The organism is Cyanobium sp. NIVA-CYA 375 (assembly GCF_056108345.1).
The window spans coordinates 54002-108240 of sequence record NZ_JBSYHW010000001.1 but is presented as its reverse complement, the minus strand read 5'-3'; the positions used below and the strand labels follow the sequence as shown (position 1 = coordinate 108240).

The following is a 54239-nucleotide window of genomic DNA, read 5'->3' as shown; positions in this document are numbered from 1 at the left end:
ATCTGGCCCCCGGTGATCTCCTGTTCATCGACAATCACAAGCTGGCCCACGACCGCGACGCCTTCGTGGATGACCCCGAGGCCCAACGGCTAATGGTTCGGCTCTGGCTCAATCGCAGGTGATGCCCCGGATTCACCAACGGGGTTGCCGCGGTGTGGAGCCGCCCTCCCGCATCGCTCACCAGGGCTTAAACGTACTGCCGGCTCAGGTCCAAGCCTTGACGCCGGGGCCCCTGATCACGGATAAGGGTTCTTTGAGACCGGCCGATGCACGGCGCCGCCTCCACCCCCCTGGCCCCCGCGCTGGCAGAGCTGCGCGGGCGGGACCTGCTCTCCTCGGCCGATCTCAGCACCGAGCAGACCATTGCCCTGCTGCAGCTGGCTGCCGACCTCAAGGCGGGCCGCAGCCAAATCGATCTGGGCGGCAAGACGCTCGGCTTGATCTTCAGCAAGGCCTCCACCCGCACGCGGGTGAGCTTCACGGTAGCGATGGCTCGCCTGGGGGGGCATACGGTCGACCTCAACCCCCAGGTGAGCCAGGTGGGGCGAGGTGAGCCGGTGGCAGATACGGCCAGGGTGCTGAGCCGCTATTTGGATGCCCTGGCGATCCGCACCTTCGCCCAGGACGAACTCGAGGAGTACGCCCACTGGGCCACGATCCCGGTGATCAATGCCCTCACCGACCTGGAGCACCCCTGCCAGGCCCTCGCCGACTACCTCACCCTGCAGGAGGCCTTCGGCGAGCTCAAGGGCCTCACCCTCAGCTACGTGGGCGACGGCAACAACGTGGCCCACTCGTTGATGCTCTGCGGGGCTCTTCTGGGGGTGAACGTGCGCATTGGCTGCCCGGTGGGATTTGAACCAAATGCAGCCGTGCTTGAGCAGTCACGCCGCCTTGCGGCGGCTCGCGGGTCCGAAGTGGCGGTGCTGCACGAGCCGGTGGCTGCCGTACGCGGCGCCCACGCCCTGTACACAGATGTGTGGGCCTCGATGGGGCAGGAAGAGGAGAAGGCAGAGCGCCAGAGGGCCTTCGCCGGCTGGTGCCTCAACGAAGAGCTGGTGGCAGAAGCAGATCCAAGCGCAATCGTGCTGCACTGCCTGCCGGCCTATCGCGGCCTGGAAATCAGCGCCGGCGCCATGGAGGGCAGCGCCAGCCGCATATTTGACCAGGCCGAAAACCGCCTACATGCCCAACAGGCCCTGCTGGCAGCCCTACTTGGCGGTTCCTGAGCTGGACAAAAGCGCCACAAGGCGGTACATCTGTATCAGCGACGTTGTGCCCGTGCCCCACCCCGAGAACCGCTCGTTCGAGAATCGTTCTGCTGAGACAGCCCTGCAGGAGCTCTCCTCTGCCCAGCAAGAGCTCTACGACTGGCTTAGCGACTACATCGGCAGCAACCGTCACAGCCCCTCGATCCGCCAGATGATGGAAGCGATGGGGCTGCGCTCTCCGGCGCCGATCCAGAGCCGACTGCGCCATCTGCAGCAAAAGGGCTGGATCACCTGGCAGGAAGGACAAGCCCGCACCCTGCAGCTCCTGGGCGGCATGGCCAGCGGCATCCCCGTGCTTGGCGCCGTGGCGGCCGGCGGCTTGGTGGAAACCTTTGACGACGTCAAGGAGCGTCTCGACCTTGCCCCCGTGCTCGACACCCGCGGCCTCTTTGCCCTCACCGTGAACGGCGACTCGATGGTGGATGCCCACATCGCCGACGGCGACATGGTGCTGCTCGAGCCTGTCAGCGATCCGAGCCGGCTCAAGGCAGGCACTATCGTCAGCGCCCTGGTGCCAGGTTGCGGCACCACCTTGAAGCACTTCCACCGCAGCGGCGCCACGGTAACCCTTGAAGCAGCTAACCCCGCCTACGATCCGATCGTGCTTCCCGCAGACCAGGTAACGGTGCAGGGCAGGCTGGTGGCAGTTTGGCGCCAGGTCTAAACGGGTGGCGTTGTAAGCTGATTAAGCGCCAGGCAAGGCCAAAAGGCCATGCGGATTGACCAGCATCCGCCGCCAGTGCGTCCCACCGGGGCCATAGCTCAGCTGGTAGAGCACCTGCATGGCATGCAGGGGGTCAGCGGTTCGAATCCGCTTGGCTCCATTCAATAGAACCCCTCTCCTGGAGGGGTTTTTTAGTGCCTGATCTTCAGGCCGCCTGGGACCCTCGTTAGGGCCTGGGCGCACTCTGGGCGCAGCTTGATAGAAACCACTCGCAGCACCCGCACAGACTCAGGGCGCCAGGGAGCCCGAACCATCACAGCCCCCAACCGGGAGAATGCCCCAAGCAGTCTCAGCCGACTCAACAAAGGCAAACCAAACGATGACCGCAAGAGACGCCTCCAGGGGCAGAGAGGGGCATCGAACGTCCAGCTCAACGTCAGGATCAGACAGCAGTTAGCAGATCGACTCCGGCAACGCGCCGAAGAACTCAACAGCAACACCGGACCCTGGTGGCCCAGGCCATCGAGCAACTGCTGACTCAGAACGAGCAAGGCCGCCAGGGAGACCACGAACAACGCCTGCTGGACCTTGAGAGGCGCCTTCACGCCCTAGAGAACCAACTCCACCCGAAAGAAGGGGGCCTAATCTCAACAAAAGATTCTTACTGAGAATCAACAAGACTGGGGTTACCCCGGATTTGTGGACAGGAGTCACGCCATGACGCCCTCGATGCCAATCAAGCGATGAACAGCCAGTCCCTCGGCTCCGAATCCATTCGCAATGGCATTAAGGAGGTGCTGCCGTGACCGCGCCCAGACCGGCCCGCCACAGGCTTTGAGACACCAGGGGCACTAGGGGTTTTGAGTGCTGCGCTTGCCCCTCCGTGGCTATTGCTTCCCCGTCCCCATCCAGCCGATCAGCAAAATCTTCTGCTGCTGCCAAATCTTCGCCAGAGGAGAAGCTGGTGGCCTCCCTTATCGCCCTGCTGGAGGCAGGCTCCATCCCCTGGCGGCGGGAGTGGGATGCCGCATCTGGCGCTCACCACGTCAATCTGCTCTCAGGTCGCCGCTACCGCGGCGCCAATCCGGTGCTGCTCACCCTGGGGCTTCATCTACGCGGCTCAGACCTGCCCTACTGGTGCGGCTTCGCCGAAGCCAAGGCATTGGGGATCTTCCCCCGAAAGGGCTGCAAAGCAGTCTATGTGCTGCGGCCCCAGGTTCATCAGCGCGGCGAAAGCCGGCTGGTGGAGCCGGTTGCGGGCGATGGCGAACAATCGGCTGAGACTGGGCGCAGCTGGGTTAGCTACCGGCCAGTGGCACTGTTTAATGCCGCCGATCTAGCTGGTGAGCCATTGGCGGGCTTGATCCAAAAGCGGCGGCAGGCTGCTGGCGCGGAGCTGCGGCCAGAGCCAGAGCGGCTAGCAGCAGCGGAGACGGTTCTCAGCACCTGGCCGGTGCCCGTGCGCTTCGGTGGCGATCGGGCCTGTTATCTGCCGGTGCCGGATCGCATCCAGCTGCCGGATCGGGGTGCCTTCCATTCGGCGGCGGCCATGTATGCCACTTGGGCCCATGAAGCGATCCACTCCTCAGGCCACAGCTCAAGGCTGGCTCGCGATCTCTCTGGCGGCATGGGTGAAGGCGGCGATGGCGGACGGGCCTATGCCCGCGAGGAGCTGGTGGCCGAGCTGGGAGCAGTGCTGCTCGGTGATCGTCTGGAAATCGGCAGTGCCATGGCCAATCACGCCGCTTATTTGGGACATTGGCTGGAGTTGCTCAAGGAGTCGCCGCGGATATTGATGCAAGTGCTCAGGGATGCCCGCTTGGCTGCCGATCTGATCTTCCCCGAGAGCGGCAAGGAGTGATCCCCATAAATTGCCGCCCAGGGCTTCCGCTCAAACCAAATGGCGACCCCGAAGAAGAGCTCATCGACCCAAGCATTCCCTAGCTTTTGAGCGTTCGAGCCCCCGATACCACAGCCCATGCCCGATCAAAGCAATCGAACTATCAATTGAAGGCTCCGCAACGAAGGCAGCCTCAAGCTCTAAAAGCGTGACATTGCCAAGATCTTGGCCAACTTCTCGGCTTCAAGGCCGTTTAGTTCGTCAATCTGCAGCAGGCTGTCTTTCACCAAACTGGCAAAAACAAACAGAATGCCGTCTAGTCGGAAATCAAATCTTCCTTCAATCGTGTGCCGTTCGATACTCAGGTAGTCGTGCAGCTGCCATACAGTATCCGCAGAGTTCAGCCCACTTGCCATAGTACGCACCTGTGACACTAGTTTTTGCACAGCCCGGTTGTAGGCAAGGTCAAAGGCTTCTCGGGCAACTGCTTGCTCGGTGTCAGTCCAACCATCTAACATTGTCTCCATCATGTGAGTTAAATTCTCTCCATTGGCAGCGAGGCTAGTCGCGGACCCAGTCTGCCGCGAGACCTAGCGCGCTGAGCGGGCAATTCAAACCAGGCAAGCTGCGGAGCCTCGTGATGCTCCCGGTGATATCCGAAGTGAAAACAGGTCATGAGGGAAAGCCAGGGGGGAAGTTCGAGACTATCTGCGTGCGGCCGAAGCAGGGGCAGGCGCTGGCCTCGATGGGGCAGGTAGGTGCCGAAAACAAAAAGCTGTAGCGAACTGAGCAGCAGGGGCACGGTACAGAACAGCAGCACATTCAGCCAGCCGGTTGGGAACCAGTGACAGGCGATCAAGGCCAAAATTGTCCAACTAGCAAGTAGCCGGCCCATCTGCCCCCAGGTGAGATAGCCAGTCATAAAACGGGCATACCAAACCGCGGGGCCAGACCCTGGATCCCAGTGAAAATCGGGGTCTGCGGCGCTTGCTGTGAATTGATGGTGGTGCTGATGGTTGCAGCTGCAATCCTGATAAGGCAAGGCCGCATACATGCCGAGAGCAAGGCTGCCGAGTAAGTCATTGGCAACAGGCCGCTCGCGCCACAACACCCCATGCATGGCGTCGTGACCAACGATGAACAGACCTGTTTGCAGCAGAGTGCGGCCAACGATTGCCAACAAAAGGGTCAGCCAGAACACCGGCCTGGCTAACGGGGTGGCGGTCAAATCCCAGGCCAGCAGACCGGCGACACTGACCACCCAACCCACCATCAGAAGTGCTGCAAGCAGTAATCCCTTGCGGCTGGCTGCGCTCAACGGCCGAATTTCAGCAAATCTGCAGGGGAGGCCAGCAGATCGATGGCCACGAAGTAGATCTTGCCGTCAGGGTTGAGCAGGAAGCGCCAGGCCACATTCATGCCAACGCCAGCTCCAAACCATGGGGTCTGGACCTTACCCGTAACTTTGATCTGGGTGAAATTGCCTTCGGTGGGCTCAGCGAAACCTCGCTCAGGGAGAAGCTGCAGATTTTGGCAGTCCTCACGGAAGAAGCGCAGGATTGCTTCGCGGCCCACGATTGGCTTCTGGAAAGGGGCCTGTAGGGCACCATCAGTCAGAAACAGTTCAATCAAGTTGTCGAAATCGTTGGCGTTCAGCAGGTCCATGTAGCTGTTCACCGTGGGGTTGATAACACCCTCGATGAACACCCGCTTGCGCTGCTCCTCCGGGGTTGGAGCGGCAATCGGCTCCATCACCCGCTGTCCCTCGCCTTTGGCGGGGTCATAGCCCATGTCAACCACAAAGTTGCGCAGCAGGGTGATCTGCTGACCCTGATCAACAGCTTTCACGGAGCTGAGCACCGCAGAAGCGTTGGGCGACAGCTGGTAGCCATCGGGGATCGGAGCGACAAAACCGGCAGCCATCCATTCGCCCAGCTGGTACCAGAAACCCAGCTTGATGTTCACCGACCAGCAGGAATAGGTGCGGCCGATTTGGGTATCAGAACGATTGGCCAGTTCGCACATCACCTGGCTTTGCTCAGCAAAGCTCATCGCCTTGATCTGGTTGAGCAACGGCTCAGCAAACTGCATCCGTGCTGCCCCTGGGGCAGCAACGGTGATCGTGTTGCCCATCTCGAGGTAGGCGTACCAGATCAGAGCCAGTTGGTCTTCGGCGCTCAGCAAGCGAAAGCGGGCCGTGATCGCAGGCACGACGTCAGCTGAAGCTGTATCGGGAAAGATCTGGGTTGCCTTCTCAAGCGTGAACATGCGCAGACGATCCAATTGTTAAGGAGATTTGCAGACTCTAGCGCCAAGGGGCCAGACCTGATAAGTCGCAGCCGTTTTGCAGCTACGCCATGATCCAATTCTGCTCCAAAAACCTGACTCTTCGACCATGGTTGCGCCCGTACCGGTGCTAAACGAAGCCGACCGTTACAAGCTCGATCGCTCAGACGACGCTCTTTTTTACGCCGAGCCCCGCTTCGTACAGCACCTTGATGCCAGTTTCCGGGCCCGACTGACCTCTCTGTATCGCGAGCGCATCCCACCTTGCGCAGCCGTGTTGGATCTGATGAGCAGCTGGGTGAGCCATCTGCCAGACGGCATCGCATATCAGGAGGTGATCGGCCATGGCCTCAACGCCGAAGAGCTGAAAGCCAATCCGCGCCTTGATCGCCACTGGGTGCAAAACCTCAACGTTGATCAGCAGCTACCGCTAGCTGACGACAGTGTGGACGTCGCATTGATCGTGGCCGGCTGGCAATACCTTCAGCAACCGGAAGCTGTGGCAGCCGAACTGCTGAGGGTGGTCCGGCCCCGTGGTGAGGTGATCGTGGCGTTCAGCAATCGGATGTTCTTTCAAAAAGCGCCTCAGATCTGGACCGACGGCGGAGACCGTGATCACCTTGCCTACGTTGCCCAGGTTTTGATGGCCCAGGGCTGGGACAGGCCAGAGCTCGTGGCGGAAGAAACAGCAGCCCCAGGAGCTCTCGGCTGGCTTGGCGGCAAGGGCGATCCCTTCTTGGCGGTACTTGCTGCCAAACCCAGTGCCAGTTAGCAAGACAGCCGAGCTTGCTCCCAACTAGACAAAAATTCCCGGGCAGCAGCAGCTACCCGGGATAGATAAAACAACGCTATGGGCAGGAGCCCAAAGCCCGACTGGGTTCAGCCCAATCCCAGCTGGCCGAGGATGCCCTGGCCGGTGAGGAGCTCGGTGCCAAGACCAATCACGAAGCCGAGCATGGCAAGACGGCCATTCCAAGTCTCAGCGAAGGCGACAAAACCAAAACGGGTAGTGGATTCAGCCATGGCTGCTCGTTGGTAACGAAACTTGACCTGATCGTAACAGATCTTGAGGCTTTGGTTGCGCTCGATCGGGGTAGCCATAGGGGTTGCTTCAGGCCAACCCGGGATTGATCACCACTACTTAGCAGTGGGCTTTTCCCCCGCCAAACGCCCTTTTCCCCAGTTTTGCGCCGGTTTTTCCACAGAACAGCTGGCGAATATGGGCCGCTGGCCCTAATGCTTTTGGTTCTGAATGGGGAAAACGGCCCTCCCCTTGACGCGCCTCCAAGCAACACTTCCGAACCTGAAGCCGCAGCCCCCAAACCCCGAAAGCGCCCATGGGCCGGTGCTGAAAGCCGTGCGTCTTGCCGGACTCGCCTCCCGGGTCAGCCTTTGACGGATGAGCGCCTGGCGTGGGGTGATGGGGAGCCGCCAGGCCAATGCCGCCATGCTCCAGACCCCGGACCACGCCCCCGCCTTTGTTTCGGTCGAAAACCAGCTCCCAGAGGAGCTGTACGACGCCATGCGGGAGTTTGTTCGGGTCCATCCGCAGTGGGATCAATACCGACTGATGCAGGCAGCCCTCGCCGGCTTCCTGTTCCAGCACGGCTGCCCAGACCGGGCCGTGGCTCGCCACTATCTCAACGGACTATTTCGCCGCCAAGAACCCGATCCCACAGCAACCAGACCCTGAGCCCCCTCGCGACGGGCAGAGTGGCAAAACGTTGTTGGGCAGCAATGGCCGCAGAAGTGCCAGAGGCCGATGCCCTGCTGGTCGCCATTGGCGCCGTTCCCGGCGCCTGGCTCCGCTTCAGGGTTGTGGACCACCTAGAGCCCGTGCTGCCTAGCCGGCATTGGGGCACCTTCGGGGTGAATGTGATCGCCTGCTTTGCCCTGGGCCTGATTGTGGGCCTGGAACAAAGTTGCGGCGAAGCCTCCCGTAGAGCTTTGCTGCTTGTTGGCACCGGCTTCCTGGGCAGTTTCAGCACCTTCTCCACCTTCAGCGCCGAGCTCTGGAGTGAGCTGAGCAAGCGGCACTGGCGCGAAGCCGCCATGTTGGCTGCTGGCTCGGTAGCCGGAGGGCTGCTAGCGGTACTGGCGGGCCTCAGCCTTGGCGCCCACCAGTGAGCTCCCTCCCAAACCGCAGCCTGCAGGGCGATCTGCACGACCTGGCCCTGGTAGCTGGAGGCGCCATCCCCGGCGCCCTACTGCGCTGGCAGCTAGAGGCCGAGGTGTTCGCCAACATGCTGGGCTGCCTACTGCTCGGGGTGGTTCTGGCCCAGTCCCGCCATCACAAAAGGCTGATGCTGTGGGCCGGCATCGGCTTCTGCGGGGCGCTCACCACCTTTTGCACCTGGATGCTGGACCTGGCAAGGGCCCTGCAGACCGGCAAACCAGGCGAAAGCGCGCTGTTGCTGCTGGCGAGCCTCGCCGGTGGCGTTGCTTTGGTCGCCCTTGGCCACACCATTGGGATGTTTTTGAGCCCCCGTCTGCGAGATAGGGCGGCAATCCCAAAAAACCAATGAGCAACGCTCCTTTAAGGCCCAGCCCCTAGCCCAGTAGACGCAGGTGATCCCTCAGCCCCATCTGCGCCAAGCCGCCCCCACCAGCACCAGTAGCAAGGGAAGCTCTCCCCAGCGGTCGTAGGGGCTGGGGGCCTGCAGGCGGGGCACGGTGAACACACCGGTGGCGGCCCGCCCGGAAGGCAGCGAGGCAACGGGCAGGCCGCGGCTATTCACCAGCAGGCTGGGCCCCGTGTTGGCGGCACTCACCAGCCAGCGGCCCGTTTCGATGGCCCGCAGCTGGGCCAGGGCCTGAAACTGCTGCTGGAGTAGCAGCGGGTAGGGATCAAGGTTGGCGCTGGCCAGCAGCCAGCCGGCTCCATCGCGGGCGGCAGCAGCCAGAGCGGCCCCATCGGAGAGCTCGTAGCAAATTGCCCCGCCGATGGCGCCAGCTGGCCGCATTAGCAGCCGAGATGGCGCCCCTGGCTGCAGACCCCCCACGGCCGAAAGGCCGCTCCAGCGAGCCAGTTCGGCTAGGGGCACCCATTCCCCCAGGGGCACCAGCCGATGCTTATCGAGCCAGCTACTCGCCCGGCTTTCCCCTGGCGCCAGGCGCAACAGGGCGCTGCGCTGCTCGGGCTCCCCCGCCACCTCCTGCCAGCGGAAGCCACCGCTGATCAGCTCCACCGGCACCGGCTGCGCCAGCTGGGGCTCAAGACCGAGGGCCCCCTCCGGCAGCACGACCACATCCACCGAGCGCTGGGCCGCCTCTGCCAGCGCGGCCGCCAGCCGCTGCTGCAGCCGCTGCTGCTGGTCCCACTGAAACTTGCGGCGGGTGGGAATCGCCGGCTGCAGCACCAGCACTCGCTCGCTGCCGCCCTCCCCCCCCAGGGGCATGGCCGCTAGGGCAGCAGCACCGGCGCTGTGGCTGAGCAGCACGGCAGCGGTTGTAACCACCAACCAGCGGCGGCGCTGGGGGGCGGCGCAGCAGCGCCAGAGGCACCAGCCCAGCAGCAACTGCACCGCCGCCAGCAAGCCGCTACCCCCAAGGGCAGCCAAACCCGCCAAAGGGCGATCGCCTGGCAGGGCAGCAGCCCCCAGCCCCAGCCAAAACAAAGGCCCTTTGGCCAGCAGCACCTCAACCAGCCCCCAGCCAGCGGCTAACAGCAGGGCGCTGCTGACGCGGCGCGGGTCTAGGCGCCGCGCTAGCAGCACCCAGATGGCCACCAGCAGAGCGCCCGCCAGGGCACACAGCAACAGCAACAGCAGGGCCAGGGGCAGGCTCAAGGGGCCCGGTACGCCGATCCAATCGAGGGGATGGAGTCCCAGCAACCAGCGGTGACTCACCAACACGGCGGCAGCGCCCCAAAGGGCCCCACCCCAAGCGCCGAGGCCAGAGCCAGCCAGGGCCCACAGGGGCACCAGGGCCAGCCAGAGCAGGGGAGGCAGGCCCAGAGGCGGCAGCGCCAGCCCGGCCAGCAGCCCCGAGGCCAGCACCAGCCACCACCTCCCCAGCCGGTCATTGCCCATGGCAAGCAAGCGTAGGAAGCGCCAGGGTGTCTAGGGAAATAAGCCGCCATGGATCCAAACAACCCCCTCCAACAACTGCTACTGCGCGGCCTCGGCACCACCTCCTTGGTGTCTGAGCGGTTGCGCAGCGTGACCCAGGCCTGGGTACGCAGCGGCAAGCTCGATCCCAGCCAGGCTCCAGCCCTCGTCGACGACGTGCTCAAGGCCCTGCGGGGCGAAACCCCCGAGCTTGAGCAGCAGGCCGAGCGCCAGCTGGAGCGCAACAAAGATCAGCTCCTGCAAGACCTAGGCCTGGCCCGTCAGCGCGAACTCGATGAGCTGCGGGGCCGACTGGACCGGCTTGAACGCGGCCTGCGTCAGCGCCCAGGCAATGAAATGCCCGGTGAAATCGAAATTCCCGACTGAGCAGCCCGGTGTATCCGACTGCCCGGCAGAATCAATCCAATACACGGTGTTCCATGCGCGACATCCTGATCAGCTCCGCTGTCTGCGTGGCCTGTCTGCTGCTGGCCCTGGTGAGCCAGCTGGTAAATCCCACCGTGGTTGATGCGGCCAGAGTTGATGCGGCCAGCGCCGGTGGCCAAGCCATGGCCTCCCTGGTTTCAACCCAAGCGCGGCCAGCCGTAAGCAGCCGCTTCGAGCTCGACCCCGACGACCCCAACCCCACCCTTTTTGCAATGGCATCCGACAACGACATGGCAGCGGCCGGTGATCTGGCCCAGGCCAGCGGCCTCGGCGGCGAACTCAACGTCCCTAAGGAACGCACCACCCCCAGCGGCCTTCGCATCACTGACCTAGTGGTGGGCGACGGCGCCGAAGCCGTCTCCGGCCAGACCGTGGTGGTGAACTACCGGGGCACCCTGGCAAACGGCACGGAATTCGACAGCAGCTACGGCCGCGGCCCCTTCTCCTTTCCTCTAGGCGGCGGCCGGGTGATCCAGGGCTGGGATGAGGGCGTGGCCGGCATGAAGGTGGGTGGCAAGCGCAAGCTGGTGATTCCGCCCGATTTGGCCTACGGCGAACGTGGCGCTGGCGGCGTAATTCCTGCCAACGCCACCCTTACTTTCGAGGTGGAGCTCCTGCGCATCGGCGGCTGAGCTGCGGTCGGCAATCGCTAGGATGGGTGCTCTGGCTGGATGCTGGCGCGCCGCCCCTCCTGCCCAACCCTTCGTCTTTTTTACCCTCCATGGCTCACACGCTGCCCGCGCTGCCCTACGGCCTCGATGCGCTCGAGCCCAACATCTCCCGCTCCACCCTGGAGTTTCACCACGGCAAGCACCACGCGGCCTACGTGACCAACCTCAACAACTTGGTTGCTGGCACTGACCTTGAGACCAAGAGCTTGGAAGACACCATCACCGCGGTTGCAGGTGATGCTGGCAAGGCCGGCGTTTTCAACAACGCTGCCCAGGTGTGGAACCACAGCTTCTATTGGCAGTGCATGAAGCCCGATGGTGGTGGCCAGCCCACCGGCGCCCTTGCCGACAAGATCAATGCTGACTTCGGCAGCTACGAGGCCTTCGTAGAGAAGTTCAAAGCAGCCGGCGCCACCCAATTCGGTAGTGGCTGGGCCTGGCTGGTGCTCGATAACGGCACCTTGATGGTCACCAAGACCGCCAACGCCGACCTGCCCCTAGCCCACGGCCAAAAAGCCCTGCTCACCATGGATGTGTGGGAGCACGCCTACTACCTCGACTACCAGAACCGCCGTCCCGACTACATGACCACATACCTGGAGAAGCTGGTGAACTGGGACTTCGTAGCCGCCAACCTGGCTGCCGCCTGAGTCGCACCCCCGTAGCAGCAATTCCTTCCTGCGAGCTCAGCCCCCGGCGAACCCGGGGGCTTTTTTATGGCCTTGCTGAGCTGAGCACCACCTCCGGCGCAATCCACATGGCATCGCCGTAGGAGAAGAAGCGGTACTGGCGCGCGATCGCCTCGGCATAAAGAGCCAAAAGGCGCTCGCGGCCTAGCAGGGCACTCACCAGCAGCAGCAAGGAGCTCTTGGGCAGGTGGAAGTTGGTAAGCAGCCCTTGCACCACGGCAAACCTGTAGCCCGGCTGGATCACCAGATTCACCGGCCCCGTGTGGGGCCGCAGCTCGCCGCCATGCAGCTGGGCCACCGCCTCGAGGCTGCGCACCGAGGTGGTGCCGATGGCGATCACCCGGCCGCCCCGGGCGCGGCAGGCGGCCACCGCCGCCACCAGCTCTGGGGTCACCTCCACCCACTCACTGTGCAGCTTTATTTGGCTTAGGTCTTCCGTTTCCACTGGCCGAAAGGTGCCCAGGCCCACGTGCAGGGTGGTGGTGGCCAGCTCCACACCGCGAGCGCGGATCGCCGCCAGCAATTCGTCGCTGAGGTGCAGCCCCGCCGTTGGCGCAGCAACAGCCCCAGGCTTGGCGGCGTAGCGAGTCTGATAGCGCTCGTTGTCGCTGGCGTCGTGCTCGTGGATATAGGGCGGCAGGGGAATGGCGCCGTACTGCACCAGCAGCGGCTCCAATGCCGCCGCATCGGCGCACTCCACCGGAAACTGCACAATCCGCCCGCCCGTATCGGGGTCGCTGCCAAGCACCTGCACAGGCAGCGGCGGCTGGCCTTCTGCCACAACCTCAATGTGGTCGCCAGGCTTGAGCTTCTTGGCGGGTTTAGCCAGGCAAAGCCACTGGCCCGGCCCGCCATGCCAAGGCTCGAGCACCAGCAGCTCCACGGCGCCGCCACTGGGCCGGAGCGCCTCCAGCCGGGCCCGAAGCACCCGGGTGTTGTTTACCACCAGTAGGTCGCCGGGCCGCAGCTCCTGCTGCAGGTCCCAGACACTCAAATGACGAGCCTGGGGCTCCACCACCAGCAGCCTCGCCGCATGGCGCGGCTCCACGGGACGCTGGGCAATGCGCTCCTCTGGCAGATGGAAGTCGTAGCTGGAGAGCCGTAGATCGAGCTGCTCGGGAGCGCCACCCATGGCCGCCTTAAAAGGCGAGGCTTTCGGGGTTGGTCTCGATCAGCTGAGCTAAATCCTTGAGGAAGGCGGCGGCTTGGGCGCCGTAAATGGTGCGGTGGTCGCAGGTGAGATTCACCTGCATTTGATTGGCCACCCGAATCGAGCCATCTTTACCAGCGACCACTGCAGGCCGGGAGGCGGCCACCGCCAGGATGGCGCCAGTACCTGGGGGCAGGATTGCGTCGAAGCGATCCACTCCAAACATGCCCAGGTTGGAGAGGGTGAAGGTGCCGGTGCTGTATTCCTCGGGTTGGAGCTGCTTGCTGCGCGCCCGCGCCACCAGATCGGCCCAGTTGCGGGCCATGGCATAGATATCGGTCTTGTCGGCGTTGGCCAGCACCGGGGTGATCAGACCGCCGTCTTCCATGGCTACGGCCACGGCCACATTCACTGAGGTGGGGAAAGCCATGGCACTGCCATCGGCGCTGGTGGCGGCGTTTACCTGGGGATGGCGGGCCAGCACCACGCCCACGGCCTTGGCCAGCAGGGCGGTCATCGTGACTCCCTTGGGCTTCACCTGCTTATAAAAAGCGTCGAGCTTGGTGGTGGTGATTGTGTATCCCACCCGGAAACAGGGCACCGCCAGGCTGGCGACCATGTTGCGGTTGACCGCGTTTTGCAGCGTGTTGAAGCCCACGCTCTCGCCGGGCCGGCCGAAGGCATCGCCGGCGGGAGCTGGGGCAGGCACGGCTGCACCATTGCCAGCTGCAGGTGCTGAGGCGGGGCCTGAACCCTCGGCAACCCGCGGCACCGTGATCGGCTGACCCGTGGCAGCCATCACGTCTTCCGCCTGGATGCGGCCGTGGGGACCGCTGCCGCGCAGGGCACCCAGGTCGACACCCAGCTGGGAGGCAAGCTTCTTGGCCCGCGGCGTGGCCACCACCCGGCCACTGGCCGTCGACGCGGGAGCCACCACCGGAGCCGCCACAGCAATAGCCGGGGTTAGGGGTGCTGGAAGAGCGGGAGCGGGAGCAGGAGCAGGAGCAGGAGCGGCGGCCGCAGGCGCTGGTGCTGGTGCAGCAGCTGGGGCAGCTGGGGCCTTGGCTGCCACCTCGGCAATCTCAGCCTCGGTTTCGACGATCAGACCAATTGTTTCGCCCACCGGCGCGGTGCCGCCAGCTGGCATCAGCACGGCCGCCAGGTAGCCCTCGTTGAAGGACTCCACATCCATGTCGGCCTTATCCGACTCGACAACCAGCACGGACTCACCGCGCTCAACCTTGTCGCCTGGCTGCTTAAGCCACTCCACGATCTTGCCCTCCGTCATGGTGGAGGAGAGGGCCGGCATGAAGATTTCGTGGGTGGCCAACGGAGGTCTGCCGCGTAATTGAGCGGATTTTACGCGGCTCCCGCCAGAGCGATTAGCCGGCTTCGATGGCCTCGATTACGCCATCGCGCACCAACACAGCCGCCTGCAGTTTTTCGACAAGGTTGTCGCCCACCTGCACATCGCAAACGCTCTCGATCTGGCCTTGCTCCACGATCTGCTCCATTTCCAGTTCGCGCACCTGGCGCTGCTGCTCCAGCATCTGCCGCTTCTGTTCCTCCAGCTCGGCGCGCTTTGTCGCCACCTGCTGCTGCACCGAACCAACCTGCTCCTGTACTCGGGGGTCGAGGGGGTTGGCGCTCTGGCGGCGGATCTCGTCTACCAGCTGCTGACCCTCCTGCTCTAGCTGGGACAGCTGGGCGTCGACATTGGCGATGGCATTGCTTAGCTCACGCTCGGCGTCCTCCTTCCAGCGGGGAGTAACCACGGCACGCACGGTAATGGTGCGTTTGATCGTGAGGGAGCCGTCAGCCATGGGGGGAGCAAAGCAGCGCCCAGGCTGTCAGCAGGGCGCACCGGGGTCAACCGCCGGTTCGCCGCACCGCACCCACAAGGCTCAGCGGGGTGCGTAGATCGCCTCAATCGCCGCAGCGTCGCGGGCCGTAATTCGGTCGCGGCGCTGCTTGAGGGTCTGGGTGAGCAGGCCATTTTCAAGCGTAAATGGCTCCACTAAGGCCACACCGCAGAGGCGTTCGTCGGGGCGGGAGCCGGGGCGAGCGGCCAGCAGCCGGTTGCACTCCCGCGTTAGGGCCCTCAACAGGGCAAGATCGATTGACTCCGCCGCCTCCTTGGGCACCACCAGGGCGCCGAGCTGCTTGCGGTCCTGGCCCACCAACAGCACCTGCTCGATCAAGGGGCTGGCCACAAGGGCCTCCTCGAGGGGGCCGGGCTCAATGTTCTCGCCGCTGCTAAGCACGATCGTGTCCTTAGCCCGGCCGGTGAGCACCAAGGAGCCATCGGGCAGTAAGTGGCCCAGATCGCCGGTGTCAAACCAGCCTTCGCCATCCAGCACGGCCGCGCTGGCCTCCGGCTTGCCCCAGTAGCCCGCCATCACCTGGGGGCCGCGAGCCAGCACCCGGCCGCGCTGCCCCAGGGCCAGCAGCTCGCCGGATTCGGGATCAACGATCCGCAGGCTGGTGCCCGCCAGGGGCTGGCCGGCGCTGCCGCGGCGGTTGGCCCAACGGCGCCGGCAGGTGAGCACGGGACTGGTTTCGGTGAGGCCGTAGCCCACCAGCAGCTCGATGCCGATGGCCTCGAAGAAGCCATCCACGTGCATAGCCAGGGCGCCGCCACCGCTGATGGCAGTGCGCAGGCGGCCGCCCACCAGCTGCTGGCGCAGCTTCGGCCAAAGCAAGGCCGCCGCCAGCCGGTGCAGGGGCCAGCGCAGCAAGGCCAAGCCGGCCGCCCCTAACCGAGACAACACGCCTTCAGGGCGCAGGGTGAGATCGAGGGCCTGGCGGCGGCGGCGGCCAAAAGCGCGGCTGTTGGCCAGGGCCGCGCCTAGTAACCGCTGGCGCGAGGCCGGCATGGCCGCCAGGGCGTCGTCAAAGCCAGAGAGCAAGGCCTCCCAGAGGCGCGGCACGCTGATCAAGTAGTGGGGCTTTACCCGCTGCAGGTCGGCGCGCAGCTGCTTGAGGGTTGTGTAGGTCTGGCGGCAGCCACAGGCCAGCAGGAAATACTCAGCGCTGCGCTCATAGGAGTGCCAGATCGGCAGCACGCTCACCACCCGGTCACCCGGCTTGGGTGCCACGGCTACCCCCAGGTGGCGCAGCTGGTGCAGCAGGTTGGCGTGGCTCAGGGGCACGCCCTTGGGCTGTCCCGTGGTGCCAGAGGTGTACAAAATCGTGGCGAGGCGGGCCCCAGCAGCCGGTGGTGGCGGGGCCGGCGTGCCGCAGGCCAACGCCGCCGCCCCGCGCTCGAGCAGTTCGCCCCAACTGAAACAGGATCCTGGCGCCGCCCCCGCCTCCCTATCCCCCTCCAACAGCACCACAAAGCGCAAGCGCGCCCTTGCCTCAGGGGAGAGGTTCAGCTTGGCCAGCAAGGCGGCCGACTCCACCACCAGGCCGCAAGCGCCGGAATCTTCAAGGATGTAGCGCAGCTCCTCCACAGGAGCGGCGCTGCCCCGCACCGCATCAGCGGCTCCGGCCCGCATCAGCCCCTGGTCGGCCTGCAGCCAGCGGGGACCATTTTCAGCAAACAAGGCCACCACATCGCCAGCGCCCACGCCCAGGCCTGCAAAGGCCGCCGCGGCCTGCTCGATGCGCTGCTGCAGTTGGCGGTAGCTGAGCTGCTCGGGCGTGGCCGCATGGGGAGCCTCCAGGGCCAGGGAATCGCCGTGGCGGTCAGCCAGCACGGGCCAGAGCTGCTCCAGGCCGGTGAGGCCGCTCCAGTCGGCCCGCTGGGCCAGGGCCTGGCGATCGCGGCGACTGCCGCTCCAGTGGATCTCGGCGGGGGGGATGGGGCGGGCCACGGCGGTGGAATCGGTAGGGCTTGCCGCAGTGTTAACACCCCTGGGGCGCAAGCCATCCTGCCTGGAAGGGGCCTGTTCAGTGATCCTGCCGCCAGCGGCGCACCACCAGTTCGGGGCTCTGGTGGTCCAGATCCACCGCGGCATTGAGCTGTTGCATGGTGACGGCCGAGATGCGGCCCGCCAGGTTCTTCAGCACCGGCACCAGCTCCGGATGGCGCTCCAGGCTTGCGGCGTTGAACACGGGCACCGCGTCATAAGAGGGGAAGTAGTGGCGGTCGTCCAGCAGCACCTGCAGCTTCAGGGCGGGAATCAGGCCGCTGGTGCTGTCTCCTGCAATCAAATCCACCCGGCCGTCGGCCAGGGCCCGGTAGGTGAGGCCCAGATCCATGGCCGTGGGAGGCGCGGCAAAACGCAGGCCATAGCGGCTGGCCAGCCCTGGGTAGCCATCACCCCGGTTGAGAAACTCGTAGCCGAAGCCGGCCCGCCAACGGCGGGCCGGCAGCACCGCCTGGCTGATGGTGCGGAGCCCAAGTTGCTGCCCCTGGGCCCGGCGGATCAAAATCGCAAAGGTGTTCTCGAAGCCAAGCGAGGGGAACATCCGCAGCCCGTAGCGCTCGGCGTAAAGCCGGCGAGCGCGGTTCCAGAGGCTGGCCCGGTCGCTGGCGCCGGGGCCCGAGGGCTGCTTGAGGATCGCCGACCAAGCCGTGCCGGTGTATTCGACGTAGCCATCGACCCGGCCCTGGCGCACGGCCTCATGGCAGAGAAAGGTGCTGCCGAGGCTGAATTCGCGCCGTACCTGCAGCGAAGTGTGTTCTTCAATTTCCTGGGCCAGCAGTTCACCCAGTAACTGCTGCTCGGTAAAACCCTTGGCCCCGATCACCACCGAGCCAGCAGGGCCTGGAGGGGCCAGCTGATGCCAGCCGAGGGCGATAGCAAGCAGGGCCGCGCTGACCAGGGCCGCCGCCAGGGCCCACCGCCGCCGGAGCCATGGCATGGGGCGTGGCTGCCGCGACCCCCGGGTCAAGTGTGTCTCGAGGGCACCCAGGCAGGCATCGGCAGCCAGGGCAATGGCCGCCGCCGGCAGGGCCCCGGCCAGCAGCAGGGTGTTGTTCACCGTGGCGATGCCCCGGAAGATGAATACCCCCAAACCACCGGCACCAATCGCCGCTCCGATCGTGGCCACCCCCACGGAGATCACGGCAGCCACCCGCAGGCCCGCCATCAGGCTGGGCAGGGCCAGCGGCAGCTCCACGTAGCGCAGCACCTGGCCGCCACTGAGCCCCAGGGCCTGCCCGGCCTGCTTCAGCCCGGGCGGAACCTGTTGGAGCCCGGTGAGCAGACCACGCAGCAGGGGCAGCAAGGCGTAGAGGGTCAGGGCCACCACGGCCGGCGTGGAGCCGATACCACCGAGCAGGGGCACGGTGAGCAGCAAGCCGAAAATCGCCAGGCTGGGGATGGTCTGCACGGCATTGGCCAGCCCCAGGGGCAGGGCGATCAGCAGGGCCAGCGCCACACTGGAAACCACCAGAACGAGATGTTCGCCGCTGCGGAAAATAGTTTCCCTGACCAGCTCAGCAGTCACAGCTTGAACACCTCCTCCTGGGGGCCAGGTGGCCGCAGCACCAGGCCAAAACGGCTGGCAAAAGCCTCCAGCAATGGTCGGCGCAGCTGCTGGGAATTGAGCCCCGGCAGCCAATCCACCAGGCGCCCCACGGGCCGATCAGGGAGTCCGCAGGGCACCACCGCAGCAAAGCCGGCCAGGTCGCAATCCACATTCAGGGCCAGGCCGTGCTGGCTGATCCAGCGCCGCGCCCCCACACCGATCGCCGCCAGCTTGCGGCCCTCCAGCCACACCCCGGTGAGCCCATCGATCCGCTCGCCTTGGAGATCCAGGCCTGCCAGCACATCGATCACCACCTGCTCAAGTTGGCGCAGATACTGGTGCAGGTCAGCGCCGTGGCGCTGCAAATTGAGCACCGGGTAGAGCACCAGCTGGCCCGGGGCGTGGTGGGTCACCTCGCCACCGCGGTCAATGCGGTGCAGGGGCAGGGGCGGGGCGGCGGGATCGAAGCGCAGGAAGGCCTCAGAGGCGCCGCGGCCCAGGGTGTAGCAGGGCTCATGCTCGAGCAGGAGCACGGCGTCGGGGCCCTCGGGATGGTCCAGCAGCCGCTGCTGCAGCTGACGCTGGGCGGCCCAGGCCCGTTCGAACGGCAGCGGACCCGTCGCTTCAAAAAGGATTGCATCGAGGTTGGGACTTATCACAAGCCGTTCTTAGCGTTGGTGCACAAGAGCACCTGAGGCTGTTGCCATCTGATGAAACTGCTGATCCATGGCCGCAATCTTGACGTCACTCCCGCCATCCGGGAGTACACCGAAACCAAGCTGAGCAGAGCCATTCACCACTTTGAAGGCCTCGTCAAGGAGGCCGACGTGCACCTGTCGGTAGCCCGCAACCCCCGGGTGCCGCAGCAAACGGTCGAAGTCACGATGTTTGCCAACGGCACCGTGATCCGCGCCCAGGAGCGCAGCGACAACCTCTACGCCAGCATCGACCTGGTGGCCAGCAAGCTCAGCCGCCAGCTGCACCGCTACAAGGACCGCGTCCAGGACCAGACCCAGGGGCCGGTGCACCGCTCCGCCCGCGACGAGGAGGCCGGAGCCGCCAACCTGCCGCCCCCCGGCAGCAACCTGGTGGATGGCAAAGAGCCTGAACTGCCCAGCAGGGGCGTGCGGCGCAAGTATTTCGCCATGCCCTCGATGGGCCTGGAGGACGCCCTGCACCAGCTGGAGCTGATCGACCACGACTTTTACGTCTTCCGCGACGCCGAAAGTGGCCAGATCCAGGTGGTGTACCACCGCAACCATGGAGGCTTTGGCGTGATCCAGGCCAAAGAAGCGTGAGCGCCGACCGGCCGGACCTAGCCCCCCTGATCGACCACGCCCTACTGGATCCCCACCACGGCAGCAGCGCGGTGCAGCAATGCTGCGAGGAAGCCCGCCATTTCGGCTTTGCCGGGGTGTGCGTGGCCTCCCGCTGGGTGGCCGTCGCCAGAGAGCACCTGCCCCTCGAGGGCAAGGGCGCCAGCCCCCAACTGAGCGCCGTGGTGGGCTTCCCCTTCGGCGCCGTGCCGGCGGCGGTGAAGCTGGCTGAAGCAGTAGCCGCCGCAGAGGCCGGTGCCGACGAACTGGACGTGGTGCCCGATTTCGGTGCCCTAGCTGACCGCCAGAGCACGCCGATCCACGACGAACTCGCCTCTATCTGCGAGCTGGGCCTGCCGGTGAAGGTGATCCTGGAGGTGGGCAGGCTCGATCCCGACGCCCTGGCCCTGCTGGTGGAGATCAGCATCGATGCCGGCGCCCGCTTCCTTAAAAGCGGCAGCGGCTTCGGGCCAGCGGTAACGGTGGACCACATCGAACAGCTGCGCCAGCTGGCCCGCGGTCGGGCAGCCATCAAGGCCTCCGGTGGCATCGCCAACCTGGAGCAGGCCCTTGCCCTGGTGGAGGCTGGCGCCACCCGGCTTGGCACCAGCCGCGGCGTGGCCCTGGCCCAGGCGATGCGGGGCTGAAGCAGCCGTGCCGGAGCAAAGCCTCGAAGGGTTGGCGCTGAGCTGCCGGCCCCTGGGCGAAAACGACAGGCTGCTCACCCTGCTCAGCGACGAGGAGGGGGTGGTGCGGCTGGCCGTGCCGGGGGCGCGCAGACCCCGCAGCAGCCTGGCCGCCGCCGTGCCCCTGAGCCATCTACGCCTGCAGGTGGGCGGTCGCGGCGGCCTGAGGCGGGTGCGTCAACTGAAAGTGCTGCGCAGCTACAGCGGCCTGGCCCAGCAGCTGGAGGCCCTCGCCGCCGCCCAGGCCCTGATGGAGCTATGTCTGGCCCTGGTGCCAAGCGACGCACCCTCCGCCGGCATCTTGGGCGACCTACTGATGCAGCTGGGCCGCCTCGACGCCCTAGTTAGGGAGCGGGGCTGCGACCTAGAAGCCTTGGCAATCGCGGTGCAGGGCAGCGTTCACCTGCTGGCCCTCGGCGGCTACGCCTTACCCCTGGGCTGCTGCAGCCGCAGTGGCGAGACCCTGGATCCGCCCGTGGGCGATTGGGATTGGCGCTGCAGCCTGGTGCCGAGCGAGGGGTTGGTGATCGGTGGCGTGCCGGGGGCACGGGTGGTGCTCAATGCCTCCGAACTGGCCCTGCTGCAACGGCTGCTGCGGCCCAACCTGCCCCGCCGGCGCGATGGCGAACTGATGGGCCCCCTGCCGGTGTGGCTGCACCTGCTGGAGCTAGTGGAGCACTGGTGCCAGGAGCATCTCAGCCGCAAACCCCGGGCCTTCCGGCTGCTGCGCACCGGCTTGGCAGCCGGGGCTGCGCCATCATGACGAGCCAGCAGCAATTCGAGCCAGTTTGAGCGGCAAATCCAACGCCACCGGATTGCAGGGCGTTCTGGCGCTACCCGATTTCCGCTGGCTCTGGCTTGGCCAGATCTTTTCCCAGCTGGCGGACAAGTTTTACATCGTGCTGATGGTGTTCCTGATCGCCCAGACCTGGGTGAAGGGAACGCCTGAGGCCAACCCGGCCCTGGCGGAGGCCGCCTCGGCAATCCGGCTGGACCTGCCCGAAACCCGGGCCCAGATGATCACCCTGCTGGCCACGGGGATCTACGTGGCCAACACGATTCCAGCCATGCTGCTGGGCACTGTCGCCGGGGTCTGGGCCGACCGCTGGCCCAAGCGGGGCGTGATGGTGGCCTCCAACGGCCTGCGGGCGCTGCTGGTCTTGCTTGCCCCCCTCTGCCTGGTGGAGGGCCCCGAGTGGCTGGGGCTCAGCTGGGGCTACTGGGGGCTGGTGCTGATGACCTTTTTCGAGTCGGTACTCACCCAGTTTTTTGCGCCGGCCGAACAGGCAGCATTACCCCAGCTGGTGCCAAGCGACCAGCTGCTAGCGGCAAACTCGCTTTATCAGGCCACCAGCATGGCCGCCACGATCGTGGGCTTTGCCCTGGGTGATCCGATCCTGCGGCTCCTAAACCTGGGCCTGCAACGCATCGGCATCAACGGCGGTGAATTTCTGCTGCTGCCGCTTTGCTATGGCTTGGCGGCCGTAGCCATCAGCCGAATCCGCTGGCAGGAGCCGCCCCGAGCGCCGAGCCGCACAACCGTGTGGCAGGAGATCGGCGAGGGGATACAGGTGCTGCGGGAGCGGCCGCGGGTGTTCAGCGCCATGGTGCAGCTGGTGTTGCTCTACAGCCTGCTGGCGGCCCTTTACGTGCTGGCGATCAGCCTGGCGGCGGCCATCCCCGGGCTTGGCCCCACCCAGTTTGGAACCCTGCTGGCGATGAGCGGCCTGGGCCTAGCGATTGGGGCCCTGGCAGTGGCTCAACTGGGCCAGGGGCTGAACCGCCGTTACCTTGCCGCCACGGGCTTGGGCACGATCGGCTGGAGCTTGGTGCTGCTCGGCCAGCTGCGCGGCAATTTGGTATTTACCTTGCTGCTCTGCGGCGTGCTGGGGGTGGGCTCGGCCCTGCTGGCTATTCCTGCCCAAACCACGATCCAGGAAGAAACCCCCGAAGAGCTGCGCGGCAAGGTGTTTGGCCTACAAAATAACCTGATCAACGTGGCCCTGAGCCTGCCGTTGGTGCTGGCCGGGGCAGTGGTGAGCCGCTACGGCCTGCTGCCGGTGCTCTGGGGCCTGGCAGCCATTGCCCTGGTGGCGGCCGTATTGGAGCGGCCATGGCAGCGCTGGTAGCGTGAGCCTCCGGACGCGCGAGCCCTGGTGGCCCACATTGCCTGGCTGGGCAAGAAAACACCGTTCTGCGGCAACGTCACCTACGGACTGAGCACGACCCACGCGCTGCGCAGCCGCGGCCACGGGATCAGCTTCATCCATTTCGACACCCCCCCCGGCAGCCTGGCTCGCTCCAGCGATGCCCTGCCGGATGCTGACAACCAGGGCGACAGCAATGGCGGCGGCCCAGAAGTAGCCCTGCCCTACCTGGTCAAGTCGCAGGTATACACGATTCCATCGCTGGGGGCCCAGCGGGAATTGCGTGAATCCCTGGAGCGACTCAAACCCGACCTAGTGCACGCCAGTCTCACTCTGTCACCCCTCGATTTCCGCTTACCCGATCTCTGCCAGCAGCTGGGGCTGCCGGTAGTAGCGACCTTTCATCCGGCCTTCGATGCCAGCTTGCGCAACCTCACCGCCGGCACCCAGCAGCTCACCTACCAGCTCTATGGGCCCGCCCTGGCCAAATTTGATCGCGTGATCGTGTTTTCGGAGCTGCAGGCGGAGATGCTGCAGCGCCTGGGAGTGCGGGCCGAGCGGCTGGCCGTGATCCCCAACGGCGTCGACACCACGATGTGGCAGCCGGCATCGCTCGCCACCGCTGCCAGCCCAGACCTGCAGGAGCTGCGCAAACGCTTTGCGGGGCGGCGCGTCTTTCTCTACATGGGTCGGGTGGCCACTGAGAAAAACGTCGAAGCCCTGATCAAGGCCTGGCGGCTCGTGCGACCCGCCGGCTGCGTGCTGGTGATCGTGGGCGATGGCCCCCTGCGCAGCTCCCTTCAGGCCCCGGGCGATGAACCTGATCTGGTGTGGTGGGGCTATGAACCCAGCCTGGAGCGACGCGTGGCCTTCCAGCAGCTAGCCGAAGTGTTTCTGCTGCCCTCCCTGGTGGAGGGCCTGAGCCTGGCCCTACTGGAGGCGATGGCCAGCGGCACCGCCTGCATCGCCACCGACGCCGGCGCCGATGGCGAGGTGCTGGAGGGGGGCGCCGGCATCGTGATCAGCACCCAGGGAGTCACCACCCAGCTGCGCACCTTGATCCCGGTGCTGCGCGATCAACCCGTGCTCACCGCCGAGCTAGGCCGGCGGGCCCGCGCCCGCGCCCTAGAGCGCTACACACTTGAAGGCAACATCGACGCCTTAGAGGCGCTCTACGCCGAACTAGTGCCCCGAGGCTCCCTGGTGGCCTGAAGCTCACTGGTGACCTAAAACCCACCCAGCTCCAGCTCCCGGCAACAAGCCGCGAAGGCCGCAACCGGATCTGGCGACGCCGTGATCGGCCGGCCGATCACCAGCTGGCTGGCTCCGGCAGCGACGGCCTGGGCAGGCGTCAGCACCCGCTGCTGATCGCCAAGGGCTGCTCCAGCTGGGCGGATGCCCGGGGTCACCAGGGCAAAGGGCTCGGGATGGGCAGCCCGCAGGGCGGCCACCTCCAGCGGTGAGCAGACGCAGCCGCCGATGCCGGCTTCAGCCGCCAGCCGGGCCAGCCGGGGCACGTAGGCAGCAAGCGACTCCCCAATCGCCAGCTCGGATGCAAAACAGGCCTGCTGCCAGCTGGTAAGCACAGTCACCGCCAGCAGGGTGGGGGTAGGCAGACCTGCCGCCGCAGCCGACTCCAGGGCCGCCGCCTGGGCCGCGCCCAGGGCCGCGCTGCCAGCGCTGGCATGCACCGTGATCAGCTCGGCACCGAGGCGGGCGGCGCTGCGGCAGGCGCCGGCCATCGTGGCCGGGATGTCGTGGAACTTGAGGTCTAGGAACACCCGCTTGCCCTGCTCGCGCAGCTGCTGGACCACCGCCGGCCCGCCAGCCACAAACAGCTCCAGGCCCACCTTCACCCAGCGCAGCTCAGGCAGCGACCGCGCAAATGCCATGGCTTGATCTGGCGTCATGCCATCAAGGGCCACGATGATTTGATTACTGGGCTCAAGCAAGGGCCGCAGGCAGCTCGCTTGCAGGCTAAGTAGGGCGTCGCCCAGAAGACATGGCGATGGCATCAGCGCTGCATTGGAGCCCCGATCGCTCCGCCCAGGCTGGTGCGGTGCGAGCCGTGGCCATGCCCTTCTCCGATTCCACTCCCCTGCCAGTGACCCTCAGTCTTGAGCTGGGCGCCTCCTGCCCCCTGCCTGCCTGGTACCCCTGGGGAGATGCAGGCATCACCATTCCCTGCGGTTCCGGTGATGGGGCTGCAATCCAGAGCCCGAGCTGGGACGACCTGCTGGGTAGCCGCTAGCAGGGCCTGTGGGGGCTCTCAGCCCACCACCAGCCGCCGGAAGGTCTTCTTGCCCAGCTGCAGCACCTTGCCGGCGAGGGCCTCGGGGCCGGCGAACTCCTGGTTGGGATCCACAAGCTTTTCGCCATCGAGCTTGACGCCGCCACCCTGGATCTGGCGGCGGGCGTCGCTGCTGCTAGCGCAGAGGCCCACGGCACTGAGCAGGTAGAAGGCCTTGGCGGGGAAGTTCACCCCAATCAGCGAAGCTTCTGGCACCTCAGCAGCGGCCGCACCGCTACCCGCCGCACCGGCCACAAGCTTGGCGGCATCCAGCTGGGCCGCCGCCGCCGCCGGCCCGCCATGACGCGCCTGGGTGATCTCCAGGGCCATCAATTTCTGCCGCTCCCTTGGGTTCTGCGGCAGACCCGCCAAATCCAAATCGGTCAGCAGGGTCAGGTAGTCGTCGACCACCGCATCGGGCACCTTTTCAAGCTTCGAATACATCGAGAGGGGGTCTTCGCTGAGGCCCACGGTGTTGCCCAGGCTTTTGCTCATCTTTTGCAGGCCGTCGAGGCCCGGCAAGATTGGCAGCAGCATTCCAAATTGGGGCCGTTGACCGAAGTGACGCTGCAGGTCGCGGCCCATGGCCACGTTGAACTTTTGATCGGTGCCACCCAGCTCCAGATCCGCCTGCACTTGCACCGAGTCGTAGCCCTGCAGCAACGGATATAGAAACTCGTGCAGGGAGATGGGGGCGCCCGAGCCATAGCGATTGGAAAAATCCTCCTTGGCCAGCATCTGGCCCACGGTGCTGATGCCCAGCAGCTCGATCACCTGGGGCAGGTCGAGCCCGGTGAGCCACTCGCTGTTGCGGCGCACCTCCAGCCGACCAGGAGTCTCGAAATCGAGCAGGGCGCGCTCGCGGGCCTGACCCAGGCCCAGCTGCTGCAGGTAGGTGGCGGCATTGGCCTCCACCGCAGCAGCGCTGAGTTGCACCCGGGTGGCGCTCTTGCCGGTGGGATCGCCGATGCGCGCGGTGAAGTCGCCGATGATCAGCACGGCGATATGGCCTGCATCCTGGAAGGCCCGCAGCTTGCGGAACAGCAGCGAATGCCCCAGGTGAATATCGGAGCCGGTGGGGTCGATGCCTAGCTTGATCCGCAAGGGCCGTCCGGCCCGCTTGGCCTCTTCCAGGCGAGCGGCTAGCTGCTGGTCTGGGTCGCTGCAGGCACCGGCACCGCTGCCGGCGGGGAACAGATCGACCATTCCCCGCTCAAGCCAGGCCGGCAGTGGAGGCTGCCCGATAGGGGACTGCTCTGCTGGATGCTCTGCTGGCGGCTGCGCTGCTGTCATTCGAACTGCGAACCGCCTTGACTCTGTGGCGAGATCGTAGGCAGCCGCTAGGCGGTGGCCTCCAGCTCAGACTTCATGCGCTCCAGGGTCTGGTGCATCTGCTGGAACATCGTTTCCGGTGTCATGCCGAACTGGCCTAGCTGGGTGCGTAGCTGCTCCACGGTGAGCTTGGCCTGGAAGTCTTCGGAGAGCTCGAAGCGCTTCATGAACACCCGATAGCGTTCCATCATGTCCTCCATCTTTTCGATATAGAGCTTCTTGCCCTCGCGATCAAACTTGCCGTACTCACTACCCAGCTGCATCAACTGCTGGTAATCACCAAACAGCCGCTTGGCTTCGTCCTGAACGATCTCGGATTCAAAAAACGCCATAACCCTGGCAGCGCAGCGTTTGCGAATTCTGGTGAGTTCTGGGGCCCCTGGGGAGTGCGGATAGGCGTATTGCCGCTGGCTAATCCAGCGGGACTAGTCAGGATGACGCTAATGCAGGACCCCAGCACAGCCTTCAGCGCCGATGGACTTCACGCCCAAGCTTGAGCAGATCCGCCGCAACACCCGCCAAATCAACAACCTGCTGCGGGATGCCCGCCTAGTGGCCTGCCTCGGCAACCGGGCCCTGCTCAGCTTCTTTGTAGGCGGCCTGATCGGCCAAGAGCACTTGGTGGGTGCCGCCACCTGTGAGGCCGCTGGTCTGGAGCTGGTGGAGCGGCACCGGCCCTCAATGGTGTTCCTCAGCGACACGCTGGAGCAGGGCTCAGGCGTCTCCTTACTGCTGCAACTAAAGCAGCGCTGGCCCAGCCTCCACACCCTTTTACTGATCACCCAGGAGCACCGCGAGGCCCCGATCCAAGCAGCGATTGATGCCGGCTGCGACGGGCTACTGGTGGAGTCTCGCCTTGGTCTGGGCAGTGCCCTGGCCGCCCTGCATGCGATCAGCGGTGGCGGTGTCTACGTAGACCGAAGCCTTACAGAGCTGTTTCGCCGCGGGCCCGGCGATGGGGGGCCCCTGGAACCCCTAAGTGAGCGCGAACGGCAGGTGCTCACTCTGGTGGCCCAAGGCGACACCAACGTGGAGATCGGCCAGCAGCTGTTTATCAGCGCCGACACGGCCAAGACCCACCTGCGCTCCCTCTGCCGCAAACTCCAGGCCCGCGACCGCACCCATGCCGCCGTACTCGGCCTGCGCTGGGGGCTGATCGACTGGCCTGAAGAGTGAGGCCCCCGCTAGGTTCGGTGCGATTTCGATGCGGTGGCATTCCGCCATGGCCAAGCGGCACTGGTTGGATCCCCTGGCGCGTCAGGTGCTGCGGGCCACTGGCCAAATCCCGGCGGCATCGCGCCCTGCGACACCTACCGATGCAGCGGCGGAGCGGGAGCGGGTTCAGAGCGAGCTTGTCCAAAGGGAGCTGGTGGAGCAGGAGCTGCTGGCCCTAAAGCTGCAACACAACCCCGCTCTCAAGCTCGAGGATGCCGAGGCCGTAGCCCGGGCCGCTGCCCTGGGCTGGCGGCTCGATGTAAACCGCGCCACCGCGGCCGACTGGCTGCGGCTGCCGGGCATCGCTGCCGACCAGGTGGACCTACTGCTGCGGCTGCAGGCGGGCGGCATCCAGCTCAGCGGCACCGACGACCTGCAACGGGCGTTAGAGCTCTCTGATGCTGTGGTGCGGGGCTGGCAGCCCCTTCTGGAATTTCGCTGGTACGGCGAGCCAGCAGCGCCTTTTCAAGCCGCTACCCGGGTGGATCTCAACCAAGCCTCCAGCCAGGAGCTAACGGGGCTGGGCCTGGATGCGCCCAGGCTCAGCCGGCTGCTGCGTGAGCGCAGCCGCAGCCCCTTTCGCGATCTGGCGGACCTGCAACAGCGTCTGCAATTTCCCGCCGACCTAGTCGAAAGCTGGATCGGCAAGGTGAGCTTCAGGCAAGGGCTCGCCGGCCCGGAACTGCCCCCTGGCGGCAAGGGCGCTACGAGCACGGGCCAGACCGGCTCAGGGGCCTAAAGCGTTGGCGCGTCAAGGAGAGTTGTTTGGCACCGGCCAACTGGGGAGAACTGACCGCGCTGATGCCCCGGATCTGCCCTTGCAAGCCTCACAGCTGCAGGATTGGCAGGCCCGCCTTGCCTCCCACCAGCAGCCCCTGTGGGGAAACCAAGTTGGTAGGTCCATGCAGGGCTCGCTGTTTGCCAGTAACCCCAAAACACTGGAAGAAATAGTCGAGGCCTTCAACCCCCTGCAGCTCACCCCCCAGGCCCTCTCCTTCTGGCGCTGGCCCTCCGCACCTCAACAGGGGGCAGCCTTGTATTTGGTTACCGATCGACCAGCCGGCCTGGGCCAGCCCCTGCTGCTCTATGTGGGTGAAACCGGCCAAGCAGACCGGCGCTGGAAAGGCGAACACGACTGCAAGGCCTACCTAGCCGCTTACAGCGAGGCCCTGCTGAAAGCAGGCCTGGGCTGTCAGACCAGCATCCGCTTCTGGTTAGACGTGCCCGCCGCCGTCCGGCCGCGCCGCGCCCTGGAGCAGGCCCTAATTCAGCGTTGGCTGCCGCCCTTCAACAAGGAAACCCGCAGCCGCTGGGCCACGCCTTTTCAAGCCGATCCGGCTTAGGGGAGTTGAGCTGGCCGCGCTGGCTACGATCGCGCCCAACCCCGGCCGCGCCATGGACTTTCGCTGTATCCCCGACTTGCTGCCTGCGGCCCTGGGCCACTGGGATGGTGACTGCCTAGCCGTCGGCCTATTCGCCGGTGCCGAAGATCGCCCGGATCACCCCCAGCTCGAGCAGCTCACCGCCGCCCTGGGTATGTCGTTGGCGAGTCGCCTGGAGCAACGCCGCTTTAAGGCCAAGCCCGGCCAATGCTTCAGCCTCGATCGCCTAGATGCCAGTCCCCAGACCCTGATCCTGGTGGGCCTAGGAGCTCCGGCCGACTTCAACCTGGCCGGCCTGCGCCGGGCCTGCGCCGCCGCCAGCCAAGCCGCTGCAACCGCTGGAGCACGCCATCTGGCCTTGGCCATGCCGATCGAAGCCTTGGCAGCAGGTGCTGCGGCCCAGGCCATGGCTGAGGCAGCCCGTCTTGCCCTGTTCAGCGACCAGCGCTTCAAGAGCGAAGCCGAGCCCCGCAGCCTTCCCAACTCCATCAGCCTGATCGGCGTAGCAGCAAGCGCCGCGCCCGCCCTAGCTGCGGTGGGAGCCACCTGCGCCGGCGTCGAGCTGGCCCGGGAGCTGGTGGCTGCCCCTCCCAACGTGGCCACGCCCCAACATCTGGCCGACACCGCCGCAGCAATCGCCCACGACTTCGGCGCCCAGCTGCAGCTGCTGGAGCGGGAAGACTGCGCCGCCCTTGGTATGGGGGCCTATCTGGGAGTAGCCCAAGGCTCGGATCTGGCGCCTAAGTTCATCCACCTCACCATCAGGCCCGCTGGCCCCGTGCAGCGCCGTATCGCCCTGGTGGGCAAGGGCCTCACCTTCGATTCCGGCGGCTACAACCTCAAGACGGGCGGCTCCCAGATCGAGATGATGAAGTACGACATGGGGGGTAGTGCTGCGGTGCTGGGCGCCGCTCGGGCCCTGGCCGAGCTCAAACCCGCTGGCGTGGAAGTGCACGTGATCGTGGCCGCCTGCGAAAACATGATCAGCGGCGGCGCCATTCACCCAGGAGACATCCTCACCGCCTCCAATGGCAAGACCATCGAAATCAATAACACCGATGCCGAGGGGCGCCTCACCCTGGCTGATGCCTTGGTGTATGCCTGCAAGCTCGAACCGGATGCGGTAGTCGACCTGGCCACCCTCACCGGTGCCTGTGTGATCGCCCTAGGGGGGGAAATGGCGGGGCTCTGGTCGAACACTGATGGCCTGGCGGAGGCCCTACTGGGCGCCGGCCATGCCAGCGGTGAAGATCTGTGGCGCATGCCCCTGCGCAGCTCCTACAAGGCAGGGCTAAAGAGCCAGTTCGCCGACCTCAAGAACACTGGCCCCCGCCCCGGGGGGTCGATCACCGCCGCCCTTTTCCTGCAGGACTTCGTCACCCCCAAACTGCCTTGGGCCCACCTCGACATCGCTGGCACCGTCTGGAGCGATAAGGGTCAAGGCGCCGATCCAGCAGGGGCCACTGGGTTTGGCGTGCGCACCCTGGTGAATTGGATCTGCTCAGGGGCGCCTCTCGAAGCCGCGGCCTAAGTTTGAAAGCCTGGCGCCTTTGACATCTCCATGGCAGTTCAGAAGATCCGCTGGTACGTCAAAGCCCAGCTCGGCGTACTGCTGCTGCCCGCAGGTCTCTGCCTGTTTGGCGAGGCGGTGATCCGCAAAGGCGTTCAGGTATTAGCCGCCGCAGGCAAATTGGAAACCCTCACCAGCCCAGGCCCCTGGTTCTGGTATGGCACGTTTGGCCTGATCTTGATCAATGCCGGCGTGGGCCTGATGATCGAAAGCGGTTTGCTAAGGGGTTATCCCGGCCGCAACTGAAAACTCAGGCGACCGCAGCCACAGCCGCCATGCTGGCGCGCATCTCCTCAGGCGACTCCAATGCATGGATCTGCCAGCGGGCGCGTTCGCCACTGAGGGGCATGAGGCGATCAAGGTCATCAGCAGCCTGCTTCGGGCTCGCGTAGGGCCCAACATGACGCGTATGCAGACCGTTACGAATGGTCAGCAGATACATACAAGACTTGTCCCGTAATTGACAAGATTGTAAACAGATCTGAGTTCCTCGAGCAGGGCGGAAAGCCGCTCCATCACAGACCCTTAGTACTAAGCAAGCGGTTGGGACACTCATATTCCCCCCAATATTGCTGCTATCCCTGAGCTGCTAGCGCTCCCCCAAGAACGGCCATTGGTCAGGATTTCCTACCGGAAATCCAGGTCGACCCGCTGCGGGCGCGCTTACCCCACACCAAATCCAGCCGCCGATCTCGGCCGCAGGCCCAGCGGTAGTAGTTGTATTTGACGCTATTTAGCTCCGCATAGTTCTGGTGATAGCCCTCCGCAGGCCAAAAGCGGTTGAGCGGCTTGATTTGCACCTTCAAGGCCTCTACCGGACGGCCCAGCTCTGCCGCCGCCGAGCGCAGGCTGGCTTGGGCCTGGGTTTGTTGATCGGAGCCGCTGGTGAAAATCACTGGCCGATAGGAGCTGCCGCGATCGCAAAACTGACCGCCGCCATCGAGGGGGTCGATGTTGCGCCAATAAGAGCGCAGCAGGGTTGCGTAGCTGATCCGGGCGGGATCAAAGCGGACCCGCACCACCTCTTGGTGGCCCGTGCCCCCAGCCGATACCTGGCTGTAGGTGGGGTTGGCTCCGGCGCCACCGCTGTAACCACTCTGGGCATCCAGCACCCCGGGGAGCTTCTCAAGATCGTGTTCTAGGCACCAGAAACAGCCGCCAGCGAGCACGGCTTCCTGCGACGCAGCGCCAGCCTGGGCGGGAGCTGCGCACACCAGAAGCAGCAAGCTCAGCAGCCAGGCCAGGGGACGGGCCAAGCAAAAAGGGGGTCGGGTCATCGAGCTTCCAGCACCTGGTCAAAGATGGCGGATGCTGCCCGCTGGGTGACTCCCGGCTCTCCTAGTTCCAATCGCAGACGGCGGTAGCCCTCCAGCATGGTTTGGCGTGCCCCAGAGGTGACATCAAGTTCAAGTAGCGGTAGGGCCTCGCGCACGATTGCCGCTGCCGTGAGGTCCTCCTGCAGCAGCTCCGGCACCAGCCGCTCTCCCAGCACAAGGTTTACAGGAGAAATGTGGGGCACGCTGAAGCGCAGGATGTGGCGGGCCACAAAGGCTGTCACCCGGCTGACGCGATAGACCACCACCTGGGGCACCCCCCGCAGGGCCAATTCCAAATTCACCGTGCCCGATTTAGCGAGGGCTACATCGGCGGCGGCGCAGAGGCTGGCCTTGAGTTGGTCGGAATCGGCGGCAGCAATGATCACCGCCCGCACCCCAGCCTTGCTCAATTGCCGCGCCAGATGGGCCTCGAAGCCAGGCAATCCCGCCGGCACCACCACCTGCAGCTCAGGCCGCTGGCGCTGCAGCTCAGCCGCCGCCGCCACGATATGGGGCAGCATGTAACGGATCTCCTGGCGCCGCGATGCCGGCATCAACAGCAGCACCGGTGCATCACCGCGCAGGCCGAGCTGCAAGCGTGCCTGCAGCTGGCTTGGCACTTCACCGATGGTGTCGAGCAGGGGATGGCCCACGTAGGTGACATTGGCGCCACGGCAGCGATAGAAACGAGCCTCCTCCTGAAAAATCGCCAGGATCTGATTGGTGAAGCTGATCAGATTGGAGCGGCCGCCGTTGCCGAATTTAAATGCCCACTCCTGCGGGGCGATGTAGTACGTGACGGGCACCTTGGGAAATCTGCGTTTAAGCCGCAGCCCCAGGCTCACATTGGGGCCCATGTAGTCGATCAGCACCACGCCATCGGGAGGATCGCGGCGAAACCAACGCTTCAAGCGCCGCTGCAACCTCAGGGTCGGCAACACAAAGGGAATCGCCTCCAGCAAGCCGATGGCACCCATCCGGGTGGTGTTAGCCAGCAGTGCCGCACCGGCGCGTTCCATGCGCTCGCCACCAAGGGCCACGATCTCGAGATCGAGCTGGCGGCGCCGGGCCTCCTCGTGCAACGCCTTGACCAACAGCGATCCCTGCAAATCCCCGGACACCTCACCGGTGCTCACCAGCAACCGCAGCATCAGCGCGACCCCGGGATCGGCCCGCGGCGGGAGGGGCCAATGGAGGCCTCCAGGAAACTGCAAAGCTGGTCGGCAGCGCCGCCCAGGGGCTGGGAGCGCAACTGGCTTAGGGCTTCGGCCAAGGTGAGGCCACTTCGGTAGAGCAGGGTCCAGGCCTGCTTGAGCTGCTCAAACTGCTGGCCGTCATCTTGCTCAACCAGGCCGCTGCGCCGCAGCCCGATCTTGTTAAGTGCTCTAACACGGGAGGGATGGCCCTCCACCATGGTGAACGGCGGCACATCTCGCTCGATGCGGCTCATACCACCCACCATGGCCAGGGTGCCGATATGGACAAACTGGTGAATGCCGAGCACGCCGCCGATCACCGCCCGATCGCCGATCACCACGTGGCCTGCCACTGCCACCCCATTGGCGATCACGATCCGGTCGCCTAATTCGCAGTTGTGGCCCAGATGGCAATAGGCCATCAGCAGATTGCCGCTACCAAGGCGCGTTTGCTGGTGGCCAGTGGTGGCTCGATTAATGGTGACGCACTCCCTGATGGTGTTCTCGTCGCCCAGCACCACCTCGGTGGGATCTCCCGTGTATTTGAGATCCTGGGGTTCGAGGCCGATGCAGGCCCCGGGAAATATGCGGTTATCGCGGCCCATCCGCACCCTGCCATCGAGAACCACATGGGGCCCTATGCGGCAGCCGGCACCAAGCTCCACCTGGGGGCCGATCACGGCGTAGGGCCCAACTTCAACACCCTCAGCCAGCTGAGCTTTGGGATCGACAACAGCCGTGGGATGGATGGTCGTGGCCATCAGTCCACCAGCGAGAACATCAGTTCCCCAGAGCAGACCAGCAGGCCATCCACGCTGGCTTCAGCCTTGACCTTGCCGAAACGGCGGCGTTTGAGGCTCAGCAGCTCGCAGGTGATCACTAGCTGGTCGCCAGGCACCACCGGACGACGAAACCGCACACCGTCAATGCCAGCAAAAACGAAAAGCCCCTTGGGCAGATCGGGCATCTGGGTGACAATCAGCCCACCCACCTGGGCCATTGCCTCAACGATCAACACTCCCGGCATCAGGGGGCGACCGGGAAAATGGCCCTGAAACTGCGGTTCATTGAGGGTGACGTTCTTGATCGCCACAGCCCGTTTACCCGGCTCATGCTCAATCACCCGATCCACCAGAGCAAATGGGTAGCGGTGGGGCAGCAGTCCTTGAATCTGCTCGCTGGTAAGGATCACAGCCGCTGTGGGATCCGAAGACACAGGCGCGGCGGACTCAGATAGCGGTGGGCTGGCGTCAGACAAGGGCATCAACTAGGCGGAGAACTGGTGGGGGAGGAGCTGGAAAGGCCGGCCAGGGCCGCAGCCAAAGAGGTGTGGAGTCCGTGGGAGCCGCGGTAGGCGAAAACCTGAGCCCGAGGCAATCCGATCAGCGCCAGGTCGCCCAACAAGTCCAGGATTTTATGGCGCACCGGTTCCTCCACAAACCGCAGCGGCGGATTGAGCCAGCTGTCGCCATCACACACAAGGGCGTTCTCAAGGCAGCCACCCCGGATCAGGCCAGCCGCCCGCAGCTGTTCCACCTGGGAGCGCAGCCCGAAAGTGCGAGCCGGAGCGATCTGCTCAACAAAAGCGCACGGTGACAAATCGAGTGAAAACAGTTGGCGACCAATGGCCGCATCGGCAAATTCAATCGCCGCACCTAGCCGTAGGCCGTCATGGGGCAGGGCCGTGACAAAGCTGACGCCACTACTCACTGTGAGCGGCAGCTCAAGCTCCAGCGCCGCCGCTGCATAGGGCAGGGCCTGAAGCCCCGCTTCGCCTAGCGCCTCAACCCAGGGCAGGGCCGATCCATCCAGCAAAGGGATTTCCTCGCCCCTCACCAAAATTTCAGCCTGGGTAACACCGGTGCCGGCCAGGGCAGCCAGCAGGTGCTCAACCGTGGCCAGCCGGCGTTGATCTAGCCGTAAAGCAGTGCAAAGCTGAGTGTCCCTCACTTGATCCGGCGCCAAACGTATCAAGGGAAGCTCAGGTGCATCTAGCCAACCCACCCAATAACCCGGGCGCTCTGATGGCTGCAAGCGCACCTGGCTCTGTTGGCCGCTGTGCAGACCCACACCCAGCCGTTGCACCGGCTGGCTCAAGGTCCAGGCACCACAATAATCGCTGGGCCATGGCGCCACTAGAACTTCCAGCCCACGCCCAAGTTGAAGCGCCAGTCGCTGGAGAAATCTTGGGTGGCAACTTCAAGGCGCAGGGGCCCCACTGGTGTAGTCACGATTAGGCCAACGCCTGGGGAATAACCCTCACCCTTCTTGCCAAGCAGGCCGCCAGGGTTGCCAGGAATGTCTGCCTGGGTCCCAAAAGTGGTGCCAGCGTCAAAGAAAATTTCACCACTAATGATGCTGAAGATTGGGAAGCGATATTCAATCGTGGCCTCAGCAAAACTTTTGCCAACTCCCAAATCACAGTCGTAATAACCACGCACGGAGTTGCCACCACCCAGACAGAAAGCCTCATAGGGCGGGATATCACTGCCCACCAAGGTTCCAGCTGAAACTTGGAAGGCCAGTGCCTGCTTACAGTCTTTGGTCTCACCGGGCTTAGGCCGGCAGCCCTTGAAGATCTTCAACCACTCCACAGGTATGTAGTGGGTGAAGCTGCCGCGAACGCGGTTAAAGGTTGGGGAGTTTTCCCCGACAGAAATAAATTGTTCAGTGCCTAGGCTAAGGAAATTACCCTTAGTAGGATTGCGAGGGTCGTTAAGGGTGCTGTAAGTAGCCCCGACCCGAAAGCTGACAAGTTGGTTTTCAGAGGCGCAGTTGAAGGCTAGGCAAATAACCTTATTGCTAGGAACTGTATCAGGAGATGTCGTAGCACCAACCACCCCAAAGGAGTACTTGCTACCGGAAAAATCCATTGGCGTAACTTCTTGCCCACCAAAGGAGAGAATCAAATTCCAGGGAGCTTTCTTATAGGGATTACCACCATTGAGAGGTCGCACAAACTGAATGTTGGCGCCGATCCTCTGAATCGCGACAGTATCAAAATTAGTGGTTACAGTTTCGGTGCCATTATTATTAACAGTTCGACTAGTGACTACGTCAAAATCGGCTCCATCAAAGTTCTGCAACTCGTAGGTGAAAGAGTTGTTTTCGTTCTGGAACAACTGGGGCACTTCACGACTGAAGAAGAAGCGAGCCCGGAAGGAAGTCCGGTATTTGTTGTCCTTAATCCAGGGATCGGTGAAGGTGACATCACCAAGCCCGCCGTACTGGCCGTAGGAAATGTTGGTGCCCAGATCCCAGGCCCGACCAAACAGGTTGCTGTCCTGCAACTGGATCTGACCAAACACGCCCTGGCTCTGGCTGTAACCCAGGCCGCCTGACAAAGAACCGCTGGACTGCTCAACAATGCCGAGCACAATTACCACCTTGCCAGGCTCGGCCGGCACCGGCTTGAGCGTCACCTTGACATCGCTAAACAGGCCAGTGCCATAAATGCGCTTGATATCCTCCTCCAGCTCGCGGCGGTTGAATACCTGGCCGGGGCGCAACGACACCTCTCGGGTCACAACCCAAGGCTTGGTCTTGCCCCGAATTGGCTCGCCTTTGTCGTTGGTGGCAGAGCCCTCCTTGTTGAGGAACTGGACCTCAACCCCCTCGACGGTGCCCTGGCGCACCAGCAGCTCCACCACCCCCTCCGGACTAACCCGGCTAGGACCGGTGATCCGCGCCAAGGAGTAGCCCTGATCGGCATACCAGCGCTGCAACTCCTGCATGCGGGTCTGCAGGGTGTTGAGGTTGAGAGTTTTGCCGTAGTCAGCAGCGAAGGTGTCCTTGACTACCTGCTCGGGCAACTTCAGATCAGCTGGATCCAGCTTTACCTGCTGCAGCACAGGGTTGGCCACCACCACCACCACCAGTCGCACGCCCAACGGGCCGTCAACTGGCTGGATCCGCACATCGGAAAACCAGCCGCTGGCGTAGATCGCTGACAGGTCGGTCTGCAGCTCGTTGCGGGTAACCCGCGAACCTGGTGTGACCGCCATCGCTGCGTAGGCGGCCAGCTCCAGCCGCTCCCGTTCAGGGTGGTCTTGTAGCCCTTCGATCACTACCTCAGCGATCAAGACCTTGGGCTCAGCTCTGGCAGCAGGCTCAGCTACCGGGGCGGCCTGGGCGGGAAACGGCGTTTGTGGAGCGGGCGCCTGGTTGGCCGGATCCGCCAATGGATTGTCCACCTGCTGCGATGCAGGTTGGGCCAGGGCCGGGGTCGCCGAGAGGAGGGCGGCGCCCATTAGGGGCCAAATAGCCCTCAAACTCAGCGATCCGGCCATGGGAAAGGGGTAGCGGAGCGGACAGGCCGCAAATTCCGCTGACCTTACCGGTAGACCCTGGGTTGAGGACAAGCCCCTTGGACCCGTTTGAGGACCTCCCCGTAGGCCTCGACAACACCGCCTAAGTCCTGTCGGAATCGATCCTTGTCCAAAATCCGGTCCTGGCTATCCAGCACCGCCCGATCCCAGAGACGACAGGTATCGGGGCTGATCTCATCTGCAATCACCAATTCACCGCTAGCCGTGTGCCCCAATTCGATCTTGAAATCCACCAGCTGTAAGCCAATCGAATCAAACAAGGCCAGCAGTTCGCGGTTCACTTGACGGGCCAGAACCTCCAGCTGGCAGCGCTGCTCGGGGGTCACCAAACCCAACTGCTCAAGGCGGGCTTCCGTAAGCAGGGGATCTCCGAAGCCATCATCTTTGTAATAGAGATCAAGCAAGGGCGGCTCCAGCGGCGAGCCTGGCTCGATGGGCATCTGCTTGCAAAGCGAGCCCGCAGCGACGTTGCGAATCACCACTTCGATCGGGATCACCCGCACTGGACGGGCCAGCATCCAGCGGTTGCCATCGACCCCTAGGTAGTGGGTGGGCACACCCCGCGCGGCCAGATGTTCAAAGAGCAAGGCCGAAATTCGGCAGTTCAACTCCCCCTTTCCTGCCAGTTGGGCCTTTTTAAGCGCGTTGAAGGCAGTGGCATCATCTTTATATTCAATTGCCACCAAGTCGAGCTGATCAGTGGCGTAAACCCGTTTTGCCTTGCCTTCGTAAAGCAGGGAACCAAGGTTGTAGGCCGTCATGGCTGGGGATCGGGGGACTGGGGTGCGGCGGCATGGCCGCTGGGAGAGCGGGGGGAGCGCAATTGGCGCTCCAGGTCACCCTGCCGGGACAAGGCCGCCGGATCCCGACGTTGCAACAGCCATTCACCGTAGGCATCGTCAATGCGGGCGCTTAGGCGCAGGCGCCGCTCCGTGGCGCGGGCGACTTGCTCTGGCGTACTGCCAGCCAGGGCCAGCTGCTGGTCGAGGATCCCAGCCACCAAACCCCAGCTGCCTGAGGCCGCAGCCTGCTCTAGGGCCAGCTCCAGCAGGCGGTCCTGCTGGGCGGCCGGCAGGCCTTCAAACAGCGCCACCGCCTGGGACAACCGGGCCGCCGTCGCTGCTCCGGGCTGGGCGCTGCTGACCAACACCTCGGCGGCCCGTTGCCGTTGACCCAGGCTTTCGAGATGGCCCGCCAGCAGATCCAGGGCTGGGCGATTCACTGGGGTGCCGTCCTGGCGCTGGCCCACCGGTAGCTCCAACAACGCCAGCTGCCCAAGGTTGCCAGCCGCAAGCCGCTCGAGGGCATCGGCCGCCAGCTGGTGGTGCAGGCCCGCCTGGGCAGCACGCCACTGCAGCACTAGCCACTGGGTCCGCTCAGCGCCTGGCGCCGGCCCCACCCGCCCAAGCACCTGCAGGGCCCCATCAGGGGCCTGGCAGCTCAACAGGCTGTGGGCATTAGCCAGCACCACCGACAGGGGTTGGGGGGCTGGGTGGATGGAGAGCAGCCGCTGTTGCAGCTGGCGCAACAGCGGTCCATCGCGCCCCTCTACGGCACTGACGCACGCAGCATCAAGGGCACTTAGATCTCCATCGCGCAACAGGGCGACCAGGGCGGGATCGGCGCTAGCTGGCCTGGTTGCAGCGGCGCTGGCAACAGAAGCGCAAGCGACGGCCAGGCCAGCTAGCGCCGCGCTAAAAATCGGCAAGAGCCGGGCTCGGGGGGAGAATGGCGCTGGCATTGCCTGCATGTCGAGAAACAGGGCTCGGCGGCCCCCCGCAGCACGGCCCAACTTAAGAGCTATCCCTCCCCCTGTATCCGGCCCATGCCCACCGCCCCCTGCCCAACACCCACAAGAATCCTGGTGATCGGCGCTGGCGGCCGCGAAAATGCGCTGGGCTGGGCCCTAGCCCGCTCGCCAGGGGTTGAGGCGGTGTGGATTGCTCCGGGCAATGGGGGCAGCTCGGAGCTGCCGGGCTGCCAGCAACTTGCCATCGCCGAATCCGACCCGGCCGGATTAGTGGCCGCCTGCCGCGAGCTGGCGATTGAGCTAGTGGTGGTTGGTCCGGAAGCCCCCCTAGCTGCTGGCCTGGCCGACAGCCTGCGCGCCGCCGGATTCCCCTGCTTCGGTCCAGGGGCCGATGGGGCGCGGCTGGAGGCAAGTAAACAGTGGGCCAAGGAGCTGATGCAGGAGGCCGGCATTCCTACTGCCGGCTACTGGTCCGCTAATAGCCGCGAACAGGCCCTGCAGGTTTTGGAAGCCCAAGGGCGCCCCCTGGTGGTGAAGGCCGACGGCCTGGCCGCCGGTAAGGGTGTCACGGTGGCCGAAAGCCTTGAGGAGGCTCGCGACGCCATCGAAGAAATTTTTGCCGGCCGCTTCGACGCCGGCCCCAAGGCGGCTGGCGCCGAATTGGCAAACGTCTCCCTGGTGCTGGAGGAGCGCACCGTTGGCCCCGAGGTGTCCGTATTCGCCCTCTGCGATGGCCAGCGCATGGTGCTGCTGCCCACTGCCCAGGATCACAAGCGCATCGGCGAAGGCGACACCGGCGCCAACACCGGCGGCATGGGCGCCTACGCCCCGGCTCCCCTATTGGATGCAGCCGGCCTAGAAGAGGTGCGTCAGCTGGTGCTTGAGCCCACCGTGGCCGCCCTGCGGGCTCGAGGCATTGACTATCGCGGCGTGATCTACGCCGGTTTGATGCTCACCGCAACCGGACCGAGCGTGATCGAATTCAATTGCCGCTTCGGCGATCCGGAGTGCGAAACCCTGATGCCATTGCTGGGGCCGGAGCTAGCCCAAATTCTGCTGGCCTGCGCCAATGGCAACCTTGATCAGGCACCAGCCCTCACCATCCATCCCGGCTGCAGTGCCTGCGTTATCGCCGCTGCGGAGGGCTACCCGGGTGAGCTGCGCCGCGGCGACCCCATCGAAAGCGCCCTGCAGCCCACCGACCAGTTGCAGCTGTTCCACGCCGGCACCCGCCGAGATGACCACGGCCGCTGCCTAACCAGCGGCGGCCGGGTGCTGGCGCTGGTGGCCCAGGCCGACGACTTCAATACCGCCTTCGAGCGGGCCTACGCCGGGCTTGCCCAGGTGCACTTTGAAGGCATGACCTTCCGCCGCGACATCGGCTATCAGGTGCGCAGCCGATGAGCTGGCGCCAGGCCATGGGCAGCTGGTGGGCGGAATTCAGCCTGCAGACCAAGCTGCTGGCTGTGGCCACCCTGGTGGTGAGCCTGCTGATGACGGGCATCACCTTCTTGGCCCTCAACGGCATCCAGAGAGATGCCCAGCTGAGCGATACCCGCTACGCCCGAGATCTAGGCCTGCTGCTCTCAGCCAACATCACGCCCTTGGTAGCGGAGGGCAACGACCGCGAGCTGGCTGCGGTGGCAGATCGTTTCTGGCGCTCCAGCCGCAGCCTCCGCTACATCTTTTTCGCCGATCCAGAAGGATTGATTTATCTGGGCATTCCGATCGGCGCCAGCTCAGGCAGTAGCGAATTATTGCTCAGTCGCCGCCTCGAATTACCCGCAGACCTACAAAAACGGCCCGATACGCCCCTGATCCGCCAGCACCTCAGCCCCGGTGGCCAAGTGACCGATGTGTTTGTGCCGATGGTTAGTGACGGCCGCTATCTCGGCGTCCTGGCCCTGGGTATCAATCCCAACGAAACCCTGCTGGCCAGTGCCGCCCTCACCCGGGAGGTGACAGTGGCGGTATTCATCTCAATCTGGGTGCTGGTGATTTTGGGGGCTGTTTTCAATGCCCTCACCATCACCCGCCCTGTGAAAGAGCTATTGCAAGGTGTGCGCTCGATCGCTGGAGGCAATTTCGAAACCCGGCTGGCCCTGCCGGTGGGCGGGGAATTGGGGGAGCTGCTCGACGGCTTCAACACCATGGCCTCCCAGCTGGAGGACTACAAAGCCGCAAACATCGAGGAGCTCACCGCCGCCCAGGTGAAGCAGCAGTCGCTGATCGCCAAGATGGCCGATGGGGCGGTGCTGCTGGATGCAGAGGGCGCAATTGTGCTGGCCAACCCCACCGCGCGTCGCCTGTTCCGCTGGGAGGGCCGCAACCTTGAGGGGAACGACCTGATTGCCGAGCTGCCAGAGCGGTTGGCGATGGAGGTGCAGCCAGCCCTCGACAGCGTGACCTGCCGCGACCGAGAGAGCGCCGATGTGCGTTGCAGTTTTGGCGAACCGATCCGCACCCTGCGCATCGTTTTGCAGTCGGTGAGTGATGCCAGCGGCGAAAGCCTCAAGGGCATCGCCATGACCATCCAAGACCTAACCCGCGAGGTGGAGCTCAATGCCGCCCAAAGCCGCTTCATCAGCAATGTCTCCCACGAGCTGCGCACGCCGCTCTGCAATATCAAGAGCTACGTGGAAACCCTCTACGACCTAGGCGACCAGCTCAGCGAAGAGGAAAAGCACGAATTTCTGGGGATCGCCAACGCCGAAGCCGACCGGCTCACCAGGCTCGTCAACGACGTACTCGACCTATCCCGGCTGGAGTCGGAGCGGGAGTGGAACCTTGAGCCGCTGGAGCTGGCCCCAGCCATCGAGCAGATCCTGCGCACCTACCGCCTCAATGCCGATGAGAAGGGCGTCTCCCTGGCCTTTGAGCCCGATCCCCAGCTGCCGCGCATCCTGGGCAACTGGGACCTGCTACTCCAGGTGTTCGACAACCTGGTGGGCAATGCCCTCAAGTTCACCCCCAAGGGTGGGCGGCTGCAACTGCGGGCCTACCCCTGGCCCGATCTCTGCCAGCTAACTCCGGGCAACGAACCCAGCAGCGACAGCCCCAGCTGTGATCTCACCTCGCCCCTGCCCCGGATTCGAATCGAAATCGCCGACAGCGGCTGCGGCATCTCGGATGCAGATCAAGAGTGCATTTTTGATCGCTTCTATCGAGTTGAAAACGCCGTGCACACCGAAGCCGGCACCGGCCTGGGCCTATCAATTGTGCGCGGCAACCTCGAAAAACACGGCTCCCAGGTGCGCATGGCCAGCGCTCCAGGGGTGGGCAGCACCTTCTGGTTTGACCTACCTCTAGAGAATTCCGACACGGACGAGCTGCGGGTAATGGCCGAGCGACGCCGCTACGACCAGGCATAAATTTAAGTCCCGTCGTCGGCGACGCTGCGGGCGATACGGGAAAGCTCGCTGCGCTCGTCGGTGGTGATCCGATGGGGCACCCCGGAGATGATGCGCTCGAAGTTGGAAAAGGAGTCTTTGATCTCAGGGCCGTTGCTGGTGATCACAAATTCACGAATGCCCTTGTCGTGCCAGGAGCCGCGCATTTTGAACACGTTTAAGGCCCGGGCCATTTCACCGCGGATCTCTACATACTGCAGCAGCAGAATCGTGTCGGTGATTGTGGAGATATGGGAATCGGTGATCGAATGACTGCCCATGAACTCCTCGGAGGTGTTCGTAAAGAAGCCGGCGATCTCCTCCTGCTTGGCGTAACCAGTGACGCCAATCACAAATTGACGGAAGGCATTGTGGCTCACCCCCCGGGCTAGGGCACTGAGGGAATCGATCGCCATCCGCGAAGGCTTGAATTGGCTTATTTCGGTTTTGATGATTTGGAGGTGATCTTCCAAGCCCGTGGATTCGGGATAGGCGCAAATAATTTTGAGCAAGCCATCCTGCTCCATCTGCTCAAAATCAATGCCCCAACTAGTGGCATTGCGCAGCAGCTGGGCGCGGGACTCTTCGTAGGCAAACAGAATTGCCCGCTCCTTAGAGCGGCATGCATCCTCGACAAATTTGGACACCAGCAGCGTTTTGCCCGTACCGGTGGCACCGGTGGCCAGGATGATCGAATCCTTGAAGAAGCCGCCGCCGCACATCACATCAAGCCTGGGCACGCCGGAGCTGAGCCGCACATTTGAGGAGCGTTGGGTAAGGCGCATGGCGCCCAGCGGGAAAACACTGATGCCGTGAGCGCCCATAGTGAAGGGGAATTCACCCTTCATATGGGTGGTGCCGCGCAGCTTGAGAATCTCCGCCGTGCGCCGCCGCCGCTCACCCTCCAGCACGTTACGGAGAATCACCACGTTGTCGGATACAAATTCTTCAACGCCATAGCGGGCAATCGGACCGTATTCATCGATCCTCTCGGTGGTCATCACTGTGGTGACCCCAATTTCCTTGAGCCTGGCAATCAGCCGAAAAATCTCCCGTCGCACAACCGACACAGCATCATATTGCTGAAATACTGCCGTAATCGAATCAATCACCACCCGGCGAGCCTTATATTTACGGATCGCATAGTTGATGCGCTCAATTAAGCCAGAAAGATCAAAGCTCCCCGCCACGTCCTGCCCTTCCGGATCCGGAGAGGCATCGAGGATAAAAAGCTTGTCCTGCTCCACCATCTCCTGCAAGTCCCAGCCAAAGCTGGCCGCATTGCGCAGAATATCCAGAGGAGATTCCTCGAAGGTTACAAAAATTCCAGGTTCGTTGTACTGGCGAATGCCGTTGTAGAGGAAGTTCAGGGAAAACACCGTCTTCCCGGTGCCAGAGGTGCCGCTGATCAGGGTGGAGCGGCCGATCGGCAGCCCGCCGTGGCACACGTCGTCGAAGCCCTCAATCCCAGTTGGGAGCTTCTGCACCTGCATCAAAGGGTTGCTGGCGGGGCTTGGGTCCGGCATTGAGGAAGGGGTACTGAACAAAAACTACTCAGGGCAACGGCCCAAGAGAAGGGAGAGGATCTGTAGGAGCGCTAACCGATGAACTGGCAGAGCCGTCGTCGCCAGCATCTTCATCCTCAAAGGCCTCTTCGTCCTCGAAGCCCTCTTCGTTAAGTTCTTCGTAAAGCAAATCAAGCCCGATCAACACCCGTTCCCGATCGGAAAGATCGCCGATGATGCGGCGTACGGGTGGCGGCAGGATCTTGGCCAGGGTGGGGGTAGCGAGAATCTTGTCCTCCTCAGCCAACTGGGGATTTTTCAGCACATCAATCACCTTGAGTGCATAAACACCCCGGAATTCCGTTTCCAGGATGTTCCGCAGTGTTTTCAAGGCACGCATCGAGTTGGGTGTATTGCCCGCCACGTAGAGCTTGAGGATGTAAGTCTTGCGTGGAGTCATGATTAAGAAACCTCCTGGTTCAAGCCATCGTGGGCTGGCCGAACGCCTGGACCGGGAGACCAGTCAAAGGCGCATCGGCTGGAATCGAGCGGCGATACATCTCGCAGAGATGGGCCATCACATCAAGCAGGGCCAACCGATAATCCTGGAGGAAATCGTTCTTGTGCCCTTCCAGCTTGAGCTGGTTGGAGAAGCCATCAATGAGATTCATGTGAATCTCAACAGTTCTGGTAATGGGTAAGTCACTGAAAAAAGCCGTATTGACAAAACTTTCCAGAGCCTGGTTGGCCGCAGCTGGATCCCGGAAATAGCTGAGCAGCAGGTCTCTATAGGTGCGCTCCAGAGAATGGAGCAGCTCCTCCCTCTCCAGCTCAGTCAGGTTACGCAGATACCGAGCTGGATCCCGCTTGTAGTAGACCCCAACAAAACCAAGTCGGCCCTTTAGCCGGTTGGCCAGCTTCCAGCGGTCTGGTGTTTCGGTCTTCTGTGCAGTTATGGGGCTATCAGGTCCCGCCAGGCCCTGGCGCAGAAAGCGGGAGACGGCCGCATCCAGGCTGTAGCTGAGCTGCTCGAGCTGATCGGGGGGCAGATGCACCTCAGTTTCGTGGAACTCAATCTGGCCGCCCACCCCACCGATCACCACCGCCGGCAACAGCAGTCCCAATTCCACTAGGGCAAGGCAGTCCTCGCGGCTGAGGGCCCCCTGCTCCAGCAGCACGGCGTCGAATTCCTCCCGTCGCCTATCAAGCTCCGCCACAGGGTTACAGGCAGGGTCAACCCACACCATTAGGCAATGCCCCCCGGCCAGCCAGCGGGAGCAGGCTTGCTTCAGGCGTGGATCTCGGATCAGAGAAGCGATGGTGAGGGCCGGTTCGGGCATAGGCCGCTTCAGCAGCGGGACAACCCGCGGGAGAGCCCCCCGAATGTTGACGAAAGGAAGGGCCGGACGGGATGATTATTATTCGTTTTTTGATTGTGCGCCAGGCCAAATGATGGTCAATTTTTCCTAAGGCCTGGTTCTCTGAAAACCGTGCTCGAAAGATTGCCATCAGCCTGGCCACGCTCCTGCCGCCATGAGCCCTACCACCGAATCCGCAGCCACCAGTGGCGCCTACGCCATTGTTGAGGCGTCAGGCCAGCAGTTTTGGCTGCAGCCGAACCGTTACTACGACCTCGACCGCCTTGGCATCGATGTTGACGGCACCTTGACCATCGACAACGTGTTGCTGATCAACGACGGCAAAACCACGACTCTGGGCCAGCCGTACGTCAAAGGAGCCAGCGTTGAGCTCAAGGTGATGGCCCATCGCCGCGGCCCCAAGATCATCATTTACAAGATGCGCCCTAAGAAGAAGACCCGGCGCAAGAACGGTCACCGTCAGGAGTTGACCCGGGTGATGGTCGAATCGATTTCCCTAGGTGGCAAGGCCCTGTCCTGAGCTTTTTTATCGCTCCCTTTTCAATTTCCATATCCACACGCTGATCCCCCCGATCCATGGCCCACAAGAAAGGCACAGGCTCAACCCGCAACGGCCGCGATTCCAACTCCAAGCGCCTCGGCGTCAAGCGCTACGGCGGTGAAACCGTGAGCGCCGGCTCCATCCTGATTCGCCAGCGCGGCACCTCGGTGCTGCCCGGGGTCAATGTGGGCCGCGGCTCCGACGACACCTTGTTCGCCCTGGTGGATGGCGTAGTCAACTTCGAGAGCATCAAGCGCGGCCTGCGCAACCGCAAGCGCATCAACGTTGCCATCGGCTGATTTGGCCCCAGGCCCTTAAAGCGATTCCTTGCTGCCGGCGGAGATCCGCCGGCTTTTTTATGCCCCGGGCTTCCTGCCCTTCAGGCCAATCGGTAGGCCCGGGTGGTGATCAGGTAGGGGTGAAACACCTCGAGAAAGCGGCTCTGCAGGGTGCGGAAAAAGGCCTCCACCAGCTCTGGGGCATCGAAGTGAAAGGGGTACTCGCCCTGAAATCCCTTGAAGAAATACCAGTTGAGTAGGGCGATGCCGGCTGGGGCGAGGCGCTCGGCAAACCGGGCCAGCTGGACGGCAGGATCGCTCAGATGCTCCAGCACATCCAGGCAAACGATCGTGTCGAAGCGCCCAGGCAGGGCCGGATCTGCCAAATCCCGATAGCAGCTCAACTTGGCGCCCAGGCCGAGCTCGGCAGCGCGGGCCTGCACAAAGGCCCGATTGTGGGGATTGAGATCCACAAACCACACCCGCTCCACCTCGGGAAGAGCTGCCGCAGCTAGGGCATGGCTGCCAATGCCGCCGCCGAAGTCGAGCACCTGGCCGCGGGCAAAACGCTGCTGCAACCGCAGGGTGTCGGCGATGTAGTCGGCGCTGCCTAGGTGCCAAGCCGCCAACTCCAGCAGATGGCCGGTGCCAACGGTGTCTTCATAAAAGCGACCCGCCTGATCTGGATCAAAGGCACCGGGGTGCAGGGCGGCCAGGTCGTCGGTGCTGCTGGGCAGGCGGCACTCCAGCTCCTCGGGGGAAATCTCGAGGAAGCTGGCCAACTGGGAGCGCAAGGCAAAGCCATCAACCAAGAACCGCTCCACTCCCAACTCCAGCTCCCCTGCCGCGCCCATGCCTTGCCTTGCCCTTTAGATGGGCGTAAACCTAGGAGCCTGCCCCGATACGGGCCTCTTCCCCTAGTTCAGCCCCTTCTCCAGGTACCTCTAACCAGCGCCGCAGCCAGGCCACCAGGCCATAGAAGGGCAGGGTGTCAGCCAGGGCTGCCACAAGTTTGAACAGGTAGCCACTGGCGATGAAGGAGGCCAGCTGGGGCACCACCGGCTCGCCGGGGCGCAGAGGCAGCACATGGCTGGCGTAGTGACTAATCAGCACCACGGCGCTGGTGTCCACCAGCTGGCTCACCAGGGTGGAGCCGTTGTTGCGCAGCCATAGGGCCTTGCCCCCACTGACGCGCTTCCAGAAATGGAACAGCCGCACGTCGGTGAACTGGGCCGCCAGGTAAGCCACCATCGAGGCACCAACCGCGCCGAATGCCAGACGGCGCACCTCAAAGAAGGTGGCATCGGGCGCGCCTGCCAGCCCCGGCAGGATGCCGCCAAGCCAAAGGATCAGCACAATCCAGCCATTGAGCAGCAGACCCACCCACACCAGCTGGGAGGCCTTCTGCTCACCCCACAGCTCACTGATCAGGTCTGTGCACAGGAAGGTGACCGGATAGGGCAGGGCACCCACCGCCACCACGATCGGCCAGGAGCCGATCGTGCCCAGCTGGAGAAAGCGGGTGAGGCCGAGGATATTGAGCATGCCCATGGTGCCCAGGAAGATCCCAGCCAGCACCAGAAACGCCAGGTCGCGGCGCTGCTGCAGGGTCATTGGCGCTGAACATGGGACGCTGCAAGGGTGACGCTCCCATCCATGGCTGACCAGCCCTGCGGCTTTCTGGTGCTCGACAAGGCAGCGGGGCTCACCTCCCACGCCTGTGTCGCCCGGGTGCGGCGCGCCTACAAGCTCAAGCGCGTGGGCCATGGCGGCACCCTGGATCCAGCCGTCACCGGGGTGCTGCCAATCGCCCTGGGCCCCGCCACCCGGCTACTGCCCTACCTGGAGGGCGACAAGACCTATCGGGGCGTGGTGCAACTAGGGCTGCGCACCGTCAGCGACGATCTGGAGGGTGAGGTGCTGGCCCGCTTGGCGGTGCCCGCTTTAGAGGCAGCGGATCTGGAGGCAGCCCTGGCGAGCTTTCGGGGCACGATCGACCAGGTGCCGCCCCAGGTGTCGGCGGTGCATGTGGAGGGGCAGCGGGCCTATGCCCTAGTGCGCCAGGGCGAGCAGGTCGAGCTGGCGCCCCGAGCGGTCACAATCCAGCGACTGGAGCTGCTCGGCTGGGATGGCGCCACAGCAAGGCTCGAGCTGCTGGTGCGCTGCTCGGCCGGCACCTACATCCGCTCCCTAGCCCGCGACCTAGGCGGGGCGCTGGGCTGCGGTGGTGCCCTGGCGCAGCTGCGCCGCAGCGAGGCCCTGGGCTTTGGCCTCGAACAGGCCGTGCCACTGGAGGCCCTCGATCAGGCGCCATTGCCCGCCCTGCTGAATCCGCTGGCAGCCCTGGGGCACCTACCCCAACGGCAGCTGCTCGATGCAGAACTTGAAGGCTGGCGCTGCGGCCGCACCCTTGACCATGGGCTGTCGCTGGAGGCCGGAGAGCCGGTGGCGGTGCTGGGGCCGGATGGCAACCTGGCTGGCATGGCTCGCACCAGCGAAGGCGGCCTGTTGCAGCCCAAGCTGGTTTTCAACGCAACCGGCTAACCCCTCGCTCCTCTCCCCCCGCACCCCGATGGCCGGCCACAGCAAGTGGGCCCAGATCAAACGCACCAAGGCCGTGGTGGATTCCAAACGCGGCGCCGTTTTCACCCGGCTTGGCAGGGAGATCATGGTGGCGGCCCGAAGCGGGGCCGACCCCGCCGGCAACTTCCAGCTGCGCACCGCCATCGAGAAGGCCAAAGCCGCCGGGATGCCCAACGCCAACATCGAGCGGGCCATCGCCAAGGGTTCGGGCCAGGGAAGCGGCTGCGGCGAAGCCTTTGAAGCCGTGCGCTACGAGGGCTACGGCCCGGGCGGCGTGGCGGTGCTGGTGGAGGCCTTCACCGACAACCGCAACCGCACTGCCGCCGAGGTGCGCCTGGCCTTCGGCAAGCATGGCGGCAACCTGGGCGAAACGGGCTGTGTGGGCTACCTGTTTGAGCAGCGCTCGGTGGTGCAGCTGGCCGCCGGGGATGGCCAAGCCATCGATGAAGAAGCCCTGCTGGAAGGGTTGCTGGCCCTGGAGGAGCAGGGCGGCCCCGCCGCCCTCGGCTACACCCCCCTCGAGCAAGGGGGGCTGGAGGTATTCGGCGGCTTCGCCGACCTAGAGGCCCTGCAGGACGGCCTGCGCCGCCAGGGCTGGGTAGTGTTGGGCTGGGAACACCGCTGGATTCCCCAAACCGCCTGCCCCCTGAGCGACGCCGAAACTCTGCGCGCCTGCCTGAGCATGCTTGATGCCCTCGAGGACCTGGAAGATGGGCGCAGCGTCACCAGCAACCTGGAGGCCGACGAGGCGCTGATGGCGGAGGTGATGGGCTGAGAGCAGCGCGCCAAGCACTGGCCAACCCACTTAAGGATCCTCTCGGATCGCTTCCGCATCAACCCGCCGCAGAAAATCGATCAGACCCTGGATGTAAACCACCTGGTCATCAACCATCGCCATATGGCTTCCATTCGGGCAGTGGAGATGGGAACCCCGCGGCAGAGCCTTGGCCATGGCAGCCATCTGCTGGGAATCCATGGTGTCGTGAGCGGCACCAATGGTGAGAGTGGGAACCTGAATCCGGGATAGATCAGCCCTGCGATCCCACTGGGCCAACTTGCCACGGGCGCCCAGCTCACTGGGACCCTGCATGGGGATGTAAACCTTCGGATTGAGGTGCTCAAATGCACGCAGAACCGAATCGGGCCATTGGGCATAGGGCCGGCGCAACACGTGGTGCTCGTAGTGGTGCGGGATCAACAACTCCATGTAGCGCGGGTTGTCGTAATCCTCTGCGGCTTCGATGGCCTGGAGCTCAGCAAAAACACCCACTGGCAGTTGACGGAGAAAACGCTCTTCAGCATAACAATTGTACTCCGGCACACTCCATACCATGTTGGAAATTATCAATCCCTTCAGATATTGCTGGTGGCGCAGCGCATACTCAATCGCCAGAATTCCGCCCCAGGAGTGACCGAGCAAGAAAAAATTGCTGCCATCGAGAGCCAGGGCTTGGCGCACCTGCTCCACTTCATCAACAAATCGCCCGATCTCCCAGAGATCAGGGTGATCGGGCTGGCTGCTGTGATGCGAACCCAACTGGTCGTAGAAATAGAGCTCGATTCCCGCCTGGGGCAGAAAACTGTCAAACACCTCGAAATACTCGTGGGTGCAGCCCGGTCCGCCATGGAGCAGCAACAGCTTGATGTGAGGATTCGCACCGCTGCGACGTGTCCAAACATCAAAGGTGCCGAAGTCGGTGCGCACCGGAATGCTGCGCACACCGGAACCGGGCGGAGCTGGAGAAGGCGGCATGGACAAGGTCGACAAAAGCCTTGAATCATCATTGCTCCTCCAGGAACGCCCCCAAGGCGGCCCGATCAGCCAGCACCTCCAGTCGGGGGTGGTGCTGCAGCCAGCTGGCTGGCACTTCAGGGCAGGGGGGCTCCTGCAAAGCCCGTTTCAAGATGGCGGCCTTACTGGCGCCGGTGACCACCAGCAGGATCCGCTCAGCAGCAAGGATCTCCGCCAATCCAAGCGTGATTGCCTGGGCCGGCACTGCCTCGGGATCGCCTCCAAAGGCGCCAGCGTTCTGGGTCCGGGTGGCGGCGCTGAGGCTCAGGCAGCGGCAGGGGGCTCTAGCCCCGCAGGGGGGCTCGTTGAAACCCACATGGCCGTTTAAGCCCAGGCCGAGCAGCTGCAGCCCCACGCCACCGGCAACTGCGAGGGCTGCCCCGTAGCGCAGAGCTTCAGCCTGGGGATCGGCCGCCAGGCCATCGGGCAGCAGTACCTGCTCAGGCTGCAACCCCAAGGGGCGCTGCAGCCGGGCAGTCATGAAATCATTAAAGGAGCGCGGATCGTGGGGCGCTAGGCCCACATATTCATCCAGGTTGAAGCTCAGCCAGCCCTGGCGGATTGCCTGCTGTTGCGCCCCACTGAGCTGCTCAAGCTGCTGGACTAAGGCCGCATAGACAGGCTCCATGGTGCGGCCCGTGGCCAGTCCCAGGGGACGCCCGGGCCGCTGCAGGCGTTCTTCCAGCAGCCTGGCCGCCACCGCAGCCGCTATGGCCGGCCCATCAATGAGGGAGCGCAACTCCAACTTCAGGGGCTGACGTAGGGGCGCAACTCGGTTCCGCGGTAGTAGTGATGGAGGATCTGCTCGTAGCTCTGACCCCGGTTGGCCAGGCCGTGGGCGCCCCACTGGCTCATGCCCACACCATGGCCGAAGCCCCGGCCGATCGCCAACAGCGATGGCGGCGGCAGTTGCACGGGCACCTGATCAGGGCTGATGGCAGGCTCGGCAGCCAGCGGCGGCAAGGCAGGCAGGGCCGCCAACTCTGGGGCCAGCACCTCAAAGCGCACCAGGGTGCTCCTGAGCCCCAGGCGGCTGCGCAGCTGGGCGCCGGTGAGAACCAGGGTGCCGGCAGGGCCGATCACCCGCGCCTGGCGCACCCGACCAGAGCCGGTAGTGGCGAGCACATCGATGCGCTGGGCACCGCCGATCTCGCCAAACGCCTTCTGCAACTGCTCGGGCTCCAGGCGCAACTGCCAGGCGTGCACAGGACTGTGCTGATCAAAATCGGGCACGCTTACCAGGTATGGAAGCTGCTGGCTCCAGAGATCACCGCTGTTTTCGGTGCTGCCACCGGCGCTGCTATGAAACACCGTGTTGGCCAGGCTGGGGCCAAACATCAACACTTTGCCTCGGGTGCTATCTACCGCCTTACGGGTTGAAGCGGTTTCCGCCTCAACGCCCTTGTAAACCTGGCTTGCCACGGTGGCACGTAAGTCAAAGGCGGCAGCTGGCTTGCGCTGGCGCAGGGCGTAGGTGCGGGCGGCCACCGCCTGAGCGCGCAGGGCCGCCTGGGGCCAGCTCGCCGGCATCTCACTGGCTACCACGCTGGGCAGATAGGCCTCGAGGGGCACATGGTTGACAGCCTGTAGGCCTGAGCTGCCCACCAGCACCTGCAGTCGGCCGCGGTAGCCCCGCTGTTCCAGCTGAAAATCGGCGCCTTCTTTGGGGCCGATCTGCGAATCCAGCGAGGCGCCGGCGGGCAGTACTGCCGGCTCCAGCCAGAGCTCCGTCACCGCAGGCAGGCGCTCGACGCCAGCACCGCGCTCAAGCACCAAGCTGCCACCAGCCAAGTGCAGCAGCACCGGCTGCTGAGGCGCCAGCAACCAGCGCTGGCTACCAGCCCGCAACACTAGGGGCTGCTGAACTGCCTCAACGGTCACTTTTGCCGTTTCGAGCAACAGCACCCGCACTTGGGGATTGGCGTTCTGGGCCCGCAGCTGTCCTGGGACCGCCCCAGTCAGCACCAGGGCGCTTGCCAGCCAGGACACCAGTGGGAAACGGGACACGGGCACGGCCACACATGGGTTGCATTGTGCCCGGCGTGGCAACATGCGCCAGAGGCAGCACCACCGTGCAGGTCACCTTTTTAGGAACCAGCTCTGGTGTGCCCACCCGGGGACGCAATGTGTCGGCGGTGGCGCTGCGACTGCCCCAGCGCAGTGAGCTGTGGTTGTTCGACTGCGGCGAGGGCACCCAGCACCAGTTCCTGCGCAGCGATCTGCGGGTGAGCCAGCTGCGGCGAATTTTCGTCACCCACATGCATGGCGACCATGTATTTGGCCTGCCCGGCCTACTGGCCAGCCTCGGCCTGGCGGGCACCTGCACGGGCATCGACCTCTACGGCCCCGATCCCCTGCGCGACTACCTCGAAGGAGTGCTGCGCACCTCCTCCACCCGGATCAGCTATCCGCTTCGCACCCACCGGGTGCATTCCGCAGCCGAGAGCGGCGCCCTGCTGCTCGATGACGACGACCTCACGGTGCGCTGCACGCCGCTGACCCACCGGGTGCCTGCCTACGCCTACCGGGTCGATCAGAAACCGCGGGCTGGCCGCTTCGACGTGAAGCGAGCCAAGGCCCTCGGCATCCCGCCAGGGCCGATCTACGCCGAGCTCAAAGCTGGGCGCGACATCAGCCTCGAAGACGGCCGGATCATCAATGGCGCCAGCCTTTGCGGCCCCGATCGCCCGGGGGCCAGCGTTGTGTATTGCACCGACACCGTGTTCTGCGAAGCAGCGGTTGAGCTGGCCCGCGGCGCTGACCTGCTGATCCACGAATCCACCTTTTCCCACGCCGAAGCGGAGCTTGCTTACCAGCGCCAGCACTCCACCAGCACGATGGCGGCCCAAACCGCCCTGGAAGCCGGCGTCAAGCAGCTGGTGCTCACCCACCTGAGCCCTCGCTACATGCCAGGCAATCCGATGACGCCCGACGACCTGGTAGCGGAAGCCCAATCCATCTTTGCCAACACCCTGGTGGCCAAGGATTTCCTCAGCATCGACATCACCCCATCCGAACCGGCCGCGGCCTAGCCCTGCAACAGTTCAAGTGATTCCGCTGCGGAGGGCCCTTTCCCCGTGATACAAAATCTCCGCTGCGGTTTTTTACCGCGTACCCGCCGGCATTTCCCAATGGCCTCCTCCTTTCCCTCGGCTGCCCTCCGCAAGGCCGTTCGCGTTCTTGCTCGAGCCATGCTGGCCCTGCTGCTGTTCACGGGCTTCGGCAGCCCAGCTCTGGCGGCCGCCTGGACCAGCGAGCAGCTCACCGTGCCCGCCACACCAGACGGCACCCTGGTGACCTTCAGCGAGCAGGAGATCAAGGCCGGTCGCAAGGTGTTCAACAGCAGCTGCGGCGAGTGCCACGCCGGTGGCATCACCAAAACCAACCAGAACGTGGGCCTCGATCCTGAGACCCTGGCCCTGGCCACCCCTTCGCGCGACAGCGTTGAAGCGCTAGTGGACTACATGAAGGACCCAACCTCCTACGACGGCGAGTACAGCATTGCTGACGTGCACCCCAGCATGCGCAGCAGCGATATCTTCGTGAAAATGCGCGACCTCGACGACGACGACCTGCGCCTGATGGCTGGCTACATCCTGGTGGCCCCCAAGGTTCAGGGCATCCAGTGGGGCGGCGGCAAGATTTACTTCTAGCTTCACCCCCCTATTTAGCCGGTGCAACAGCACCGGCTTTTTTATTGGCTGTGAACCGGCGGTGGCTTGCAGTTGGCTAGGTCTAGGGAGGTGGGCTGCTTGC

62 protein-coding genes and 1 tRNA gene (2 of these 63 running past the window's edge) are annotated in these 54239 nt (G+C 64.3%); 31 read left to right on the top strand and 32 right to left on the bottom strand.

Translation table 11 applies throughout. From position 1 onward, the window contains the following. From AC01FP_RS00630 to AC01FP_RS00610, 5 genes are all read left to right on the top strand, one after another. On the top strand, positions 1-122 hold the 3' portion of the coding sequence (locus AC01FP_RS00630; protein WP_474476797.1) for a TauD/TfdA family dioxygenase. It extends 103 nt beyond the left edge of the window; the window shows 122 of its 225 coding nt (coding positions 104-225); its start codon lies off the left edge, out of view; the stop codon is at positions 120-122. A gap of 144 nt (positions 123-266) precedes the next feature. Beyond that, positions 267-1229, top strand: coding sequence for an ornithine carbamoyltransferase (argF, locus tag AC01FP_RS00625; RefSeq protein WP_474476794.1), 963 nt, complete (start codon positions 267-269; stop codon positions 1227-1229). 52 nt (positions 1230-1281) lie between these two features. Beyond that, the gene (gene lexA / locus AC01FP_RS00620; protein ID WP_474476791.1) at positions 1282-1935 is read left to right on the top strand and encodes a transcriptional repressor LexA; all 654 of its coding nucleotides are present in this window, start codon (positions 1282-1284) and stop codon (positions 1933-1935) included. 87 nt (positions 1936-2022) lie between these two features. Next, positions 2023-2095: transfer RNA gene (locus AC01FP_RS00615), tRNA-Ala, on the top strand. An 804-nt stretch (positions 2096-2899) separates the two neighbouring features. Next, entirely contained in the window at positions 2900-3796 is an 897-nt protein-coding gene (locus AC01FP_RS00610) for an ArdC family protein (RefSeq protein ID WP_474476788.1), read from the top strand. A 179-nt stretch (positions 3797-3975) separates the two neighbouring features. On the opposite strand, the gene AC01FP_RS00605 is transcribed toward AC01FP_RS00610, so the two are convergent. From AC01FP_RS00605 to AC01FP_RS00595, 3 genes are read right to left on the bottom strand one after another with little or no spacing between them, the layout of a single operon-like run. Beyond that, on the bottom strand, positions 3976-4302 hold the full coding sequence (locus tag AC01FP_RS00605) for a hypothetical protein (protein WP_474476785.1): 327 nt from the start codon (positions 4300-4302) through the stop codon (positions 3976-3978). A gap of 8 nt (positions 4303-4310) precedes the next feature. Further along, positions 4311-5093, bottom strand: a complete 783-nt coding sequence (locus AC01FP_RS00600) for a fatty acid desaturase (protein WP_474476782.1) — start codon at positions 5091-5093, stop codon at positions 4311-4313. Next, complete coding sequence (locus tag AC01FP_RS00595) at positions 5090-6043, bottom strand: orange carotenoid-binding protein (protein WP_474476779.1); 954 nt, start codon at positions 6041-6043, stop codon at positions 5090-5092. Before AC01FP_RS00595 ends, AC01FP_RS00600 begins: the two co-directional genes overlap by 4 nt. Positions 6044-6170: 127 nt before the next feature. Between AC01FP_RS00595 and AC01FP_RS00590 the strand changes: the two genes are divergently transcribed. Beyond that, on the top strand, positions 6171-6833 hold the full coding sequence (locus AC01FP_RS00590; RefSeq protein WP_474476777.1) for a class I SAM-dependent methyltransferase: 663 nt from the start codon (positions 6171-6173) through the stop codon (positions 6831-6833). A 107-nt stretch (positions 6834-6940) separates the two neighbouring features. On the opposite strand, the gene AC01FP_RS00585 is transcribed toward AC01FP_RS00590, so the two are convergent. After that, positions 6941-7084: a chlorophyll a/b-binding protein gene (locus AC01FP_RS00585; RefSeq protein ID WP_242036302.1), complete on the bottom strand. Its 144-nt coding sequence runs from the start codon at positions 7082-7084 to the stop codon at positions 6941-6943. A gap of 376 nt (positions 7085-7460) precedes the next feature. Here AC01FP_RS00585 and AC01FP_RS00580 point away from each other — a divergent pair, with 376 nt between their 5' ends. The 3 genes from AC01FP_RS00580 to AC01FP_RS00570 are packed head-to-tail and all read left to right on the top strand — an operon-like array spanning position 7461 to position 8586. Beyond that, positions 7461-7754 carry a DUF2811 domain-containing protein gene (locus AC01FP_RS00580; protein ID WP_474476774.1) on the top strand — a complete coding sequence of 98 codons (294 nt, stop codon included), beginning with the start codon at positions 7461-7463 and terminating at the stop codon, positions 7752-7754. A 44-nt stretch (positions 7755-7798) separates the two neighbouring features. Continuing rightward, complete coding sequence (locus tag AC01FP_RS00575) at positions 7799-8188, top strand: fluoride efflux transporter FluC (RefSeq protein WP_474476770.1); 390 nt, start codon at positions 7799-7801, stop codon at positions 8186-8188. Continuing rightward, entirely contained in the window at positions 8185-8586 is a 402-nt protein-coding gene (locus AC01FP_RS00570; protein WP_474476767.1) for a CrcB family protein, read from the top strand. Before AC01FP_RS00575 ends, AC01FP_RS00570 begins: the two co-directional genes overlap by 4 nt. Positions 8587-8637: 51 nt before the next feature. Here AC01FP_RS00570 and lnt read toward each other — a convergent pair whose 3' ends face one another. Continuing rightward, a complete protein-coding gene (gene lnt, locus AC01FP_RS00565; protein WP_474476764.1) occupies positions 8638-10092 on the bottom strand; it encodes an apolipoprotein N-acyltransferase in 1455 nt (484 codons plus the stop codon). 48 nt (positions 10093-10140) lie between these two features. On the opposite strand from lnt, the gene AC01FP_RS00560 reads away from it, so the two are divergent. The 3 genes from AC01FP_RS00560 (at position 10141) to AC01FP_RS00550 (ending at position 11878) form a co-directional block, all read left to right on the top strand. Next, positions 10141-10497 (top strand): phasin family protein, encoded by a 357-nt coding sequence (locus tag AC01FP_RS00560; RefSeq protein WP_474476762.1) that lies wholly within the window; start codon positions 10141-10143, stop codon positions 10495-10497. 53 nt (positions 10498-10550) lie between these two features. Next, on the top strand, positions 10551-11189 hold the full coding sequence (locus AC01FP_RS00555; protein ID WP_474476759.1) for an FKBP-type peptidyl-prolyl cis-trans isomerase: 639 nt from the start codon (positions 10551-10553) through the stop codon (positions 11187-11189). Between the two features lie 89 nt (positions 11190-11278). After that, a complete protein-coding gene (locus tag AC01FP_RS00550) occupies positions 11279-11878 on the top strand; it encodes a superoxide dismutase (RefSeq protein WP_474476756.1) in 600 nt (199 codons plus the stop codon). A 64-nt stretch (positions 11879-11942) separates the two neighbouring features. Here AC01FP_RS00550 and queA read toward each other — a convergent pair whose 3' ends face one another. The 6 genes from queA to lipB form a co-directional block, all read right to left on the bottom strand. Further along, positions 11943-13049: a tRNA preQ1(34) S-adenosylmethionine ribosyltransferase-isomerase QueA gene (gene queA / locus AC01FP_RS00545; RefSeq protein ID WP_474476753.1), complete on the bottom strand. Its 1107-nt coding sequence runs from the start codon at positions 13047-13049 to the stop codon at positions 11943-11945. A gap of 7 nt (positions 13050-13056) precedes the next feature. After that, positions 13057-14397, bottom strand: a complete 1341-nt coding sequence (locus tag AC01FP_RS00540; RefSeq protein WP_474476750.1) for a dihydrolipoamide acetyltransferase family protein — start codon at positions 14395-14397, stop codon at positions 13057-13059. A gap of 52 nt (positions 14398-14449) precedes the next feature. Further along, complete coding sequence (locus AC01FP_RS00535) at positions 14450-14890, bottom strand: YlqD family protein (protein ID WP_474476746.1); 441 nt, start codon at positions 14888-14890, stop codon at positions 14450-14452. Positions 14891-14971: 81 nt separating this feature from the next. After that, positions 14972-16885, bottom strand: coding sequence for an AMP-binding protein (locus AC01FP_RS00530; RefSeq protein ID WP_474476744.1), 1914 nt, complete (start codon positions 16883-16885; stop codon positions 14972-14974). Between the two features lie 76 nt (positions 16886-16961). Next, positions 16962-18467 carry a glycine betaine ABC transporter substrate-binding protein gene (locus AC01FP_RS00525; RefSeq protein ID WP_474476741.1) on the bottom strand — a complete coding sequence of 502 codons (1506 nt, stop codon included), beginning with the start codon at positions 18465-18467 and terminating at the stop codon, positions 16962-16964. Beyond that, positions 18464-19144, bottom strand: coding sequence for a lipoyl(octanoyl) transferase LipB (gene lipB / locus AC01FP_RS00520; RefSeq protein WP_474476910.1), 681 nt, complete (start codon positions 19142-19144; stop codon positions 18464-18466). The genes AC01FP_RS00525 and lipB overlap by 4 nt, the downstream gene beginning before the upstream one ends. 54 nt (positions 19145-19198) lie before the next feature. Between lipB and hpf the strand changes: the two genes are divergently transcribed. Genes hpf through AC01FP_RS00495 form a run of 5 tightly spaced genes read left to right on the top strand, consistent with a single transcriptional unit; the run spans position 19199 to position 23849 of the window. After that, on the top strand, positions 19199-19786 hold the full coding sequence (hpf, locus tag AC01FP_RS00515; RefSeq protein WP_474476738.1) for a ribosome hibernation-promoting factor, HPF/YfiA family: 588 nt from the start codon (positions 19199-19201) through the stop codon (positions 19784-19786). After that, positions 19783-20451 (top strand): deoxyribose-phosphate aldolase, encoded by a 669-nt coding sequence (deoC, locus tag AC01FP_RS00510; RefSeq protein ID WP_474476735.1) that lies wholly within the window; start codon positions 19783-19785, stop codon positions 20449-20451. The genes hpf and deoC overlap by 4 nt, the downstream gene beginning before the upstream one ends. 7 nt (positions 20452-20458) lie before the next feature. Continuing rightward, complete coding sequence (gene recO / locus AC01FP_RS00505) at positions 20459-21253, top strand: DNA repair protein RecO (protein ID WP_474476732.1); 795 nt, start codon at positions 20459-20461, stop codon at positions 21251-21253. Between the two features lie 25 nt (positions 21254-21278). Then, entirely contained in the window at positions 21279-22619 is a 1341-nt protein-coding gene (locus AC01FP_RS00500; RefSeq protein ID WP_474476728.1) for an MFS transporter, read from the top strand. Between the two features lie 27 nt (positions 22620-22646). Further along, on the top strand, positions 22647-23849 hold the full coding sequence (locus AC01FP_RS00495; RefSeq protein ID WP_474476726.1) for a glycosyltransferase family 4 protein: 1203 nt from the start codon (positions 22647-22649) through the stop codon (positions 23847-23849). A 14-nt stretch (positions 23850-23863) separates the two neighbouring features. Here the strand turns inward: AC01FP_RS00495 and pyrF are convergent, their stop codons facing one another. Then, a complete protein-coding gene (gene pyrF, locus AC01FP_RS00490) occupies positions 23864-24652 on the bottom strand; it encodes an orotidine-5'-phosphate decarboxylase (protein ID WP_474476723.1) in 789 nt (262 codons plus the stop codon). Here pyrF and AC01FP_RS00485 point away from each other — a divergent pair. Then, entirely contained in the window at positions 24646-24888 is a 243-nt protein-coding gene (locus AC01FP_RS00485) for a hypothetical protein (RefSeq protein WP_474476720.1), read from the top strand. The two genes, pyrF and AC01FP_RS00485, sit on opposite strands and share 7 nt — an antisense overlap. 18 nt (positions 24889-24906) lie before the next feature. On the opposite strand, the gene tyrS is transcribed toward AC01FP_RS00485, so the two are convergent. Together tyrS and AC01FP_RS00475 are read right to left on the bottom strand one after the other, a co-directional pair. Then, positions 24907-26133 (bottom strand): tyrosine--tRNA ligase, encoded by a 1227-nt coding sequence (gene tyrS / locus AC01FP_RS00480; protein ID WP_474476717.1) that lies wholly within the window; start codon positions 26131-26133, stop codon positions 24907-24909. A 134-nt stretch (positions 26134-26267) separates the two neighbouring features. Then, positions 26268-26591, bottom strand: a complete 324-nt coding sequence (locus tag AC01FP_RS00475) for a DUF1825 family protein (RefSeq protein ID WP_106502272.1) — start codon at positions 26589-26591, stop codon at positions 26268-26270. Between the two features lie 142 nt (positions 26592-26733). Between AC01FP_RS00475 and AC01FP_RS00470 the strand changes: the two genes are divergently transcribed. Genes AC01FP_RS00470 through AC01FP_RS00450 form a run of 5 tightly spaced genes read left to right on the top strand, consistent with a single transcriptional unit; the run spans position 26734 to position 30672 of the window. Beyond that, the gene (locus tag AC01FP_RS00470) at positions 26734-27435 is read left to right on the top strand and encodes a LuxR C-terminal-related transcriptional regulator (protein WP_474476714.1); all 702 of its coding nucleotides are present in this window, start codon (positions 26734-26736) and stop codon (positions 27433-27435) included. Positions 27436-27481: 46 nt separating this feature from the next. Continuing rightward, positions 27482-28213, top strand: coding sequence for a ComEA family DNA-binding protein (locus AC01FP_RS00465; protein WP_474476711.1), 732 nt, complete (start codon positions 27482-27484; stop codon positions 28211-28213). A gap of 4 nt (positions 28214-28217) precedes the next feature. After that, entirely contained in the window at positions 28218-28817 is a 600-nt protein-coding gene (locus AC01FP_RS00460; RefSeq protein ID WP_474476708.1) for a GIY-YIG nuclease family protein, read from the top strand. A 52-nt stretch (positions 28818-28869) separates the two neighbouring features. Continuing rightward, positions 28870-30387, top strand: coding sequence for a leucyl aminopeptidase (locus tag AC01FP_RS00455; protein WP_474476705.1), 1518 nt, complete (start codon positions 28870-28872; stop codon positions 30385-30387). A gap of 30 nt (positions 30388-30417) precedes the next feature. Beyond that, the gene (locus AC01FP_RS00450; RefSeq protein ID WP_474476703.1) at positions 30418-30672 is read left to right on the top strand and encodes a hypothetical protein; all 255 of its coding nucleotides are present in this window, start codon (positions 30418-30420) and stop codon (positions 30670-30672) included. Positions 30673-30676: 4 nt separating this feature from the next. Here AC01FP_RS00450 and AC01FP_RS00445 read toward each other — a convergent pair whose 3' ends face one another. The 9 genes from AC01FP_RS00445 to AC01FP_RS00405 all read right to left on the bottom strand — a co-directional run bounded on the left by AC01FP_RS00445 (position 30677) and on the right by AC01FP_RS00405 (position 38974). Beyond that, positions 30677-30868, bottom strand: coding sequence for a hypothetical protein (locus AC01FP_RS00445; RefSeq protein WP_474476700.1), 192 nt, complete (start codon positions 30866-30868; stop codon positions 30677-30679). A 175-nt stretch (positions 30869-31043) separates the two neighbouring features. Beyond that, entirely contained in the window at positions 31044-31703 is a 660-nt protein-coding gene (gene msrA / locus AC01FP_RS00440; protein WP_474476698.1) for a peptide-methionine (S)-S-oxide reductase MsrA, read from the bottom strand. Further along, on the bottom strand, positions 31700-32893 hold the full coding sequence (gene lpxB, locus AC01FP_RS00435) for a lipid-A-disaccharide synthase (protein ID WP_474476695.1): 1194 nt from the start codon (positions 32891-32893) through the stop codon (positions 31700-31702). Before lpxB ends, msrA begins: the two co-directional genes overlap by 4 nt. Then, the gene (lpxA, locus tag AC01FP_RS00430; RefSeq protein WP_474476692.1) at positions 32893-33699 is read right to left on the bottom strand and encodes an acyl-ACP--UDP-N-acetylglucosamine O-acyltransferase; all 807 of its coding nucleotides are present in this window, start codon (positions 33697-33699) and stop codon (positions 32893-32895) included. The genes lpxB and lpxA overlap by 1 nt, the downstream gene beginning before the upstream one ends. Further along, a complete protein-coding gene (gene fabZ, locus AC01FP_RS00425) occupies positions 33699-34127 on the bottom strand; it encodes a 3-hydroxyacyl-ACP dehydratase FabZ (RefSeq protein ID WP_106502387.1) in 429 nt (142 codons plus the stop codon). Before fabZ ends, lpxA begins: the two co-directional genes overlap by 1 nt. A 74-nt stretch (positions 34128-34201) precedes the next feature. Further along, positions 34202-35074 carry a UDP-3-O-acyl-N-acetylglucosamine deacetylase gene (gene lpxC, locus AC01FP_RS00420; protein WP_474476690.1) on the bottom strand — a complete coding sequence of 291 codons (873 nt, stop codon included), beginning with the start codon at positions 35072-35074 and terminating at the stop codon, positions 34202-34204. Beyond that, positions 35074-37188, bottom strand: a complete 2115-nt coding sequence (locus AC01FP_RS00415; RefSeq protein ID WP_474476688.1) for a BamA/TamA family outer membrane protein — start codon at positions 37186-37188, stop codon at positions 35074-35076. The genes lpxC and AC01FP_RS00415 overlap by 1 nt, the downstream gene beginning before the upstream one ends. 83 nt (positions 37189-37271) lie before the next feature. Next, positions 37272-38027, bottom strand: a complete 756-nt coding sequence (purC, locus tag AC01FP_RS00410; protein WP_474476686.1) for a phosphoribosylaminoimidazolesuccinocarboxamide synthase — start codon at positions 38025-38027, stop codon at positions 37272-37274. Further along, positions 38024-38974: a hypothetical protein gene (locus tag AC01FP_RS00405; protein ID WP_474476683.1), complete on the bottom strand. Its 951-nt coding sequence runs from the start codon at positions 38972-38974 to the stop codon at positions 38024-38026. The genes purC and AC01FP_RS00405 overlap by 4 nt, the downstream gene beginning before the upstream one ends. A 117-nt stretch (positions 38975-39091) precedes the next feature. Between AC01FP_RS00405 and purD the strand changes: the two genes are divergently transcribed. Both purD and AC01FP_RS00395 read left to right on the top strand, forming a co-directional pair. Beyond that, on the top strand, positions 39092-40420 hold the full coding sequence (gene purD, locus AC01FP_RS00400; RefSeq protein WP_474476680.1) for a phosphoribosylamine--glycine ligase: 1329 nt from the start codon (positions 39092-39094) through the stop codon (positions 40418-40420). After that, the gene (locus AC01FP_RS00395) at positions 40417-42387 is read left to right on the top strand and encodes a HAMP domain-containing sensor histidine kinase (protein WP_474476676.1); all 1971 of its coding nucleotides are present in this window, start codon (positions 40417-40419) and stop codon (positions 42385-42387) included. Before purD ends, AC01FP_RS00395 begins: the two co-directional genes overlap by 4 nt. 2 nt (positions 42388-42389) lie before the next feature. On the opposite strand, the gene kaiC is transcribed toward AC01FP_RS00395, so the two are convergent. Genes kaiC through AC01FP_RS00380 form a run of 3 tightly spaced genes read right to left on the bottom strand, consistent with a single transcriptional unit; the run spans position 42390 to position 45250 of the window. After that, complete coding sequence (kaiC, locus tag AC01FP_RS00390) at positions 42390-43931, bottom strand: circadian clock protein KaiC (protein WP_474476673.1); 1542 nt, start codon at positions 43929-43931, stop codon at positions 42390-42392. A gap of 28 nt (positions 43932-43959) precedes the next feature. Beyond that, positions 43960-44370, bottom strand: coding sequence for a circadian clock protein KaiB (kaiB, locus tag AC01FP_RS00385; RefSeq protein WP_474476670.1), 411 nt, complete (start codon positions 44368-44370; stop codon positions 43960-43962). A gap of 19 nt (positions 44371-44389) precedes the next feature. After that, entirely contained in the window at positions 44390-45250 is an 861-nt protein-coding gene (locus tag AC01FP_RS00380; protein ID WP_474476668.1) for a circadian clock protein KaiA, read from the bottom strand. A gap of 193 nt (positions 45251-45443) precedes the next feature. On the opposite strand from AC01FP_RS00380, the gene rplU reads away from it, so the two are divergent. Both rplU and rpmA read left to right on the top strand, forming a co-directional pair. Then, on the top strand, positions 45444-45809 hold the full coding sequence (rplU, locus tag AC01FP_RS00375) for a 50S ribosomal protein L21 (protein WP_474476665.1): 366 nt from the start codon (positions 45444-45446) through the stop codon (positions 45807-45809). 56 nt (positions 45810-45865) lie between these two features. Next, positions 45866-46129, top strand: coding sequence for a 50S ribosomal protein L27 (rpmA, locus tag AC01FP_RS00370; protein WP_254933859.1), 264 nt, complete (start codon positions 45866-45868; stop codon positions 46127-46129). A gap of 80 nt (positions 46130-46209) precedes the next feature. Here rpmA and AC01FP_RS00365 read toward each other — a convergent pair whose 3' ends face one another. Then, entirely contained in the window at positions 46210-46962 is a 753-nt protein-coding gene (locus AC01FP_RS00365; protein WP_474476662.1) for a class I SAM-dependent methyltransferase, read from the bottom strand. A gap of 31 nt (positions 46963-46993) precedes the next feature. Further along, on the bottom strand, positions 46994-47722 hold the full coding sequence (locus tag AC01FP_RS00360) for a queuosine precursor transporter (RefSeq protein WP_474476659.1): 729 nt from the start codon (positions 47720-47722) through the stop codon (positions 46994-46996). A 42-nt stretch (positions 47723-47764) separates the two neighbouring features. Between AC01FP_RS00360 and truB the strand changes: the two genes are divergently transcribed. Together truB and AC01FP_RS00350 are read left to right on the top strand one after the other, a co-directional pair. Further along, entirely contained in the window at positions 47765-48652 is an 888-nt protein-coding gene (truB, locus tag AC01FP_RS00355) for a tRNA pseudouridine(55) synthase TruB (RefSeq protein WP_474476656.1), read from the top strand. Between the two features lie 28 nt (positions 48653-48680). Further along, positions 48681-49466, top strand: a complete 786-nt coding sequence (locus tag AC01FP_RS00350; protein ID WP_474476653.1) for a YebC/PmpR family DNA-binding transcriptional regulator — start codon at positions 48681-48683, stop codon at positions 49464-49466. A gap of 30 nt (positions 49467-49496) precedes the next feature. Here AC01FP_RS00350 and AC01FP_RS00345 read toward each other — a convergent pair whose 3' ends face one another. The 3 genes from AC01FP_RS00345 to AC01FP_RS00335 are packed head-to-tail and all read right to left on the bottom strand — an operon-like array spanning position 49497 to position 52490. Next, complete coding sequence (locus AC01FP_RS00345) at positions 49497-50444, bottom strand: proline iminopeptidase-family hydrolase (RefSeq protein WP_474476650.1); 948 nt, start codon at positions 50442-50444, stop codon at positions 49497-49499. A gap of 28 nt (positions 50445-50472) precedes the next feature. Then, positions 50473-51222, bottom strand: a complete 750-nt coding sequence (locus tag AC01FP_RS00340; protein WP_474476648.1) for a glucosamine-6-phosphate deaminase — start codon at positions 51220-51222, stop codon at positions 50473-50475. A gap of 8 nt (positions 51223-51230) precedes the next feature. After that, complete coding sequence (locus tag AC01FP_RS00335) at positions 51231-52490, bottom strand: SpoIID/LytB domain-containing protein (protein WP_474476645.1); 1260 nt, start codon at positions 52488-52490, stop codon at positions 51231-51233. A gap of 65 nt (positions 52491-52555) precedes the next feature. Between AC01FP_RS00335 and rnz the strand changes: the two genes are divergently transcribed. Continuing rightward, a complete protein-coding gene (gene rnz, locus AC01FP_RS00330; RefSeq protein WP_474476907.1) occupies positions 52556-53515 on the top strand; it encodes a ribonuclease Z in 960 nt (319 codons plus the stop codon). Positions 53516-53614: 99 nt separating this feature from the next. After that, a complete protein-coding gene (gene psbV, locus AC01FP_RS00325; protein WP_474476643.1) occupies positions 53615-54136 on the top strand; it encodes a photosystem II cytochrome c-550 in 522 nt (173 codons plus the stop codon). A 41-nt stretch (positions 54137-54177) separates the two neighbouring features. On the opposite strand, the gene AC01FP_RS00320 is transcribed toward psbV, so the two are convergent. Then, positions 54178-54239: the final stretch of a hypothetical protein gene (locus AC01FP_RS00320; RefSeq protein ID WP_474476904.1), read on the bottom strand. Its footprint extends 340 nt past the window's final position; 62 of the gene's 402 nt are visible here — the last part of the coding sequence; its start codon lies off the right edge, out of view; its stop codon occupies positions 54178-54180.

Coding starts and splice junctions, on each gene's coding strand:
- argF (WP_474476794.1), top strand. CDS start 267: ATGCACGGCGCCGCCTCCACCCCCCTGGCCCCCGCGCTGGCAGAGCTG.
- AC01FP_RS00605 (WP_474476785.1), bottom strand. CDS start 4,302: ATGGAGACAATGTTAGATGGTTGGACTGACACCGAGCAAGCAGTTGCC.
- AC01FP_RS00595 (WP_474476779.1), bottom strand. CDS start 6,043: ATGTTCACGCTTGAGAAGGCAACCCAGATCTTTCCCGATACAGCTTCA.
- AC01FP_RS00590 (WP_474476777.1), top strand. CDS start 6,171: ATGGTTGCGCCCGTACCGGTGCTAAACGAAGCCGACCGTTACAAGCTC.
- AC01FP_RS00585 (WP_242036302.1), bottom strand. CDS start 7,084: ATGGCTGAATCCACTACCCGTTTTGGTTTTGTCGCCTTCGCTGAGACT.
- AC01FP_RS00580 (WP_474476774.1), top strand. CDS start 7,461: ATGAGCGCCTGGCGTGGGGTGATGGGGAGCCGCCAGGCCAATGCCGCC.
- AC01FP_RS00575 (WP_474476770.1), top strand. CDS start 7,799: ATGGCCGCAGAAGTGCCAGAGGCCGATGCCCTGCTGGTCGCCATTGGC.
- lnt (WP_474476764.1), bottom strand. CDS start 10,092: ATGGGCAATGACCGGCTGGGGAGGTGGTGGCTGGTGCTGGCCTCGGGG.
- AC01FP_RS00560 (WP_474476762.1), top strand. CDS start 10,141: ATGGATCCAAACAACCCCCTCCAACAACTGCTACTGCGCGGCCTCGGC.
- AC01FP_RS00555 (WP_474476759.1), top strand. CDS start 10,551: ATGCGCGACATCCTGATCAGCTCCGCTGTCTGCGTGGCCTGTCTGCTG.
- AC01FP_RS00550 (WP_474476756.1), top strand. CDS start 11,279: ATGGCTCACACGCTGCCCGCGCTGCCCTACGGCCTCGATGCGCTCGAG.
- queA (WP_474476753.1), bottom strand. CDS start 13,049: ATGGGTGGCGCTCCCGAGCAGCTCGATCTACGGCTCTCCAGCTACGAC.
- AC01FP_RS00535 (WP_474476746.1), bottom strand. CDS start 14,890: ATGGCTGACGGCTCCCTCACGATCAAACGCACCATTACCGTGCGTGCC.
- hpf (WP_474476738.1), top strand. CDS start 19,199: ATGAAACTGCTGATCCATGGCCGCAATCTTGACGTCACTCCCGCCATC.
- AC01FP_RS00485 (WP_474476720.1), top strand. CDS start 24,646: ATGGCATCAGCGCTGCATTGGAGCCCCGATCGCTCCGCCCAGGCTGGT.
- pyrF (WP_474476723.1), bottom strand. CDS start 24,652: ATGCCATCGCCATGTCTTCTGGGCGACGCCCTACTTAGCCTGCAAGCG.
- tyrS (WP_474476717.1), bottom strand. CDS start 26,133: ATGGTCGATCTGTTCCCCGCCGGCAGCGGTGCCGGTGCCTGCAGCGAC.
- AC01FP_RS00475 (WP_106502272.1), bottom strand. CDS start 26,591: ATGGCGTTTTTTGAATCCGAGATCGTTCAGGACGAAGCCAAGCGGCTG.
- AC01FP_RS00470 (WP_474476714.1), top strand. CDS start 26,734: ATGGACTTCACGCCCAAGCTTGAGCAGATCCGCCGCAACACCCGCCAA.
- AC01FP_RS00465 (WP_474476711.1), top strand. CDS start 27,482: ATGGCCAAGCGGCACTGGTTGGATCCCCTGGCGCGTCAGGTGCTGCGG.
- AC01FP_RS00455 (WP_474476705.1), top strand. CDS start 28,870: ATGGACTTTCGCTGTATCCCCGACTTGCTGCCTGCGGCCCTGGGCCAC.
- AC01FP_RS00450 (WP_474476703.1), top strand. CDS start 30,418: ATGGCAGTTCAGAAGATCCGCTGGTACGTCAAAGCCCAGCTCGGCGTA.
- AC01FP_RS00445 (WP_474476700.1), bottom strand. CDS start 30,868: ATGTATCTGCTGACCATTCGTAACGGTCTGCATACGCGTCATGTTGGG.
- msrA (WP_474476698.1), bottom strand. CDS start 31,703: ATGACCCGACCCCCTTTTTGCTTGGCCCGTCCCCTGGCCTGGCTGCTG.
- lpxB (WP_474476695.1), bottom strand. CDS start 32,893: ATGCTGCGGTTGCTGGTGAGCACCGGTGAGGTGTCCGGGGATTTGCAG.
- lpxA (WP_474476692.1), bottom strand. CDS start 33,699: ATGGCCACGACCATCCATCCCACGGCTGTTGTCGATCCCAAAGCTCAG.
- AC01FP_RS00415 (WP_474476688.1), bottom strand. CDS start 37,188: ATGGGCGCCGCCCTCCTCTCGGCGACCCCGGCCCTGGCCCAACCTGCA.
- purC (WP_474476686.1), bottom strand. CDS start 38,027: ATGACGGCCTACAACCTTGGTTCCCTGCTTTACGAAGGCAAGGCAAAA.
- purD (WP_474476680.1), top strand. CDS start 39,092: ATGCCCACCGCCCCCTGCCCAACACCCACAAGAATCCTGGTGATCGGC.
- AC01FP_RS00395 (WP_474476676.1), top strand. CDS start 40,417: ATGAGCTGGCGCCAGGCCATGGGCAGCTGGTGGGCGGAATTCAGCCTG.
- kaiC (WP_474476673.1), bottom strand. CDS start 43,931: ATGCCGGACCCAAGCCCCGCCAGCAACCCTTTGATGCAGGTGCAGAAG.
- kaiB (WP_474476670.1), bottom strand. CDS start 44,370: ATGACTCCACGCAAGACTTACATCCTCAAGCTCTACGTGGCGGGCAAT.
- AC01FP_RS00380 (WP_474476668.1), bottom strand. CDS start 45,250: ATGCCCGAACCGGCCCTCACCATCGCTTCTCTGATCCGAGATCCACGC.
- rplU (WP_474476665.1), top strand. CDS start 45,444: ATGAGCCCTACCACCGAATCCGCAGCCACCAGTGGCGCCTACGCCATT.
- rpmA (WP_254933859.1), top strand. CDS start 45,866: ATGGCCCACAAGAAAGGCACAGGCTCAACCCGCAACGGCCGCGATTCC.
- AC01FP_RS00365 (WP_474476662.1), bottom strand. CDS start 46,962: ATGGGCGCGGCAGGGGAGCTGGAGTTGGGAGTGGAGCGGTTCTTGGTT.
- AC01FP_RS00360 (WP_474476659.1), bottom strand. CDS start 47,722: ATGACCCTGCAGCAGCGCCGCGACCTGGCGTTTCTGGTGCTGGCTGGG.
- truB (WP_474476656.1), top strand. CDS start 47,765: ATGGCTGACCAGCCCTGCGGCTTTCTGGTGCTCGACAAGGCAGCGGGG.
- AC01FP_RS00350 (WP_474476653.1), top strand. CDS start 48,681: ATGGCCGGCCACAGCAAGTGGGCCCAGATCAAACGCACCAAGGCCGTG.
- AC01FP_RS00345 (WP_474476650.1), bottom strand. CDS start 50,444: ATGCCGCCTTCTCCAGCTCCGCCCGGTTCCGGTGTGCGCAGCATTCCG.
- psbV (WP_474476643.1), top strand. CDS start 53,615: ATGGCCTCCTCCTTTCCCTCGGCTGCCCTCCGCAAGGCCGTTCGCGTT.